We start from the raw sequence: 56,339 nt of genomic DNA on the forward strand, positions 1-56,339 counted from the left end.
TCGCGACCGCGCGCCTGTCGAGCGACTACAGGCGCAGGCCATCGGCAATCTCGGCCTGACGGTCGGCATCGTCGGCGCATCGCGGATCGGACGCCGCGTCATCAATCTGTTGCAACCGTTCGATCTCAACCTCATGCTTTTCGATCCGCTCCTGAGCGTAGCGGAGGCGGAAAAGCTCGGTGTGCGTCTTGTCGCGCTCGAGGAACTGATGGCGGTGAGTGATGTCATTTCCCTGCATGCACCCTCCCTGCCGCAGACACGGCATATGATCGGCGCGGCAGCGCTTGCCCGCATGAAGGACGGCGCAACCCTGATCAATACGGCGCGCGGCGCGCTGGTGGATGAAGACGCGCTTCTGGCCGAACTGAAAACCGGACGCATCGAAGCCGTCATCGACGTGACCGACCCGGAAGTGCCGCCACCCGAGTCACCCTTCTACAGCCTGCCGAACGTCTTTCTGACGCCGCATATCGCCGGCGCCACCGGCCTTGAACGTGCAAGGCTCGGCGACATGGCGATTGCCGAAATCGAACGCTTCTGCCGCCAAGCACCCCTGCAACAGCAGGTGCGTCCTGAACATCTGGAACTGATCGCATGAGACTGTTTGAGCCGGGCCTCTGCTCCGTCACCTTCCGCTCCCTGCCGGTGCAGGCCGTCATCGACCTTGCCGCCGCAAATGGCGTCAGGGCAATCGAATGGGGTGCGGATATCCATGTGCCGCCCGGCGACCTTGCCAATGCAAGGGATGCCGCCGAACGGACGGCGAAAGCGGGCCTCACCGTGTCTTCCTACGGCTCCTACATTTTCGCACCCGATTTTTCGCCCGAGGACATGACCGCCGTGCTGGAAACAGCAAAGGCGCTCGGCACCGGCCATATCCGCATCTGGCCCGGCAGCCGCAAACGCCCTTCCACGGACTACTCTCCCGCAGAACGCCGCGCAGCAACGGAGGCGCTGGCGTCCATCGCCCGCCGGGCGGAAGACTACGGCATGACGATCGGCCTCGAATACCACCCCAATTCGCTGACGGACACCCTGCCCTCGGCCCTGCAACTCATGCAGGATTTGCCAATGCCCAACCTCTTTTTCTACTGGCAACCCGCCCCCGGCCTGCCGCTGAAGGACGCACTGACGGAAATATCCGCACTCGGCCCACGCATCTGCCACCTGCATGTTTTCGCCTGGCTCGCCGACGCCAGCCGCCTGCCGCTTCGCGAACGTGCGGACTATTGGCGGGCGTGCGTGGATGTATTGCCGGAGAGCGAATGGACGAAACCGGCCTATGCTATGCTGGAATTCGTCGGGGGTGATGACATCGGCCAGTTTGGGGAAGATGCGGTGACGCTAAGCAAGATACTCGCTGGCCACAGAGCGGCCGATTAGTGCACGATCGAAAACCTCCCACGCGACGTCATCCTCGGCCCTGTGCCGAGGATCTAATCACGTTGAACAAAATCAACATGTTGCAGATCCTCGGGACAAGCCCGAGGATGACGAACGCAAGCTTAGCGGATTTCGTTAGCAGCCCTATGGTGAGACAACTCACCCACTCGTTCTCATATCCGCCGCCCATCCGCCCCGAACAGATGCGTCTTCGAAAGATCAAAGGCAAAGGGAATGGTCTCGCCGATGCGGATTTGGCGCTGGCCGTCCAGCAGCACGGTGGCGGGCTGGCCGTCGGGGGTGCTGGTGTAAACCACCGTCGAACCGCCGAGATGTTCCACGAGTTGGATAGAGGCGTCGCCGAGCGAGGATTGGGCCTGCGGATTCACATGTTCGGGACGCACGCCGAAGGTAAGCGGTTCGCCCTGTTGCGCCGCCACCGGCGTTTCCAGCACGATGCGCTGGCCGGCCACCTCGATGGTGCGGTTGGAACTGTCCCCTGCAGCCACTTTTGCGGAGAGGAAATTCATCTTCGGCGAACCGATGAAGCCGGCCACGAACTGATTGGCCGGATTATTGTAGAGATCGAGCGGTCGGCCGACCTGCATGATGCGGCCGTCGCGCAGCACCACGATCTTGTCTGCCATGGTCATGGCTTCCACCTGGTCATGCGTCACATAGATCATCGTGCTGCCTAGCGTCTGGTGCAGCTTGGCGATTTCGACGCGCATCTGCACGCGCAGTTCGGCATCGAGGTTGGAGAGCGGCTCATCGAAGAGAAAGATTTTCGGCTCGCGGACGATGGCGCGGCCGATGGCTACACGCTGGCGCTGACCGCCCGAAAGCGCCTTCGGCTTGCGCTGCAACAGCGGGCCGATCTGCAGGATATCGGCGGCCTTCTGCACCCGCGCTTCGACTTCCGGTTTCTTGTAGCCTGCCGTTTCGAGACCGAAGGCGAGGTTCTTGTAGACGCTCATATGCGGATAGAGCGCATAGGACTGGAAGACCATGGCGATGCCGCGCTTGGAGGCGGCGGTTTCGTTGACCCTTTCGCCGTCGATACGGAGATCTCCTTCGGAGATTTCCTCCAGACCGGCGATCATGCGCAGGAGAGTGGACTTGCCGCAGCCCGAAGGGCCGACGAAGACGGTGAACTCACCCGGCTCGATCTTGAGGTCGATGCCGTGAACGACCGGAAAGGCGCCGAACCGCTTGACGATTTTTTCCAGAGTAATGCTGCTTGCCATGCTGTTTCTCCCGACTGCCGCGCCGCATCCAGGGCGGCAGCGACAGTGTTGATTGTCTTAAAATGCGTTCCCGATCCGGGTTCCGTTCAGCGTTTCATGCCCGTTGTGGCGATGCCTTCGATCAGCAGCCTCTGGAAGAACAGGAAGAACAGGAAGACCGGCACCAGTGACAGGTTGGACATGGCGAAAAGCGAGGTCCAGTCCGAGCTGCCGGTGGAATCCACGAAGGATCTGAGACCCAGCTGCACGGTGTAGGTGTTGATGTCATTCAGATAGATCAGCGGTCCGAAAAAATCGTCCCATGTCCAGATGAAGGAAAAGATGGCGGCCGTCGCCAGCACCGGCAGCGACAGGGGCAGCATAATCTTCCAGTAGATACGGAAGGGTGAGCAGCCGTCCATGACAGCCGCCTCATCCAGCTCGCGCGGGATGCCGCGGAAAAACTGCACCATCAGGAAGATGAAGAAGGCGTCCGTCGCCAGATATTTCGGCACGATCAGCGGCAGCGAGGTATTCACCCAGCCCATTTCCAGGAACAGGATATATTGCGGGATCAGCACGACATGATAGGGCAGCATAAGCGTGCCAAGCATCAGCGCGAACCAGAAATTGCGCCCGCCGAAGCGGAGCCGGGCGAAAGCGAAGGCGGCGAGCGAGCAGCCGACGACATTGCCGATGGTGGCGAGTATCGAGATGAAGAAGGAGTTCCAGAAGAACTGCCCGAAGCTCACCTGCAGCCCCGTCCAGCCGCGAATATAACCGCCGAAATCGACCGCCGAGGGAATAAGCGAGGAGGAGCCGAAGAGCTCGTCCTGCGGCCGGAAGGAACCCGAGATCATCCACAGGATCGGATAGAGCATCGCGAAAGACGCGACGATCAATGCCGTGTGGAGCATCACCGATTTCAGGGGCGAGCGTTGCGGGCCTTGGCCCGGCCGGGGGGCGGTAACAGCATCAGTCATCGTAATGCACCCAGTATTTCGCGCTGAGGAACGAGAAGGCCGTGAACAGCGAGATGATGATCACCAAAATCCAGGCAAGCGCCGAGGCATAACCCATGCGGAAGAAACCGAAGGCTTCCTGGTAGAGATAAAGCGTATAAAACAGCGTCGAGTTGATCGGCCCGCCAGTGCCTTCGGAAATGATGAAGGCGGGGGTGAAGGCCTTGAAAGCGTCGATCGTCTGAATGACAGCGTTGAAGAAGATGACGGGCGTCAAAAGCGGCAGCGTAATGCGGAAGAATTGCCGCACCTTGCTCGCACCGTCGATTTCGGCGGCCTCGTACATATCCTGCGGTATCTGCCTCAAGCCCGCGAGGAAGATGATCATCGGAGAACCGAACTGCCAGACGGACAGGATGACCAGCGTGTAGATCGAGTAATCCGGATTGGAAATCCAGCTCGGCCCTTCATAACCGAAGGCCTGCCACAGGATCATGTTGACGAGACCATCAGAGGCGAAAAGCTGGCGCCAGAGCACGGCGATCGCGACGCTCGAACCCAGCAGCGACGGCAGATAGAAGATCGCCCGATAAAGCGTCAGGCCCTTGATGCCGCGATTGAAGGCGAGCGCCACCAGCAGCGCGAAGATCAGCTTCAGCGGTACCGACAGCAGCACATAGGTAAAAGTCACCTGCATGGCGGCGGCGAATTTGGGGTCGGCCGTGGCGATGCGCACGTAATTGGCCGCCCCCACCCAGTCCGGCGACTGCAACAGGTCGTAATTGGTGAAAGACAGATAAAGCGACGCGAGCGCAGGACCGAGGGTGAGGCCGAAGAAGCCAATCAGCCAGGGCAGGAGAAACAGGTAGGCGTGAATGTTGCGGTCGAAAATCCGCTTCACACCGCCCCGTTTCGGGAGAGCCGCGCCACGGCTCTCCTCTACAAGAGTTTCAGATCGAAAGGCCATAAACCATCACTTCCGTTTGATAACGGTTTCGGATTCCTTGACGAGGCGGTCGCCGCCCTCTTCCGGCGTGACCTTGCCGAAACCGATTTCCTCCGCCGTGCGTTTGAGGACGAAGGCGAATTCGCCCGCGCCCGGAGGCGGCGCCGGCGGCAGTTCGCCAACACCGGGGGTAATCTCGGCGATGTAGTCCACCATGATCTTGCTGACCTCGTCGAGCTTGCTGCTCAGCTGGTTGCGCATGGATTCCGATGCCGGAACGCCGCGCTCGACACCGAGAATGTCGATACCTTGCGGTTCGGCAACGAGGAAATTGATGAAGCCGACCGCCTGCTCGATGCCGGCGCTGCCGTTTGCGACACTGATGAGCATGGAAGGTTTGAGGTAATGGCCGGAAGGGCCATCCTTCGTGCTCTTCGGATAGGAGCTTATGGCAAGCTTGGACTTGTTGAGCTTCTGATAACCGACGAACTGGTTGGAATGGGCAAATGCGGTTGCCGCCTTGCCCGTCGTCAGCGGGTTCGTTTCGATGTTGAGCTGGTCAAGCGCCTGCACATCGGCGGGCACACAGGCGCCGCTCTTGCGCAGATCCGCCCAGAGGGTGAACCACTTGGTCGCATCGGTCGGATCAAAGCCGATCCCGCCATCCTGCGTGTAGAGCGATTTGCCGTTCTGGCGCAGCCAGTTTTCAAAGCTCGGCTCCACGCCGCTGGCGTCGGCCGTCGCGTAATAGCCCGGCTTCGGCTTGTTCTTGCTGAGCTTGGCGGCGTTTTCGGCAAATTCTTCCCAGGTCTGGCCGATCGCCGGCGGCGTTGCACCTGATTTTTCCCAGGCCGCCTTATCGAAGAAGACAGCACTGGAATTGACGCCGAGATTGATGCCGTAGAGCTTGCCGTCGACCCGGCCGGAATCGATGTTCATCTTGCCGAAATCTTCGATCTTCAGGCCCTTGCCGATATAGTCATCCAGCGGCGCCAACGCGCCGCGGCGGCCATATTCGAAGATGTAGCGATAATCCATCTGGATCAGGTCAGGCGCATTGCGGCCGGCAACCTGCGTTGCCAGGCGCGGCCAGTAGTCGCTCCAGCCCGCAAATTCACCGGCAATGTCGAGATCCGGCTTGACCTGCTTATAGGCTGCTATCGCTTTGTTGGTGCGATCGGCGCGTTCCTGCGAACCCCACCACAACATGCGAAGGCGGGCGGCCTGCGCCTGCGCCGACCCCCCTCCCAATGTCGCAAGCGACAGGGCCGCAAGCCCTGCTGAAAGCACACCTCTCCTGTGAAGCATCATGGGCATTGGCAACTCCTCCCTATTGACTGCCAATTGATGATGAACGTAAACGACACTTGCCGTTTTATAACTAATTGGTTACATGGGAACACTGATCGCAAACATTGTCAAGCGGGTGCTGAAATGGAAGAAACGACAAAAAACCAGCCGTCCGATCCGCCCCCCGATCCGGCCATGGAGAATACACCGTCGCCCAAGCGCAAACGCGCGACGACACAGGTGCGAAACCCGGAAAGAACGCGCGCCGCCATTCTCGAAGCCGCCCGCCGCGAGGTGGCCGCCAAGGGGTTGGCGGGGGCTCGAATCGATGTCGTCGCCCGGCGCGCCGGCACCAACAAGCGGATGATCTACCATTATTTCGGCGACAAGGATGCGCTTTATCTCGCCGTTCTGGAGGATGCCTATCGCCATATCCGCCACACCGAAAGACGGCTTGACCTGACCCGCAAGGCCCCGTCGGAGGGCTTGCGCGAGCTTGCGCTTTTCACCTGGCACTACTTCCTCGACCATCCCGAATTCCTGAGCATCCTCGCCACGGAAAACCTCAATAAAGCCCGCTATCTCAGGCAATCTCCGACGATTGCGGCGATGCATTCGAATTTTATTTCGGAACTGGAGGACGTGCTGCGGCGCGGTAGCTACGCGGGCGAATTTCGTGATGGCCTCGATCCGATCGACGTCTATCTGACGATCGCCTCGCTCGGCGCCTTTTATCTGTCGAACCGTTTCACGCTGTCGACGATCTTCCAGCGCGACCTCACCGATCCGGCCGAGCTGGAACGCTGGGGCCAGCACATCGTCGATACCCTGCTTGCTGCAGTGCGGCCGGTCTGAGCCGGCCGAACCGAATTCCTCTTTAACAACAGCGACGACGCGCCATTCGCATCCGCGAAGCGCGTCGTTTTCTTTTGCGGCGCGGTGGCGATACGCAAACGCGAGAGTTCGCACAAGACGAATTTTTCCTGTCGAAAACACCTTGACAGATCGCATCCTTCACGACCACAAATAACCAAATGGTTACAAATTTCCATGTTTGACGGAAGCGGCTTTCGGGAAAAGGCCGCCTTGGGAGGAAATTCATGAAACGTATCGGCGTCATCATGCACGGCATCACCGGCCGCATGGGTTACAACCAGCATCTCGTGCGCTCCGTTCTCGCCATTCGAGATCAGGGCGGTGTACTTTTGAAGAACGGTGAAAGGGTCATGCTCGACCCCATTCTGGTCGGCCGCAATGGCGTGAAGATCGAGGAAATCGCCAAAAAGCACAATGTGGCGCGCTGGACGACCGACATCGACGCTGCCCTCGCAAACCCCGATGACACACTGTTCTTCGATGCCGGCACGACGCAGATGCGCGGCAGCCTGCTGGAGAAAGCCATCAAGGCCGGCAAGAACGTCTATTGCGAAAAACCGATTTCTGACACGATGGAAGAGGCATTGGCCATCGCCCGGCTCGCCGAAAGCGCAGGCATCAAACATGGCGTGGTGCAGGACAAGCTGTTCCTGCCGGGCCTGCGCAAGCTCGCCATGCTGCGCGACAGCGGCTTCTTCGGCAAAATCCTCTCCGTGCGCGGCGAATTCGGCTACTGGGTTTTTGAAGGCGACTGGCAACCGGCGCAGCGGCCCTCCTGGAATTACCGCCTGAAAGATGGCGGCGGCATCATTCTCGATATGCTGTGCCACTGGCGTTATGTGCTCGACAATCTGTTCGGACCGGTGAAATCCGTAAGCTGCCTCGGCGCCACCCATATTCCGGAACGTTTCGATGAGCAGGGCCGCGCTTATGTGGCGGATGCTGACGACGCCGCTTATGCGACCTTCGAGTTGGAAGGCGGCGCCATTGCCCATATCAACTCCTCATGGGCGGTGCGGGTGCGCCGCGACGACCTCGTCACCTTCCAGGTGGACGGCACCCATGGTTCGGCGGTGGCGGGCCTGACCAAATGCTTTACCCAGCACCGCACCAATACGCCGAAGCCGGTGTGGAACCCGGACCAGCCGCAGACCATCGATTTCTACAAGACCTGGCAGGAAGTGCCGGACAATGTCGTCTACGACAACGGCTTCAAGGCGCAGTGGGAAATGTTCGTGCGCCACCTCGTCGACAATGATCCGTGGCCCTATGGCCTCATGGAAGGCGTGAAGGGCGTGCAGCTTGCCGAACTTGGGCTGAGATCGTGGAAGGAACGCCGCTGGCTCGACGTTCCCGCCCTTTCCTGAGGAGGCTGATGTGAGCGAGCTCAAGCTTCCGAAAGACGACCGCAGCATCGAGGTCTACAAACTCTCAGGCACGCCGGTCGCCGTTGAAAAACGAAGTGCTGCGGATTTCAACCGCGTCGCTTTCGCCGCCGCCCATGTGGTGGCCGATCCGCTTGCCGATAATGATCCGTGGCTCACGCCCGCCATCGACTGGGACGCAACGCTGCGTTTCCGTCACCGCCTGTGGGATCTCGGCCTCGGTGTCGCCGAGGCGATGGATACGGCGCAGCGCGGCATGGGGCTGGCATGGCCGCAGGCGCAGGAACTCATTTCCCGTTCGCTGAAGGAGGCGGCCAGCCGCAAGGATGCGCTGATTGCCTGCGGGGTGGGCACCGACCATCTTGATGGCAGCGGCTACGATCTCAACAAGATTGTCGACTCTTACCTCGAACAGCTTGATTTTGTTCAGGGAGAAGGCGGGCGTGTGATCCTGATGGCGAGCCGTGCGCTGGCCGCCGCCGCCCGCTCGCCGGATGATTATCTGAGGGCTTATGCCAGGGTTCTCTCCCGTGTGGAAGGAAAAGTGGTGATCCACTGGCTGGGCGAAATGTTCGACCCGGCGCTGGAGGGCTATTGGGGCTCGGGCGACCATATGACGGCGATGGAAACCTGCCTTGCCATGATCGAAGAGAATGCCGACAAGATCGATGGCATCAAGATTTCGCTTCTTTCCAAGGAAAAGGAAATCGTGATGCGCCGTCGCCTGCCGGCTGGCGTGCGCATGTATACCGGCGACGATTTCAACTATGCCGAATTGATCGCCGGCGACGAACAGGGCCATTCGGATGCGCTGCTCGGCATATTCGACGCCATTGCGCCCGCCGCTTCCAGGGCGCTTGCCAGTCTGAAGCGTGGCGCGGACAACGAATTCTTCGACATTCTGGAGCCGACGGTGGCGCTGTCGCGCCATATCTTCAAAGCCCCGACCCGCTTCTACAAGACCGGCGTGGTGTTCCTCGCCTATCTCAACGGGTTGCAGGACCATTTCACCATGGTTGGCGGCCAGGAAAGCACCCGCTCCACGCAGCATTTCGCCGAGCTTTTCCGGCTGGCGGACAAGGCCAATGTGCTTGCAGAGCCGGATCTGGCGACGCAGCGCATGAAGGCGTTTCTGGCGGTCCGAGGCATCGGCTGAGGCAGCAGAACTAGGGGAGATACCGACATGAGCCTTGAAGGCCTTTCCATCAATTTCGCCACCGTGCGACAGGGCGGCGATTTTGCCGCTATCGTCGATGCCTGCCTTGCGCACGGCATCACCGCCATCTCGCCCTGGCGCGAGCAGGTGCACGGTGTCGGGCTTGCCGAAGCTGCCCGCATCGTCGAACGGAACGGGCTGCGTCTCAGCGGCCATTGCCGTGGCGGCTTTTTCCCCGCCCACGATGCCGAAGGCCGCCGCCTCGCCATTGAGGACAATAAACGCGCCGTCGATGAAGCCGCCGCAATGAAAGCCGATTGTCTTGTGCTTGTCGTGGGCGGCCTGCCCGCCGGCTCGCGCGATCTGAAAGGTGCGCGGCAGATGGTGGAGGACGGCATGGCCGAACTGCTCCCCTATGCCCGCGCCGCCGGCGTACCGCTCGCCATCGAACCGCTGCATCCCTTTTATGCCGCTGACCGCGCCTGCTTCAACACACTGAAACAGTCGCTCGATCTCTGCGACAGGTTGGGGTCGGGAACAGGCGTTGCGATCGATGTCTACCACGTCTGGTGGGATCCGGAACTGGAGGAACAGGTGGCGCGTGCGGGAAGAAACGGGCAAATTCTTGCGCACCATATCTGCGACTGGCTGGTGCCGACCACCGATCCGCTCAATGATCGCGGCATGATGGGCGACGGCGTGATTGACCTCAAGGCATTTCGCGCCATGATCGAGGCGGCCGGCTTCCATGGCCCGCAGGAAGTGGAAATCTTTTCGCATCGCTGGCAGGCGCAGCCGGTGGACGAGGTCCTCGCCACTGTGGTCGAGCGTTTCAAGACTGTTTGTTGATTATCCGGGAGAGAGACAATGCCTGAAAAGGTGAGACGCAAACGCTATGCGCTGGTCGGCACCGGCAATCGCGGCACCACCATGTGGGGCCGCGAATTGCTGGCCGGCTGGAGCGACTATGTCGAACTGGTCGGCATTTGCGACCTGAACCTGATGCGCGCCGAACGCGCCCGCGCCATGATGGGATCAAGCGCGCCGCTCTACGACGATTTTGACCGGATGATGGCGGAGCAACGCCCGGAACTCGTCATCGTCTGCACGCCTGACGATACTCACGACGACATCATCATCCGCGCGCTGGAAGGCGGGGCCGATGTCATCAGCGAAAAACCCATGACCACCACCCCGGAAAAGATTGACCGTATTCGCGCCGCGGAGGCGAAAAGCGGCCGCCGTGTGGACGTCTCCTTCAACTATCGTTTCTCTCCCACCGCCGCACGCATCAAGGAGCTTATCGACGAGGGTGCAATCGGCACCGTCACCTCGGTCGATTTTCACTGGTATCTCGATAACCAGCACGGCGCGGATTATTTCCGCCGCTGGCACGCCTTTACCGAACATTCCGGCAGCCTGTTCGTGCACAAGGCCACCCACCATTTCGATCTTCTGAACTGGTATCTCGATTCCGATCCCGTGGAAGTGAAGGGCTTCGGACAGTTGCTGCACTATGGCAAGAACGGCCCGTTCCGGGGAACACGCTGTCGCACCTGTCCGCACAAAAGCGAGTGCGATTATTTCATGGATCTGGGCGCCGATCCTTTTCTCGATGCTCTCTATGAGGACCCTTCGGCAGTGGACGGCTACATGCGCGATGCCTGCGTCTTCCGCGAGGAAATCGACATTCCCGACACCATGAGCGCCTCGATCCGCTACGCCAGCGGCGTGCAGGTCTCCTATTCGCTCAACACCTATATGCCGATCGAGGGCCACCATATTGCTTTCAACGGCCATAAAGGCCGTATCGAAATGCGCCAATATGAAAAGCAGCCCTGGACGGAGCCGCCGGCGGACGAAATCCTGCTGGTGAAAAGCTTTGGCGGCGGTGTCGAACGTATCTGGGTGCCGCATGAGCCGGGTGGCCACTACGGTGGCGACAACCGCATGCGCGACATGATCTTCAAACCGGGCTCGAACGACCGGCTGCGGCAACGGGCGGGTTCACGCGCCGGCGCCATGTCCGTTCTGACAGGCGTGGCCGCGCTGAAAAGCGCGCGTGAGGGTGGCACGGCCGTGGTGAAATCGCTGCCAGTTTAGCCACTACGGCCTGCGGCCTCATCGACAGATGGGCCGCGGGCGGCAAATGCCAAAAAAGAACGGACGATATTCCGCAGATTACGCGCTTCTTCCATGCCGGTAAAATGATCGCCGGGGGAAGAAAGAGTGAGTCATGTCCAGTTTTGAATCCATCGTTCCGCTCATCATCATCGGCGTCAGCCTCGTCGTATTCTTCAAATGGGTTGGGCGAGATATGAACCGGGAAGAGAAGAAACCGCGTTCCCGCCGCTGATGGCGGAAAAACGCGCCCGTGCGGCGTGGAGGCGGAACCAGTACCTTTTCCCCCGCGTTTTCCCTGCAAAAAGGAGGACGCGACATGACGAAGAAAACGAAATCGAAAACTGTTGAAAAAGGCCCTTCCAGTCCGAACGACATTCCCCCCGCCGGCCCGCATGCCAAACCCTCCCTCACCGACTATGACAAGACGCCGGGCGCGGGCAGCCTGCCGGATGACCGTGCGAAAGACGTGTCTCCCGGCGCAGGTTGATGCGCACAAGACGGAGGGCCGCGCCAGGCCCGAAGGACCATGCGGCGATCGGGAAATAGTGTCCTGAACCAGACACTTACCCGCCGAGAAGTGGCTCGCCGATGCTTTTTTGTTCTCCGCCCATTGCAAAATCAAAAATTGAGCCTATATTTTGGATATCGACCATTGCTTGTGACGTCGTTCTGGAACAGACTGTTCCCCGTCGGATTTCCTCTCAAATAATCGATCTTATCCCGCAAGGTATCGCGGGAACCACAACGATTCTACGAAAGGAAATCGTTATGAACACTGGTACTGTAAAGTGGTTCAACGCCACCAAGGGCTTCGGCTTCATTCAGCCTGACAACGGCGGCACGGACGTTTTCGTTCACATTTCCGCTGTTGAGCGCGCTGGCATGCGTTCGCTGAACGACGGCCAGAAGATCAGCTACGAGATCGTGCAGGACCGTCGGTCCGGCAAGAGCTCGGCTGATAACCTTCAGGCAGCTTGATATTCGTCATTTGACCCCGCAGACCACGGATGTACTGGCTGCAGGTTTAAATGATTGTGAGAGGTCGGGTCAAAGCCCGGCCTTTTGTTTTTGGGCCATGGAGGTCCTTATGCGCAAAAATCCCTACCGATGCGGCGATGCCATATTCTTGAAGCCAGGCGTGCTGGGCAATAACCAGCCCGACGGTCCTGGCAGGGTCGTGTCGATCCTGCCCGAGGCGCAGGGAACTGTTCGTTACAGGGTGCGTTTCCAGCATGAAAATTTCGAGCGCAACATCGCGCTCGATGAAATAAGTGCGCCCACCTCGGCGCCATCGCCGTCGCGCAACAATGAAAGCCCATCGGTGCGCGAAACGGGATCAAGCTGGATCAATCCGGACAGGATTAAAATCAGAAAATAGCGGCTGCGGCTGCATAAAGGAGATATTCGTGCAGGTACTCGTTCGAGACAATAATATAGAGCAGGCCCTTCGCGTTCTGAAAAAGAGAATGCAGCGTGAGGGCATTTTCCGCGAGATGCGGGCCCGGCAGTCCTATGAAAAGCCCTCGGAAAAGCGCGTCCGCGAAGAAGCGGAGGCCGTGCGCCGCCACCGCAAGCTGGCGAAGAAAAAAATGCAGCGCGAAGGGCTGTTGCCCGCTCCCAAAAAGGTTGCCCGCCCTCGCTAGCCGTTCGATACTGCTCTTCCGTAAAGGAGAATGCCATGGCTGCGACAAAAGAAGCTTTTTTCAAACCCGGCAAACTATCCGCGCAGGACAAGGCGTCACTGACGGATAGCGCCGCAAAGCAGATCATAAACGCCGAGGCCGATCAGCGCGCCCGCAAAACGGAACGCCTTCGCCAGCTTCGCGAAGCCCAGGAAGCGACGATCATAACCGACACGCCCGTTTCCGTAAAAAAACGATCCGGCAAGAAATAGCCGGACGGGATTTCCAGCATCGCCGATCGAACGGGCCTTGAACGGATTATCTCACACCCGCTCAAGGCCCCATCAGTCCAACAGGAGGAGGACACCATGGCAAAGGGTCAATTGCGCAGTAACAAGGAAATCCGCAAACCGAAGAAGGACAAGACGGCGAAAGTAGCTGCAGCGCCGCCAGCCGGTTCGCAGGTCAAGTTCGCAAATGCCACGACAGCGGACGGCAAGAAGAAATAACGCCCCGTGCAGCTGGCAAGCCACGGCGAATAAAAACATCGCGGTAGGCGCCGGACTTGTTTTGGCCACATTGCCGGTTTAAATAACGTTCATGGCAACTGCTGGTGAGCGCGAATGAAATCGATGTTCGCAGTTGTTTTAGTCGCTTTAGACTTTTGACCACGGATGTACTGGCACTGGTGTTAAGAGCGATATGAGGAAGGTCGGTGCAATATTGCCCCGGCCTTTTTTGTTGCCTGCGGCAGCGAATGCTGCATCTTCCCTGCGGTGACGGAATTAACTTGCCTATTCCCCATAAACGGCGCACGCTTCTTCATCGGAAAAAGGGCGTTGCCACCGTCAGGCCTGTTGCACTGCACTCCCACCCCTGCCCCGCCGGCTGACCAGCGGGAGCGATCCGGAATTCACGCGACATGCATGACGGCAGGGGCCGGCAACGGTTTCCCTGACGCTGCCCGCGTTTCAAGGCGCTGAAGCGTCCTCGCACCATTTCCGGATGGCGGCGCGACGCTTTGGCTTTTTGTGAACCCCACAAGAAAGGAGGACGCCATGTCTTCCGCATATGAAAATTGCATCATCACATCGCAGGATCTCAAAATGCTCCAGTCCGTGCTGGAAGGTCTCGGTTATGATCACCACACCATGGATGAGGATGTCATTCTCTATAACAGTGCCGCCCGCAAGGTGATCCAGCTCTTTCAGAATGGCTTGACTGACCCCGCCGATATCTCGGAGGAAATGCTGTTTCTGTTCGGCGTTCACAAGCATGAACGCGTAAGACCATGGAGACCGCTGCCGCGTTATGCCATCCAGGGCCTGCCGCCTCTTTACCGGTGATGCGGTTGCCGCGCTTTTCGTGGCAACCACGCGAAGCGGCCTTCAAAATCACCGATGAAAATAACGGCTTGGCAAAAGCCGTATATCAGGCAACACTGAAATTGAGCATCCCGCGCGCGATCAGGCGCATCCGGGAAGCTTGGGCATGGAATGTGCATCAGGTGAGTTGCGGGACCATGACCGGCCTGCGCCGCGTCCCGACTGTCCCCATGCCGGTAAGTTTTGCGTCTGCGTGGAGGTGAGTATGACGTATGACTGGAGCGGCCGCAAAATGCGCCGCATGCGAGCTGCGAAACTGACGATCATCAGCCTCGTCGCAGCTTTCGTTCTGACAGCCCCGATTTTCGCCCATTATTGACGTTCGCGGCCGCAAGGCGGGGTCATACCGGCTGGCGGACCTCACTTCGCTTTCTCAACCGGTTCTTCAGCCATTTTTGAACGGGCTGGTCGTAATAAACCGTCAGCCACCATGACAGGCACGTCGTGGCGATGAGAAAAACAATGCCCGCCGGCAGAGCGAGATTTTCCCTGTGCACCGCCGGGATCAGAAACTCCGTCCAGGCGAGAAGCGGAATATGCAGCACATAGACCGCATAGGACGCCGTGCCGAGAAACACCGAAACCATTGCCACCGCGCGCCCCGGAACCGTCTTGCTGGCCACGAATAACAGCAGCGGCCAGACGAACAGGACAACCACAAGATCGAAGAACGGCCGAAGTTCGCGCGACATGGGCACAGCCAGAATGAAACAGACCAGCAGAAGGCAAAGCCCCGCCTGAAAGGGTTTCAACTGCGGTACGCGATTGCGAAAACGGTAAATCAGCACGCCGGCAAAAAACGAGAAGAACACCCGGCCCATGCCTGCATACATTTCGTGCCAGCGAAACCCCGCATGCAAACGGCCAAACTCGGCGGCCGCCACCATCAGCACAAGCGCGCTGACGGTGAGCACCACAGCGGTCTGTCTCGTCGTGGCCCGAACACCCCAGCGGGCATAAAACGCATTCACCACCAGTTCGTTGAAAAGCGACCATGCCGGACTGACGAGAAACAACGCGCCGTTCAGGGTTAGCGTGAAGGGCGCCGGCAAAAACAGCAGCCCCGTGAAAAGGGCAAAAGCGAGCTCGCCGGGATCGATGAGACGATGCAGATCGTCGATCGGCGTCGGCACGCCCAGCACGTAGAGGCAGATGAAATAAGCCGCCATCAACGCCAGCGCCAGCACATAAAGAGGGTAAAGACGCGCAAAGCGCGCCTTCAAAAAAAAGCCCGGCGTAATCGCCCCTTCGCTCAGCTTCCGGCTATAGGCGTGCGCCAGCACGAAGCCACTGAGCGCAAAGAACAAATCCACGGCGAGATAGCTCGAAGCCGTACTTTTCCCGAACAGATCCTCGGCATGGCGGTGGACGATGAAAAGGGCAGCCACTCCCCTTATGCCGTCGAGCAATATGAAGCGTTCCGGGGACGACTGGACCATGGCGTGAGGCTCGGTGTGGCTGGCGGATTTAAAAGTTCACAAGCAACGAGCTTTAGCGCGTAGCGGTTTGCCGCTGCCAGTCACAAACTGTTTAACGTGGCAAACATCCCGTATTATTATAGGGTACTAAAGGGTGATCGACACCCTTTCGCGGCTTCGAAAGGCATGCTACGTCCGGATGTCATCAATCTTTTGACCCTTTGACTCTGCGGCCTGTCCTTTCGAATTCAGCTTGATTTCGCTTTGATATCTTCGGCGCAAATTCAGATCGGGCGGGTTCGGCGGCAAGCAACTTTCTCGGAGTCTCACCATGTCCACCATTGCAGAACGTATCAGAAAAATCATCGTGGACCAGCTTGGCGCCGACCCCGCCAATGTGGTGGACAATGCCAATTTTGCTGACGATCTCGGTGCGGATTCTCTGGAGACGGTTCAGATCGTCATGGAAATCGAGGAGGAGTTCGGGGTGGAAATTCCAGATTCCGCCGCAAGCACGATCCTGACCGTCGGCGACGCCATCCGTTTCGTCGAAAAAAACAAGGCGTGACCGACGGGGGAAGTTACCCCGCAAATGACTCCGCTGAAACAGCCTGCGGCTTGGCCAGAAGCAGGTTTTCGGCATAGGCCATCATCAACGGCCCGACACCCTTGGCATCGTCAGACACCACCGGCTCGGTAAGATAATATTCCGGCGTTCCATCGCGATAATTGCCCTCGAAGCCGCCAAGGCCCGCGACGTGCACGATGCCCGTGAGGCGCATCACGCCCTCTTCATCGGCTTTCAGCCGCGTTTCCAGAAGCGCCTCAAGCGCGCGGCGACCCGCCGAAAGGGCAGCATTCGCCTCTTCGCCCTGCAGGAGCTTCAGCCGCGCCGCGCGCAGCAAGGCATAGGCGAACATGGCTGAGGCGGATGTTTCCTCATAATTGCCCGCAAGGCCCGGATTGTCGAGAACCTGCATCCAGAGGCCCGTCTCAGTCTGCCGTGCGATGATGCCGGCCAGAAGACGCCGTGTGTTCTCCCGAAGCTCCGCCGTCGCGCCATCCTCCGGTAGAATGGTCAGCGCGTCGACCAGCGCCATGGCGAGCCAGCCCACCGCGCGCGCCCATATGGCGGGAGACTTGCCGCTCTGGGGATCGGCCCAGCGCTGGCTGCGGCTGTCGTCGTAACCATGGGCATAGAGCCCGCCGCTATCCGCCGTGGCCGCGAGCGCCGTCGAAAACTGCCGCAGCGCATCGTCGATCAGCTCTGTTCGGCCCGTCGCCTGCGCATATTCGATCTGGAAAGGAAGTCCCATATAAAGCCCGTCCAGCCAGACCTGGTGCGGATAACGCTTCTTGTGCCAGTAATTCCCGGCGGCAATGCGCGGATGGTCGCGAAGTTGTCCCGCCAGATGTTTCGCCGCGGCGAGGTAACGCGGATCGCCCGTTTCCGTCGCCAGGGGAAAGAGAACGCGGCCGGCGAGGACGTGGTCGATATTATATTCCCGCGGATCGTAACCGGCGAGCGTTCCGTCAGCCGCTATCTGTGCATCGGCCAGACGGTGCAGATGGTCATTCCAGCGCGCCTCTCCGGTCGCCTCGAACAGCTGCTGCAAGCCGCGATAGACACATCCATCCTCATAACACCAGCTTCCGCCCTTGTAGTACCGATAGCGGTTAGAGAACTGATCAAAATATTCAGTGGCTTTCATGGATTCTCTCAATCGGAATCTGACACAATGGAAACGGAAGCGTCGCTCAGCAGGGCGGGATTATCGCAGACTATATGCGCCTGTTCGAAAACAATCGCCTCATGGCGCATGGGGCGCACCCGGTCGGCCATGACCGGCGGCGTTGCGATGGCCGACGGATCGCGCGAGACGATGGTGAGATTGCGGACGGCGACATTGCGGATGGGCGCTTCGGGAAGACCGAGAAACGCGCCGGCAGCATGGGAGAGAGTGCGGATTTCGACGTCCTCTACGGTAATGCCGTCGATAAAGGGAGTACCGCCATCGACCGGTGCGGGGTTTCGCGACTGCACCCATTCGTCATGTCCATCGGCGTCGCAATGGTAGTGGGCATTGGCGGAAAGCGCGGTCTTCACGCCATCCAGCAGCACCCGGCGCATGGCGATGTTGCTGACGGCGCCGCCCCGCCCGCGCCGTGTCTTGAGGCGCAGGCCGCGATCCGTGCCGATCATGTCGCAATCCTCAACCGCCACGTCATGCACGCCGCCGGACATTTCCGAACCGATCACCAGCCCGCCATGGCCGCGTTCCATCAGGCAATGACGTACACGCACGCCGCGTGTTTCCGCGAGATGATCGTCCTCGCCGTCAGGGCCGCGCTTTCCCGCCTTTACCGCGATACAATCATCGCCGACGGAAAAGCGCACACCTGATATCGTGACGTTGCGGCAGCTTTCCGGATTGAAACCATCGGTGTTCGGGCTGTCATGCGGCGCGGCGATGCTGAGACCGGCGGCGATCAAGTCTTCGCAGCCTTGCGGATGGATCGTCCAGGAGGCGGCGTTTCGGATGGTGAAACCGAGCAGGTTTGTCTTCCGGCAGGAGACGAGGTGAAGGCCGCGCGGCCGGCGCGCGCCATCGCGGGTTTCTTTCGGCCAGCTCCACCAGTCGCCCGCGTCGCCGGAGCCATCGAGAATGCCCCTGCCCTCGATGACGAGTTTATCTGCCCCGATGGCACAAACCGGCGCGGCAAAACAGGCGTCCGGCAATCCCTCCCAGCTGCCCAGCATGCGGCCGGCCTCATCGCGTGCGGGCAATATCGGCCAACCCTTGCGGGTGGAGGGCGCGCGCAGCACGGCTCCCTGCGCAAGGTGAAAGGTCATGTTGCCTTTGAGGCGCACGGGAAAGGCGGTCCAGACGCCGGCTGCAAGCCGCAACGCGCCGCCCTGAGGCACGGCGGCAATCGCCCTTTCCAGCACCTGCGCATTGGCGCGCGCACCCTCTTCATCATCGAGCGCGACATCCGGCGTCAGGGGAAATGCCGCAGCCTCCACAAGCCCGGCACAGGGAGAAGTTCTGAACTCCAGCCTTCCGAACCCTTCCGCTTTAAAGATATAGCGCGTATCCGGGGACAGATCATGCAGCAGCGTCACGACGGTCGCGGTTTCGCCGCTCCGTTCGTCGCCATCCGGCGACGTCAGACGCCATTCCGTTCTGGACGGAAGGAAATATCGAGCGCCGGGCGCAGCAAGGCAAAGCGCTGCCGTTCGCGCCGAAGACGCGATGATAAGGGGTTCGTTCATGCTCTCTTCTCGTCTTTCGTGCATGGCCGGCCAAACCCTTGGCGGACACGCTTCATATCATCCGGCGGCCGGATAGAGGGCCCGCCACCGGAGGCGGCGGGCCATTGTCATCAATCGAACTTGGCAAGAACATCGTTGGTCGTATCGATGATCTGCTCGGCCGCCTCTTCCGCCGTCAGCTGGCCATAGGCATATTCTTCAAGCGTATCGATAAAGCCCGAGCGGATTTCCGGATGTTCGTTGAAGGGGGAAACCACCGGTCCCGATGCCGCCATGACGATGGCATTGGCGGCGCGCACTTCCGGCTCGCCCTTGTCACCCAGACGCGCCGCCGCAGCCTTCGAAGCGGGCAGGCCGCGCGAGGTGCCAAGCGCGTCGACGCCCTCCGGCTCGTTAAGCAGGCAGTTCAGTATCTGCGCAGCCGCTTCCGGATTCTTGGAGTTTTTCGAGATCGAAAATACCATGGAGGGCTTGCGATAAACGCCTTCCGTCACGGCATCGGCAAGCTTCAGCATCGGCACTGGTTTCAGAACCTGCCCCTCCTTCAGGGGATCGGCATATTTCGAATAGGTCGAGTCCCATTCATAGGAGCCGGCGATGCGGCCTTCGGACCAGGACGGTTTTTCATAGAGATTGACGTTGCCATCGGCCGCCTCCTCTTTCTGGGAGCGGATGGAGCCGGTTTCGACCAGCTTGCCGACGAAGGAGATGCCCTCTGCCAGCTCCTGTGGCGTCCAGGCCACGCGGTTGGTCTTGAGGTCGACCAGATCCTTGCCCGTCTTCTGCACGATGGCCAGCGTTACGAGCAGCTGGGCGGTCTCTTTCACGGCATTGAAGGTGTAATAGTCCTTGCCGAGCTTTTCCTTGATGGTCTTGGTTGCCGCGAAGAACTCATCCCAGGTCTTCGGAATTTCCACGCCCGCCTTCTCGAAGGTGGTGGCGTTAAAGAAGAAGACGCGGCCCGTGGTGGAGACGGAAAGCCCCTGCAGCACGCCGTTCATCGATCCTGCCTCCAGATCGGTCTCGGCCCATTGCGAGAGATCGAGCGGTTTCAGCTGGCGCAGATCGGCAAAACCCTCGCCGTTCTTGGAAAACAGCGGCAGCCATGGCCAGTTGACCTGGACGATATCGGCTTCCGTCTTGCCGGCCATCTGCGTGGTCAGCTTTTCCAGATAGCCGTCGAAGCCGGTGAATTCGCCCTTCACGGTGTGGCCGTATTTCTCGCCGCAGGCGGCAATGGCCTTCTGGGTGGCGACATGACGGCTTTCGCCGCCCCACCACGACATGCGCAGTTCCGCAGCACCTGCCGCCGGGGCGGTTGCCATCGCCACATAAGCGGCACCGGCGAGCATCGCCATCATTCTTGTCGTCGTCTTCATTGTTCTTCTCCTCCTCGAAAAATCAGGCACGCGCGTCCCCTCCTCACAGCGAGACGTTGCGGCCATCGGCCTTGTCGAAAATATGCAGCTTCTCCGGGTCCGGTTTGAGCCGCAGGATGCCGTCGCGCCCGAGCGCTTCGAACTCCGCCGCACCGACCACGCTCACCAGCTTCTGGCCGCCGAGATCGGCATGCAGATAGACCTCGTGGCCCATGAATTCCGCATTGGTGAGTTTCGCCTGCAGCGCCGGACCATCGGTGGCATCCGCCAGTGAAAGATGCTGCGGGCGGATGCCGATGACGGCATCTACCGGCTTTGCTGAAAGACGCCTTTCAAGATGTTCGCCGATCGGCAGACGCTGCCCGCCAATGACGAATTCCGCACCGTCGATGGCCACATCCACGAGGTTCATTTCCGGCATACCGATAAAACCGGCCACGAACAGATTGGCGGGATGGTTGTAGAGCTCCTTCGGCGTCGCGACCTGCATGATGCGGCCGGCCTGCATCACGCAGATGCGGTCGCCCATGGTCATGGCTTCGGTCTGGTCATGGGTGACGTAAATGACCGTCGAGGACAGGCCTTCCGCTTTCAGCTGGCGGTGCAGATCGGTGATGCGTACCCGCATGGAGGCGCGCAGCTTGGCATCGAGATTGGACAGCGGCTCGTCGAACAGGAACACGCCAGGCTTCTTGATGAGCGCGCGACCCAGCGCCACACGCTGCGCCTGTCCGCCGGAAAGCTGCTTCGGGAGACGGTCAAGCAGCGGCTCGATTTCGAGAATGCGCGCGACATTCTCGATCGCCTTTTCGATCTCGGGTTTTGCGACACCGGCGATCTTCAGGCCAAAAGCCAGATTGCCGCGCACCTTCATATGCGGATAAAGTGCATAGTTCTGGAATACCATGGCGATGGAGCGCTTGCCGGGCGGCAGGTCATTGACGCGCTGGTCACCGATCAGGATTTCACCGCCGGTGATTTCCTCCAGCCCCGCCACCATACGCAGCGTCGTGGATTTGGCGCAGCCGGAAGGGCCGACGAACACCATGAACTCGCCATCCTCGACGTCGAGATTGATGCCATGCACGGCCTTGAAGCTGCCGCCGTAGATTTTTTCGAGATTTTTAAGTTGAACGCTTGCCATTTTCAGCCCTTGACCCCGCCAGACGAGATCCCTTCAATGAAATACCGTTGCGCCGCAAAGAACACGATCAGCGCAGGCGCGATCGTCAGCACCGACATCGCCAGGATGCGGTTCCATTCAAAGGCTTCGGTGGTGTCGATGGAGAGTTTGAGCGCGAGGCTCACCGGATATTTGTCGACCGAGGACAGGTAGATCAGCGGCCCGAGGAAATCGTTCATCGTCCACATGAACTGGAACAGGCAAACCGAGATCAGCGCCGGCGCCAGCATCGGCACGACGATATAAACGAGCGTCTGCAGGCTGTTGGCGCCATCCACCCGGGCGGCTTCTTCCATGTCCGATGGCAGCGAGCGCAGGAACTGCACCAGCATGAAGACGAAGAAGGCATCACCGGCGAAAGCCGAGGGAACCCAGAGCGGCAGGAAACTATCCAGCCAGCCGAGATCACGAAAGAGGATATATTGCGGAATGCGGGTGACGACATTCGGCAGGAGCAGGATGGCGATGACCGACCCGAACAGGATTTTCTTCAACGGAAAATCGAAGCGGGCAAAGGCATAGGCCGCCATGGTGCAGGAAATCGCCGTGCCGATGACCTTCGGCAGGATGATCAGGAAGGAATTCCAGAAGAACCGGCCGAACGTATAGGGCGTCGAGGTTTCCCAGCCGCGGATATAGCCGTCCAGCGTCGGGTTTTCCGGGATGAAACCGGCGCCGGAGAAGATTTCCGAATTCGTCTTGAAGCTTGCGCCCACCAGCCAGATCAACGGGTAAAGCATGACTAGGCCGACGGCGAACAGCAGCACGTAGCGGACGGAGGTGGAGAGCAGCCTGAGCCGTGCCCGGCGGGCCGCCTGCATGTCGTTTAGGATTGCGATATCGGTCATGGCATCAATTCCGCTTGTCGCCGGCGTAATAGACCCACTTCTTCGAGGACCAGAAGGCCACGAGGGTCAGCACGGTGATGATGGTGAAAAGCACCCAGGCGATGGCGGAGGCGTAGCCCATGTTGAACTTCTTGAAGGCCTCGTCGTAGATATAAAGTGGCAGGAGGTAAGTGGACTTCAGCGGCCCGCCCTGGGTGATGATGTAAGGTCCGTTGAACTCCTGGAACGCCTGCACCATCTGCATGATGAGGTTGAAGAAGATCACGGGTGTCAAAAGCGGCAGCGTGATGAAGAAGAAGGTTCTGACCTTGCCCGCGCCGTCGATGGCGGCCGCCTCGTAGAGCGACTTGTCGATGGATTGCAGGGCGGCGAGAAAGATCACCATCGCCGAACCGAACTGCCAGCAGCGCAGCAGCGTAATGGTGAAAAGCGCGTTGCCGGGATCACCGAACCAATCGACCGGCGACAGGCCGACGGCCGCCAGCGCCATATTGGCGAGCCCCTCGCTTGCAAAGATGTAGCGCCACAGAACCGCAATCGCGATGGAGCCGCCGAGGATGGACGGCACGTAAAAGGCCGTGCGGAAGAAGTTGATGAATTGCAGCTTATAATTGAGTATGGCCGCAATGAACAGCGCGAAGGCAAGCTTCAGCGGCACCGTCAGAAACACGTAGAACAGGGTAACGTTCAGCGATTTCATGAAGGTCCGGTCACGGGTGAAGAGCCGCTCGTAATTGGCAAGTCCAGCCCAGCTGGGATCGCTCATCAGGTCGTAACGGGTGAAGCTGAGATAGAGTGAGCCGAGAAACGGGATTGCCGTGAAGACCAGCAGCCCGATGATGTAAGGCGTCAGATATCCCAGCCCGAGGAAGCGCTGAGATTTCATGATGCTCCTCCCCGCGCCCCGATGGAACGCGAATGACAGAATACAATTTCGTACAAGTGAATCTCCCGGAACGGCCGGCGGCGGGCGCATGATGGCGCAATTTCTCGCCGCGACCGATCTCCTCCCTCATTGATACGGCGCGTAAAAGCGATTTATCCGATGACAAAACCAAATTTCCGCGCCAAGGTGAATTAACAAAGACGAGGAAAAAGATGGACGAAATCGAAGGTGGTATTCTGTCGTCCGTTCCACCTGCGGCGCTGAACCTCAACCTGACGCGCGCGACGATCAAGATGGAACATTCGCGCACCTGGCAAATCGACAAATCCAACCAGGTGGACGACCTCATCATCTGCCTGGAAGGGCGTGGGCATTATCTCGTCGATGGCGAATCACGGGTGCTGGAGCCCGGTGATGCGATGCTGATTTTGAAGGGGCAGCGCTTTGTCGGCTGGAACGAGCAGGCCGTGACCTATCGCGGCGTGGCGCAGCATTTCACGCTCGATATTTATGGCCGCCACAACCTGATCGCGCAGATGGACCTGAAGCCGAAACTACGGCTGAGCCGCTGGCCGCTTTTGGAGCCGCTCGTGCGTCACTACCGGCAGAGCGCCCCGCCCTCCTCGGTAACACTGGGCCAGCACCATCTTTTCATGGTGCTTCTGATCGCCTTCATCGACGACGCCTTCCTCGGCTGGGTTGACCGTCCGAGTTTCCAACCGGAAGGCACGGAAGGCCTAGACCTTGCGGTGATGAAGGCGATCACCATGATTTCGGCCAATCCGCTGGACCCTGACATTGCCGGTCGGGCGACAGACGCAGCGCCCTATAATCGCGATTATTTCCTGCGCGAATTCCAGAAACGGGTGGGTCGAACGCCGCGGAAATATCAGGAATTCAAGCGCATGGAACGCGCCATGCATTTTCTCGAGGCAGGACTTTCAGTCTCGGCGGCCGCTGCCGAGGTGGGGTATGGCGACCCCTATTATTTCTCACGCATGTTCAAGCGCACACTGGGACTAAGTCCGCGCGAGCATATGAACCGGATACGCCGCAGCCGGCATGGCAATCTGATGGCGTTTGACGAGCATGAACAGCAGAGGCTGCTTGCCGCCGAAATGGAAAAGGCCCCGGCATAGCGGGGCCTCCTTGTTTGGAACCTCCGGAGTTACCGGAACAGTGACGGCAACCACAGGGAAAGCGACGGAATATAGGTGACGGCGAGCAGCACGGCGATGCTGGCGCCGAAGAACGGCCAGATCGTCCGCATCGCCTCCCGTATCGATATGCCGCCCACCGCGCAGCCGACGAAGAGCACCGTTCCGACCGGCGGCGTGTTGAGGCCGATGCCGGCATTCAGGATCATCACGACGCCGAAATGCACGGGGTCGATGCCGAAGGCCTTCACGACAGGCAAAAGCACCGGCGTGGAGATGATGACCATGGGCGCCATGTCCATGAAGGTGCCGAGCAGCAGCAGGATGACGTTGATAACCAGCAGCACGATGATTGGATTGTCCGAAATCGCGCTGATTGCGGCGATCATCAGCGTCTGCACCTGCAGGAAGGCCATCAGCCAGCCGAAGGACGCCGCCGTGCCGATGACGAGCAGCACCATGGCCGTGGTGCGGACGGCACCCATCACCGCTTCCACGAAACCGTTCCAGTCCAGCTCGCGGTAAACCAGCATGGCTACGAGGAAGGCATAGAGCACGGCGATGCAGGAGCTTTCCGTGGCGGTGAAAATGCCCGAGCGCACACCGCCGAAGATGATGCCGATCAGCAGAATGCCGGGGAACGACGCCAGCAGATAATACATCAGCTTCGAAAAGCCAGGAAACGGTTCGGATGGATAACCCTTGCGGCGGGCGACGATATAGGCCGTCACCATCAGCGCCGCGGCCAAAAGCAGGCCCGGAATGATGCCGGCGGTGAAAAGATCGGCGACCGAGACATTGCCGCCCGCTGCAATCGAATAGAGGATCATGTTATGCGAGGGCGGGATCATCAGCGCGATGATGGCGGCATTGACGGTGATATTGACGGCATAATCCCTGTCATAACCGCGTTTGGCCATTTGCGGGATCATCAGCCCTCCGACAGCCGAGGCATCGGCGACGGCCGAGCCGGAAATGCCGCCGAACAACGTCGAGGCCACGATATTGACCTGACCGAGGCCGCCGCGCAGGTGCCCGACGAGACCGGCGGCAAAGCGGATGAGGCGATGGGCGATGCCGCCGCGCACCATGAGGTCTCCGGCGAAGATGAAGAACGGGATCGCCATCATCGCAAAGACATTCATGCCGGAATTCATCTGCTGGAACACAACGACGGGTGGCAGGCCGAGATAAAGAACCGTGGCGAAGGAAGCGATGCCGAGGCAGAAGGCGATCGGCGTGCCGATCAGCATCAGCAGGGTGAAGACGCCGAAGAGAATGGTGTAAGCCATTTTACGCAACCTCCTGCACGATCACGTCAGCCGCGATTTCCTCGCCGATGATAAGATCGATGAAACGTTCGGCGGAAAACAGCGCAATGAGGAAACCGCCGCCGATCAGCGGGAAGAAGTCCGTGCCGCCGGGCCAGCCGAGAACCGGGATCGTCGCCGACCACGTGCCCATGGAAAGCGAGGCGCCATACCAGGCCATACCGACGCCGAAGAAGAAGATGAGCGCAAGGCTGGTCAAGTCCATGACTTTCTGCACGCGTGGCGACATCATGTAGCGCAGAATATCAAGCCCAAGATGCACGCTTTCGCGCACGCCGACGGCTGCCCCCAGCATGATGAACCATGACATGAGATGCAGCGACAGCGGCTCCGACCAGCTGGGTGAATCATTCAGGATGTAACGGGCAAAGACCTGCCAGCCGACGATGAGCGTCATGGCGATCATACCGATACTGGCAATATAAAGCGACGCGTGGCTGAGCGCGCCGAGAAAGGGGCGGATTGCCCGCATGAAATTTCGCATTGTCTGTTCCTCCGCATCCACGGCGACAAAAGAAAACCGGCCCTGTGTCCAGGGCCGGTTTTCCGCGCGTTACTTGACCGCTTTCACCCGTTCCAGAAGGTCTTTCATCTTCGGATCGGTGACGAATTTGTCGTAGACCGGACCCATCGCCGCAGCGAATTCCTCTTTGTTGACCTTGATGATGTTGGCGCCACCGGCGCGGACTTTTTCTTCCGACGCCTTTTCGCGGGCGCTCCAGAGTTCGCGCATCTTGGCAACGGAATCCTTGGCGGCCTGGCGCAGCAGCTTCTGGTCTTCCGGCGAGAGCTTGTCATAGGAGATCTTGGAAATGACGAGAATTTCCGGATTGAGGGAATGCTCCGTCAGCGAGTAGTTTTTCGCCACTTCATAGTGGCGGGCGGATTCGTAAGACGGCCAGTTGTTTTCGGCACCGTCAACGACGCCGGTTTCAAGTGAGGAATAGACCTCACCCATCGGCATCGGCGTTGGGTTGGCGCCAAAGGCCTGCATCATCGAAATCCACAGATCGGACTGCTGCACGCGAATTTTCAGGCCCTTCAGGTCCGCCAGTTTTTCAACGGGCTTTTTGGTGGTGTAGAAGGAACGCGCACCGGAATCGTAAAAGGCAAGGCCGACAAGGCCGTGTGGTTCGAAGGCTGCCAGAACCTCATCGCCGATCGGGCCGTCCACCGTATTGTGCATGTGCTCGGTCGAGCGGAACAGGAACGGCAGGCCGAGAACGGTGGTTTCCTTGACCAGATTGTTAAAGGGGGCGGCGTTGACGCGGTTCATGTCGATGACGCCGAAACGGGTCTGCTCAATGGTGTCTTTCTCGCCGCCGAGAACGGAATTGTTCATGACCTGGATCTTGATGCGGCCATTGCTTCGCTCGGCCAGCAGCTCGCCCATGTATTTCACGGCTTCGACGGTTGGATAACCATCCGGGTGGATATCGGCGGAGCGCAGGGTTATTTCCTGCGCGCCGGCGGCCACACCTGATAGCGCGATCCCCATCGCGACGCACATCATGCTTGCAATCTTTTTCATGCTTTCCTCCTCCATTGTTGAAACGGCCCAGCCCCTCCAAGGCTATCGGACCGATTTTTTCACGCCCATCCGGGCCGGCATGCAAAGACCTCTCATTTAAAAAGGATGATGGGGCCTCCCTTCCCCTCCCATCCCGAATTGACCTATGCCGCCTTGAATGGCGGCAGCTTGAACAGCGCTTCCGGATTTTCCACCAATGCACGATGACGGGCCGCCTCATCCGGCAGCCAGCCGAGCGTCAGTTCGGCAAGGCGGGCATCGTCCGGATAGGCAGCCGTTTCGCGCACCGAATTATGCGGCCAGTTGGTGCCCCAGACGATGCGCTCCGGCGCATGGGCGGCGATCACCCGCGAAAAGGCGGCGACATCCTCATAGGGCCAGTTTTCCCGCGAACTCTCATAGACGCCGGCGAACTTGAACCAGAGATTGCCGCGATCAATCAGCTTCAGAAGAGCCGTCATTTCCGGGCCGTCCGTTTTGATGCCCTTGAAGAACTTGCCGTGGTGATCAAACACCCAGCGTGAGCGGATTTTCTGAAGGCGCGGCAGGTGGTCGAGAAGACCATTGCCGTCGAATTGCACCGCCACCATCCAGTCAGCCGTCTGCGCTCTCTCATCCACCGCCTCAAGCTCGGAAAGGTTCACGGCACCGCCAGGCAGATCCATGATGCGCGCGCCAACGGCACCGGCGGCGATCAGTCTCTCCATGTCCTTTTCGGTCGTGGCCGCATCGATAATGACCACGGCGCGGGCCGCCTCGCCCATCTCAGCGACACAGGCGAGCGTGTTGCCATTATCGCGCTGGTGGGCGTTGCCCTGGGTGATGATGACCCGGTCGATGCCGAGCCACTGCATGAGCTTGCGATACTCCTCCGGTCCCGGCAAGGCGCCGGGCGGCAGGCCCGGCCCGCCCGGTAAGGCGGGATAACCAGGCAGATACATATGCATCTGCGTGTCGACGGCCCCTTTCGGGAAAGCAGGCTGAGGCGCTGTGCCGCTCAGTTTTCTGACAAGTTCGCTCACGGGTCTGGCATCCTGAATTCAAGCAATGCGTCGCGGTTGATCTCAATTCCAAGACCGGGACCATTGGGAATGGCGACAATGCCGTTCACCGCCTCGATGGGCTCGCGCAGCACGGCCTGACGAAACGGATTATGCGTGCGGTCGAATTCCATGATCGGCTCGATCGGATTGACGCGCACCGGATCGGGCGTCATCGCCGCCATGAATTGCAGCGCGGCTGCGATCTGCACGCCGGTGCCCCAGACATGTGGCACGATGCGCACGCCTTGCAGCGTTGCAAGCGTGGCGATCTTCTGGGTTTCGGAAAAGCCGCCGCAACCGCAGAGATCTGGCTGGAGAATATCCACAGCACCGGCGGAAAGCGCCTGCCACATACCATAACGCCCATGCCAGGTCTCGCCGCCCGCAACCGGGATTGGCTGGCCCGCCCGCACCCGGGCATAGGCATCAAGCTGTTCCGGAACCACCGGCTCCTCAAACCAGTCGATACCATAATCGGCAGCGCGATTGCCGAGCGTGATGGCTTCGGTGACGGTGTAACCATGATTGGCGTCGATCATCAGCCGCATATCAGGCCCGATCGCCTCCCGCACCGCGGCGATGACCCGGAGGTCTTCCTCGATACCGAAACCAATCTTGATCTTGCAGGCGTGAAAACCCTCTGCCCGGCGTTCCGCCATCTCCAAGGCGTTGTCGGAAACGCGGTCAACGCCATCGCGCTTGAAACTGCCGGTCGCATAGGCGCGCACGCTTTCGCGCCAGCGCCCGCCGAGCAGCATGGAGATGGAAGCGCCGTAGTGCTTGCCCTTGATGTCCCACAGCGCGATGTCGATGCCGGACAATGCGGTGAGGCTGAGGCCGCGCTGGCCCTGATCGCGCAGGGCATTATAAAGCACGGCCCAGATTTTCTCGGTCTGGCGCGGGTCCTGGCCGATAAGCCAGCCCGCATAAGCCTGAACCACGGCGGCATTCGGCCGGGCCGGACCGAGGCATTCACCCCAGCCGATGGTCCCGTCGTCACATTCGATTTCCACCAGAATATGGGCGCGCCGATCAAAGCGCATGGATGCGCTTTCAAACGGCGTGTCCAGCCGGTGTTCGAGCAGATGCGTGCGCACCGCCGTGATTTTCATGGCTCCCCTCCCGCTTGTCTCGATCAGGCCCCCTAATCAGGCTTTGCGCTTATGCGTGCCGATCAGGGCATCGAGCATGCCGATTTCCTCATTCGTCAGGTCCTTCAGCGGCGCACGCACCGGACCGGCGTTGAAGCCCTGCAGGCGCACACCAGCCTTGACGGCGGAGACGGCGTAACCCTTGGCACGGTTGCGGATCGCCATGAACGGGTAGAAGAACTCCGTCAGGATACGTTCGCAGGTCGCGCGCTCGCCGGCACGCAGCGCGGCATAGAACTCATTGGCAAGGCCCGGCACGAAGTTGAAGACCGCCGAGGAATAGGTGGTGAAACCGGCGCCGAGATAGGCTTCAGCAAACAGTTCCGCCGTCGGCATGCCGCCGAGATACATCAGGCGGTCGCCCATCTTGGCGGTGATCTGGCGCACGAGGCCGATATCGCCGGTGCCATCCTTGAAGCCGACGAGGTTCGGGCATTCGTCGCAGAGACGCGCCAGCGTATCGGCCTGCAGCACGGAATTGTCACGGTTATAGACCATGACGCCGATGCCAACCGACTGACACACCTTCTTGATATGGGCGTAAAGCCCTTCCTGCGGCGCATCGATGAGGTAATGCGGCAGAAGCAGGATACCGTCAGCTCCGACCTTTTCGACAGAGCGGGCGATATCGACGGCGATCTCGGTGCCATAACCGCAGCCGGAAACAATGGCGGTTTCGCCGGCAACTTCCTTGGCGGCGGAAACGATGGTGGGGATCTCATCCGGCTTCAGCGAAAAGAACTCACCCGTGCCGCCGGCAGCAAACAGCACCGGCGCCTTGTATCCGGCGAGCCATTCGACATGCGCCCTGTAGCTATCGGCGGCGAAACGGCCTTCGGAATCGAAATGGGTAACGGGGAAGGACAACAGGCCGGAGCCAAGCGCCGTCTTGATTTGTTCAGGGTTCATGTTGGGTATTCCTCTGCAAATTCACTGACTGAAAGCCACCTAAACCACTTGCCGTATATTTGTCAACAATTCATCATACAAGTTATATGATGAATTTTCGAAACCGGCGCAGATCAGCGCGCCAGCCAGCCGCCATCCACATTTAAAATCGCGCCATGCACATAATCCGCCGCGGGCGAAGCCAGAAACACGGCAGCGCCGGCAATATCTTCGGAATGGCCCCATCGCCCTGCCGGAATACGCTCGAGAATGGCCTTGTTGCGGGCGGCATCCGCACGCAGCGCCTCGGTATTGTTGGTTTCGATGTAACCGGGCGCAATCGCATTCACATTGATGCCCTTCGCAGCCCACTCATTCGCCAGAAGCTTGGTGAGACCGGCGACGCCGTGTTTCGCCGCCGTGTAGGATGGGACGCGAATGCCGCCCTGGAACGACAGGAGCGAAGCGATGTTGACCACCTTGCCGGGCCTGCCTTTTGCCAGCAGCTCTTTCGCAAAGGCCTGCGTGGTAAAAAACAGCGCCTTGAGATTGACGTCCATGACCTCGTCCCAATCAAGTTCGGAAAACTCGACGGAATCGGCGCGGCGGATGATGCCGGCATTGTTGACGAGAATATCGAAACCGGCACCCACGAAACTGTCCTTCGCCGCCAGCGGATCGGCGAAATCGATCGACAGGGCGCTCGCCTTGCCGCCATCCTTCGCGATGATATCAAGCGTTTCATCCGGTGCGCGGCGCGCGGCGCAGACCACCTCCGCACCGGCTGCGGCGAGCCCCACCGCAATCGCCTGACCAAGACCGGTATTCGCGCCTGTCACGAGCGCCTTACCCCCCTGAAGCGAAAAGGGATTTCTCATTTCAGATCCCCCGGCTGGATGAAGTCCATGTCGGTATAGTCAACATTGTCGCCCGCCATGGCCCAGATGAAGGTGTAGGAACCGATGCCGGCACCGGAATGGATGGACCAGGGCGGCGAAATCGCGCCTTCTTCGTTCGAAATGAACAGATGGCGGGTCTCCTGCGGCTCGCCCATCAGATGCAGGACGCGCGACTTTTCATCCATGCCGAAATAGAGATAGGCCTCCATGCGGCGGTCATGAATATGCGAGGGAATGGTGTTCCAGACGGAGCCGTCCTCAAGCATCGTATAACCCAGCACCAGCTGGCAGCTTTCCATGACCAGCGGATGGATGAACTGGTTGATGGTGCGCTTGTTGGAGGTTTCGGTCGCGCCGAGCTTGACCTCCTTGCTGTCGGCAAGGCTGACGAGCTTTGCCGGCAGGCTGCGATGCGCCGGGCAAGACGTGATGTAGAATCGGCCGGCGCCATCAAACGTTACCGCGCCGCTGCCCGCACCGAGATAAAGCACGTCACCGCGATTGAGCGTGTAGGTCTCGCCGCCGGCGCTGACGGTGCCCGCCTCGCCGATATTGACGATGCCCATTTCACGCCGGTCGAGGAAGGACGGCGTCTTGGTTTCTTCCACCTTGTCCAGCGTCAGCGGCGCACCATTTGGCACCGCGCCGCCCATGACGAAACGGTCGTAGTGGGTATAGATCAGTCTGATTTCACCGGAACGGAACATGTCGTTGGCGAGGAAATGCCGGCGGAGCCCTTCGGTATCCAGCGTTTTTGCATATTCCGGGTTCACGGCCTGCCTTGTTTCGACGGTCAGCATCAAACTCATCCTTCATGATTGTTGCGTATGGCACATAATATATGTTATCCGCTTTTTGTACGATCTGTATGACAAGGTCAAGAGGCGCCGGCATATCTCGACCACGCTGCGGACGTGGAACAGGCTTGGGAGAATTGCAATGAAACGGCTTCTTGTTACCGGTGCGGCTGGCCAGCTTGGCCGCGTGATGCGTGAACGCCTTGCACCGATGGCCGAGATATTGCGTCTTGCCGATCTCGCCCCGCTCGACCCGGCGGGGCCGAACGAGGAATGTGTGCAATGCGACCTTGCGGATGAAAATGCCGTGGATGCCATGGTCGCCGGTTGCGACGGCATCGTTCATCTGGGCGGCATTTCGGTGGAGAAGCCCTTCGAACAAATCCTCCAGGGCAATATCATCGGGCTTTATAATCTCTACGAGGCCGCCCGCGCCCATGGCCGGCCGCGCATCGTCTTTGCCAGTTCGAACCATACAATTGGCTATTATTCCCAGACCGAGAGGCTCGGTCCCGACGTGCCCGTCCGGCCGGACGGGCTTTACGGCGTTTCCAAATGTTTCGGCGAAAGCCTTGCCCGCATGTATTTCGAGAAGTTCGGGCAGGAGACGGCGCTGGTGCGCATCGGCTCCTGCACGCCGGAACCGACCAATTACCGTATGTTGTCCACCTGGTTCTCATACGATGATTTCGTATCGCTGATCGAAGCGGTGTTTCGTGCGCCGGTGCTCGGCTGCCCGGTCGTCTGGGGCGCATCGGCCAATGATGCCGGCTGGTGGGACAATTCGCACCTCGGCTATCTCGGCTGGAAACCGAAGGACAATGCCGAGACCTTCCGGCAGCATATATCAACGACAACGCAAAAACCCGCCCCGGAAGATGCGCTGGTGCGGTTTCAGGGCGGCGTGTTCGTCGACAATCCCATTTTCAGGGAAAGCTGAGATGCCGCATGAAACCTCGCCTGCACGAGTGACGGGATTGCAAGCCGGGCAGCGAATGACGTATCGAGGACCGGTGCACGCAACCGACATTTTTTAGAACGGCGACCAAGATGACAAAAGCGACAACCTCCGAACCGGCCGCTCCACAGGGCAGAACGCTTGTGGTGAAAGTTTCGGAGGAACTCCGCAGCCAGATCGCCAAGGGCCGTTACAAGACGGGCGACCGCCTGCCCTCCGAAGCGCAGATGACGCAGGAATTTGGCGTCAGCCGCACGGTGGTGCGCGAGGCGATCGCTTCGCTGCGCTCAGACGGTCTGGTCGAACCCCGTCAGGGCGCCGGCGTCTTCGTGCTGGAACCCGCGCCTGCAGAGCGGCGGCCCTTCCATAATGTCGATCTCGCACGCGTCTCCTCGCTGATCGAGATGCTGGAACTGCGCACGGCCGTTGAAGGCGATGCCGCCGGCCTTGCCGCCATTCGCCGTTCGCCGGCGCAGGAAGAAAAGATCATCGAGGCCTTTGATGCCTTCCGCGCCAGCGCCGCCAAGGGCAGCCCGACAGCCGAAGCCGATTTCGCCTTTCATCTCGCCGTGGCAGAGGCGACCAACAATCCCCGCTTCAGCGAGTTCCTGCAGGTGCTGGGGCCGACCGTCATTCCACGCCGCGCCGTGGCCGAAAACGGCTCGGAAACCGTGCTTTCACCTGCCGATCTCAGCCGTCTCGTCGGTGAACACGAAGCGATCCTGATCGCTATACAGGACGGCAACGAGGATGCGGCGCGAAGCGCCATGCGCAACCACCTGAAAAGCAGCCAGACGCGTTATCGCGCCATGCTGCGCGCGCCGCGCTGACCGCCGGCTTAAATCGCATTACATGATTGAGGAGAACGACATGCAGCAGCTACCGACATTCCCCACCGTTTCACCCGACGATGGTGTCGAACGCACCGTGCTTTCCGAAGCGCCGGAGCTGATGGTGGTTTCGTTCCGTTTCAAGACCGGTGCCGAAGGCAAGCTGCACAGCCATCCGCATGTGCAATCCACCTATGTCGCCAGCGGCAGTTTCCGTTTTTACCGCGATGGTGAAGCCTATGACCTGCAGAAGGGCGACAGCCTTGTTGTGCCCGGCCATATCGAGCATGGTTGCCTGTGCCTGGAAGAGGGCGAGCTGATCGACTGCTTCACCCCGCGCCGCGACGACTTTCTCTGAGGCGGAGCCGGCGGCAGGTCGTCACTCCAGTGACAAATCCCGCAGGGTGCGTGGCAGGCTGTTCATGCACTCCACCCCTGAAGGTGTGACCAGAAACTGGTCCTCGATCATCAAAGCCCCCAGCCCTTCGCCATAAAAAGGTGCTTCGAGCGCGACCACCATGCCCGGAAGAATGATTTCCGGGTTGTCGTGGGAAAAGAATGGCCATTCCTCGATACCCACACCGCCGCCGACGGAATGGCCGAAATGGCCGCGATAATATTCGCTGAAACCGTCCTTGCGCATCGAGGCGAGCATGGCGGCGTGCACCGCACCGAAGCTGTTACCGGGGCGAAGCGCTTCCAGCCCGCAGGCGAAGGCCGCTTCAAGCGCTTTGAAGATATCGGACGCCAAAGGCGAGACCGGTCCCCACGAGAAACTCCGCGCGCCATCCGATGAATAACCGTCGACCAGCGTGCCGACATCGGCCTTGATCAGCGCACCCGGCGTCACAGCCGCCGCCATATCCGACAAGGCAGGCCCCACGGATATGTAATCCCAATGCCCGCTCAGCGAAAAACCGGATTTCGCGGCATATGCCTGCACGCCGGATTTCCAGGCGTCGGAGAGTTGGCCAAGCATCGCGCCCGGTCGAACGGCGGCTGCCATCTCGACCAAGCCTGCCTCGGCGGCGGCGGCGGCCTTCCTGAGAAGTTTTATCTCGCGTTCGGATTTCACTGCCCTCAGACGTTTCAGCGCCGTCGAACCATCAATCCATTTCACGTCGGGCAGCGCCTGCCTTAGCGCTGAAAAATCGGCGGCGGGCATGAATTCAAGGTCCGCACCGATGCGCGCCGCAGACAGCCCGCGCTCTCGCAGCAGATCGGAGAGCAGGCCGAAACAGGCGGCGCGGTCGAATGTCTCCGGCCTCGGCCCGCCGCAATTATTGCGGCGATAGGCATCGTCCACCTGCGCGATGGTTCCCACACCCGACAGATCGACCATATCGATCCAGATGCGATGGCAGCGCAGATCGACATCAGGCGCGAGTTTTTTGATGGTCGGGGCGGCGTGATCGCTGACGACGGCGGCAATCCCCGCCCCCGTATCGGCCGGCACCAGCGCAATCGCCGAACCCGCCCTGCCCCACATGGTTGCCACACCGGCATGCGCGCCGACCGCATATCGAAAGGCTTCGGGCTGGAAAAGCACCAGCGCATCCATGCCCGCTTCTCGCATCAACTGCTGGGCACGGCTTCGGTCGATATCGCTCATGGGAACCCCGGTGACTGTTTAGCTGCGGTGTTTCGCTGCAGGTTTATGAACCTACGCTTTAGCAGTCACCGTGAGAGGAAAGAAGGTGGAAGATGATGTCTCCACCCCGAAGATCGTCAGTTGGAGCGAGCGGATGCCCCTTGTTTCTTCTCCCCACCGGGGAGAAGCCCGCGGCAGCGGGAGGAGGGGGAAAGCGTCGAGATATGCGGAGAGCTTGCCCCCTCACCCCACCCTTCGGGCCACCTTCTCCCCGGCGGGGAGAAGAAATATGCCGCAATGCCTTGCCCTATCCGAACGAGCGGCGGATAAATCCACCGCTCGTTGTCTTTCACGCCTCCAGCCACTTCACCTGCTCGGCCGTCAGCCTGATATCCAGCGCCGAAAGACTATCCTCCAGCTCCGCAATCGTGCGCGGTCCGATCAGCGGGATGACCGGGAAAGGCTGGGCGATGACATAAGCGAGCGCGATATGGATCGGGTGTCGTCCAAGTTTCTGCGCAAGCTCGATCGCCCTGTCGCGGCGGACGAAATTGCGGTCGGAATACCAGACGCGGACGATTTCCTCATCGTCCTGCTTGTCGCGCCCTGCCCGGTTGGTGAAGAAACCGCGCCCCTGGCTGGACCAGGCAAAATTGGGGATCTGGCGGGATTTCAGCCATTCCTTCCACTCATCATCCGATGCCGCCACGCATCCCGCCCAGATGGGATCGAGCATTTCAGCAAGCGAGAAATTGTTGGAAAGCGCGCCCGGGGCCTGTTTGCCGCTCTTCTGAGCGTAGTCGGCCGCCTCGTCCATGCGCTCGCGCGTCCAGTTCGAACCGCCGAAAATGCCGCGAATGCGGCCGCGCCGAACTTCGGCATCCATGGCATCGACGAACTCACCGACCGGAATATCCAGATTATCGCGATGCATGAAATAGGCATCGACATAATCCGTCTTCAGACGTTCCAGCGACTGGTCGAGTTGCTTGGCGATCATATCAGGGTAGCAGAGCGGCGAATGCGCACCCTTGCCGATCAAAACGATCTCCTCGCGCGGCACATTGCGGCTGGTGTGCCAGTCACCGAAAATCGCCTCGGTCCTGCCTGCGCCATAGACATAGGCCGTATCGAACAGATTGCCGCCCGCCTCGTAAAAGGCATCGAGCGTCAGGGATGCAGAAGCAAAATTGGGGAAAAATTCGAAACCGAGCGCGACCACCGAAGCGGGCTTGGCAAGGCCCGGCACCTGCCGCTTCGGAACCGCGTTTCCGGCCACGACCTTGCCGCCGGTAATATTGGCAACGCGCGAGGTTGCCTTTTCGACGCTGTATTCAAGGCCGACCGAGGCGCGCCATTGATCCATGACACGCAGATTGCCGAGGCTGTCACCCCAGCCCATGCCCGGTGCGTCGAATTCCTTTTTGCCCTGACGGATCGCCTCACCCGCTGCATCGACCTCAAAGGAATAAAGCCAGCGATCCTCCGGCAGTTCGACGGTTTCCACCTTGTCGCCCCTGAAGATATCAATCCGGCCGGTGCCGCCCTTGTGGCCCGCGGCGAACCAGAAATCCTTGACCTCGATCCGCCCTTCCGAGCCGATGATGCGCAGCACATTGTCCTGTCCCGCCATGATCGAGCAGGACACTTCGGCGACGATGCCGTTGGAAAATTTCAGCACGGCCGAGGCCCATTCGTCGACACCCGACTGGCCGAGATGGGCAGCGCCCGCCACCTTTTCCGGCTCGGCAAAGGGTTTGCCATCCACCGCGCCGGCAATCAGCCGCACCATCGAGACCGGATAACCGCCGACATCGAGAATGCCGCCGCCCGCCATCTCATTGGCGAAGAGCCGGTGATCGGCCCGGAACGAACCCATGTTGAAACCGAAGCTGGAACGGATGATCCGGATATCGCCAACCGCGCGGCTCTTGACCAGTTCGAGCAATTTCTCCGTCTGCGGGTGCAGGCGATACATATAGGCCTCGCCGGCAAAGACGCCTGCCTTTCTCGCCTCGTGGAAAATGGCGTCGGCATCGTAGGCGGAAAGCGCAATCGGTTTCTCCACCAATACATTCTTGCCGGCGCGGATGGCCTTGATCGCCCATTCGGCATGGCCGGTATGGGGTGTGGCGATATAGACGGCATCGATATCGGGATCGGAAAGCAGCGCATCGTACCCATGGATGATGCGCGCACCGGCGAAGGCCTCGGCCAGGCCGGGCTTGTCCGGATTGCGGGTGGCGATGGCCTCTAACCTGCCGGTACGGGAATGGGCGATGCCGTCAGCGAATGTTTTCGCGATAGTACCCGGGCCGATGATGCCCCAGCGGATCGGTTGTTCGGTCGTCATGAAATCCTCGTCTTGTGTAGGTGCTTGGGAAAAGGTTCAGCGCAGGCGTTCGCCCTTGCTGTCGAAAAGGAAGGCCCGACGGGCGGAAAGACCGACCGTCAGCCGGTCGCGATTGCCGACGTCGCGCGATTCCGGCCTCTCGATGATGAGCTGCTCGCCGCCTTCGGTACGGGCATAAACGTAGCTGGTATTGCCGAGATGTTCGGCGACATCGACATGCACGGTGAGATCGGCATCGCCCTGCCCCGCATCGGAAAAATGTTCGGGCCGGATGCCGAGCGAAACACGGGCTCCGTCGTTCAAGCGGGCCTTTGTCGGCAGGGTCAGCCGCACCGCAGGATCGCTGTCCAGCGAGAGCGTCACGCTATCAGCGCCGCTGCCGATGATGGTGGCGTCGAGGAAATTCATCTTCGGCGAACCGACGAAACCGGCAACGAAGCGGTTGACGGGATCATCGTAAAGATCGAGCGGCGCGCCGACCTGTTCGATATTGCCCGCGCGCAGCACGACGATCTTGTCGGCCAGCGTCATCGCCTCGGTCTGGTCATGGGTCACATAGATCATCGTTGTCCCGAGCTGCTTGTGCAGCCGCGATATCTCGACGCGCATCTGCACCCGCAGCTCCGCATCGAGGTTGGAGAGCGGCTCGTCGAACAGGAAAACCTGCGGTTCACGCACGATGGCGCGGCCGATGGCGACACGCTGCCTCTGGCCGCCGGAAAGCTGCTTCGGCCGGCGCTCCATCAACTCGTTGATCTGCAGGATTTCGGCGGCGCGGTTGACCCGCTTTTGCGTATCGGCCTTGGGATTGCCATTCATTCGAAGGCCGAAGGACAGGTTTTCGGCAACCGTCATATGCGGATAAAGCGCATAGGACTGGAACACCATGGCGATGCCGCGATCCGCCGGATCGGCATCATTGACCGTCCTGCCGCCGATGCTGACATCGCCATCCGATATGTCTTCCAGCCCGGCAATCATGCGCAGCAGCGTGGATTTGCCGCATCCGGAGGGGCCAACGAAGACGACGAATTCGCCGTCGGCAATATCCAGATCGGCACCGTGGATGACTTCGAGCGCGCCGTAACGCTTGACCACGTTCTTGAGCGAAAGTTCCGCCATGCGGCCTCCCCTTACTTGACTGCCCCGGCGGAAATGCCGGCGATGAAGTGACGCTGCAAGGCCACGAAAACCACGAGGATGGGTGCGGTGAGCAGCACCGCGCCGGCCATGATGCCGCCCCATGACACTTTGGTGAGCCCGATGAGGGTGCCAAGCGCCACGGGTGCGGTCATCATTCCTGGGCGGGAATTGATGAGAAGCGGCCAGAGGTAGTTGTTCCACGAGGCCAGGAAGAGGATGATCGACAGCGCCGCCATGGTGGGACGCGCCAGCGGCAGGGCGATGCGCAGAAATATCTGCCACTCCTTGACGCCCTCCACCCGTGCCGCATCGAAGAGTTCCGTCGGCATCATCGAGAAGGATTGCCGCATGAACAGCACGCCGAGCGAATTGAACAGCGGCGGCACGATCAGCGCCACCCAGGTATTGGCGAGCTTGAATTCGCGCGCCACCATGATGAACTGCGGAATGACGACGACCGCAAATGGCAGGGTGATGGTGCCGAGAATGATGGCGATCACCACCCCGCGTCCCGCAAAGCGGTACCGCGCCAGCGCCCAGCCCGCCATCGAGGTCAGGAACACCGAAAGGACAGTGTAGATGACAGCGACGGTGATCGAGATGAACATGGCCCGCAGGAAATTCGTATCCGCCTGAAGGTTCTCGAAATTCTCGATGAAGTTGGTGGATGGCACCAGAACAATGTCCGGACTGAAAATGCCGTAATCCGGCATCGTCGAGAATACGAACATCATCCACAGCGGAAACAGCCAGATGATGGCAAGCGGCGTCAGCGCCGCATGCAGCGCGATCTTCTGCCAGAAAAGCGATCTCGATTTCGATCTCATTTCGGCTCCCTCCCGACCCATAGATTGAGCAGCGAAATGGCGATGGCGAGCGCCGCCATGGTGTAGGCAATGGCCGAGGCATAACCGAAATTGAGCGAGGTGAAGCCCTGCCGGTAAAGGAACAGCCCCAGCGTCTCCGTGCCGCCGCCCGGCCCGCCCCTGTTGGTGATGAGGAAGGGTTCGGCGAAAAGCTGCATGGTGCCGATGACCGAGAGCACAACGCAGAAGAGGATGATGGGTTTGAGAAGCGGCAGGGTGATGTAAAAGAACTGCTGCCGCTTGCTCACCTTGTCCAGTGTCGCCGCCTCATAGACATCGCCGGGGATGGATTGCAGGCCGGCCAAGATGATGATGGCGTTATACCCCGCCCAGCGCCAGGTAACCGCAATGATGACGAGCGCCATGGCCGCATTGGCATTGTCGAACCAGGAAATGGGCGAAAGGCCGACGGAGGTGATGAGCTTGTTGATGATGCCGAAATCGGCACTGAACATCAGCCGGAAAACGGCGGCATAGGCAACCTCGCCGACAACAACAGGCGCGAAAAAGGCAAAGCGGTAGAGTGGCCGCGCCTTTAGGAGCGGCGAATTCAGGAGCACCGCCATGACGGTGGCGAGCGCGATCATGACGGGCACCTGAATGACGAGGATGATCAGCGTATTGTAGAGCGCATTATAAAAAGCCGGGTCGGAGACGAGCCGCCCCCAGTTCATGGAGGGCGCGAACCGCCACGGATTGATGCGTGTATTCTGGAACGACAGCATGAACGAGCTGATGATCGGCCAGACCCAGAAGGTGGCGAAAATCATGAGATAGGGCGCAAGGAACGCATAAGCGATCCTGTTCCTTGACGGCATGACGACCTCCAGATGCCGGCGGTTTGGCCGGGTAAATGGAAAAGTTTGAAAGAGGCCTGCCCCCGTTTAAGGGCGAGACCATTGCAAGGCGGTGCGGCGTATTTCTTCTCCCCGAGGGGGAGAAGGTGGCCCGAAGGGTCGGATGAGGGGGCTAGCTCGCGATCTATCGCTACCCTCGCCCCCTCATCCCGCTGCCGCGGACTTCTCCCCCTCGGGGAGAAGAAGCTCGTAGCACCCGCTCGGTTCTTAGAATCAGCGAAGGCTTACTCCGCGACCGGCAGCCCCGTCGCCGTTTCGATCTGCTTGGCCGCATCATCGAGCGCAGCCTTCGCATCCGGATATCCGCCAGCGAAATATTTCGTCTGCGTCGCCTTGTAGATCGCGTCCGCATCCGATTGGAACGCCGTGCCGCGGCTGGGCACGATTTTCGGCAGGGTGGCGAGAATATCGGTCCACACCGCCTGCCCGCCCCAATAGGGCTGTTTTTCCTTGACGAAAGGATCGTCAATGGCTGACAGCAAGGATGGAACGAGGCCGAAGGATTTCAGCATCGTCACCTGACCTTCATTGGTGGTCAGCGCGTAATCGATATATTTCCAGGCGGCTTCCTTGTGCTCGGACGTCGAGCTGATCGCCAGCGAAGACCCGCCGAGATTGGCGGCATGCGGACCATCCGGCGTCAGGCTCGGCATCAGATAGACGCCCCACTTGCCCGAAAGATCGGGGGAGCCTGAGCGAACCGTGCCTTCATACCAGGCGCCATACATCTGGCTTGCGGCCTTACCGGCCGTATTGGCCTGGATTTTTTCATCCCAGATCGCTGCCGTGATGATGCCGGCGTCTTTCATCTCCTTGACCTTTTCAAGGGTCGCGACACAGGCGGGCTTGTTGACGGTGATGCTCTGGCCATCGGTCGAAAAGTAACCGCATCCCTGCTCATTGGCGATCATGCGGAACCATTCGCTGTCGCCGTTGAAATCGGCCTGCGCCATGACGGTGCCGGGATTGGCGGCCATGACCTTTTTGCCGGCGGCGATGAAATCATCCCAGCTTTTGATGGTGGCCGGATCGATACCAGCCTTTTCATAGAAGTCACGGCGATAAAACACCGCCACCGGGCCCGAGTCCCACGGAACCGCATAGGCGACGCCGTCAACCTCCAGTTCCGTGCGCTTGAAATCAGGAAAAAGCGCCTGTTTCTCAGGCGTGTAGCCAAGCTCGGTCAGATTGGCGAAACAATCGGGGAAGCGGCTCCAGAACAACTCCGCCTCAAAATTCTCAATGGTGACAATATCCGGAAGCCCATCGCCACCGGCTGCGCAGGCGGCAAGCGTCTTGTCAAAAACCTGATTGTTTCCAAGGTCTTCAACAACGATCTTGATATCCGGATTCTGTTTATTGAAGCCTTCCACCGTGGATTTCAGCGCGGACGCCGCGACATTCCAGCTCCAGATGGTGACGGTCTCGGTTTGCGCGAAAGCCGGTGCTGCGAGAAGCAGCATAGCCGTGGACGCGCCAAGAAATTTCAAGCACATTGAAAACCTCCCTTTTTCAATTGCCGTTCTTAAGCGAACATGGGCACATTAGCGGCGGCAGGAAATCTGTCTCGTAAAAAGGGAACATCGATTTGGCGGAAAGTAAGATTGCCGAAAGAGCCTTCTACCAGCCGGGTGCAAGCAGCATCGAAGGCATGCCGACAACGCTTCAACTTTTCCATAATCACCCGCCCATCATGCTCCGCCCCCACTGGCACGCGCAGGTGGAGGTGAACTATGTGATGTCGGGATCGGTGCATTACCGCATGGGCGATCACGAACTCTCGCTCGAGGCGGGCCAGATGTGCATTTTCTGGGGTGGCCAGCCGCACCAGATGGATCATTCCTCCGACGATTCCTTTTACGCAGGCGCGCATCTGCCGCTTGTGCATTTCTTCCGTATGCGCCTGCCGGCCGCCGTCTCCAGCCAGTTGATGGGTGGCGCCACAATGGTAAGCGCCGAGACTGACCTGGCGGATAAGGAGAATTTTGGCCGCTGGTTCCGCTACGTCGCCTCGGGTGACCCGGCCAGAGCGCAACATGCGGTGGAGGAACTGCTGCTGCGGGTGGAACGGATGTTTCTCGAACCCTATTCCGTCGTATCGTCCGCCGCCGATGGAAAACACAAAGAGGACGAGGAAGGCATGGCGCCATCCATCGGCGTGGTGCGCATGTGCGATTTCATCGCTGCCAATTTTCTCGATGACATTGATGCGACCGATATTGCCCGCGCCGCATCGTTGCATCCGAAATATGCGATGAACCTGTTCCGCAAATCCACAGGCATGACGCTGATCAAATATCTGACCTTGCTACGTCTTTCACGCGCTCAGGCCATGCTGATGACGGGCAAGGACAATATTCTGCAGATCGCCATGGAAAGCGGCTTCGGCTCCGTCAGCGCTTTCAACAAGGCGTTTCGCCAGATTGCCGGCATGTCGCCTTCCGATTTCCGCCGCGACATGCGGGCGACGGCGGCTTAGGGCATCTCCCTCATTCCTGTGACAGGCACAGGGATGAGGAGGGACGTGAAGCCTAGTCGCCAATTTCTTCCGGCTCCGGAAAAGCTCCAACGCGCTGCCGCGCCGCCTGCCGATAAGCCCGGGGCGAACTGCCCAGCATCCGCCGGAACATGGTGGTGAAGGCGGGGATGTTTTCATAACCGGCATCCAGCGCCACATTGGTCACCGCCTCGCCGGCCGCCAGCCTCGGCAGTGAGGCGAAGATACAGGCCTGCTGGCGCCAGGTGACGAAACTCAACCCCAGTTCCTTGCGGAACAGCCGCGTAAACGAGCGCCGGCTGATGCCCATGGCCGCCGCCCAGTCATCGATCTCCACCCGCGCCACCGGCTTTTTCAGGAAATCGCGGCACAGCGCCGCCAGACGCTCGTTATCGGGAAAAGGCAATCCGAGCGGTCGTTCCGGCAGGCGGTTGATCTCGTCCAGCAACAGCGCCCGCACCAGACCGCGCCGATGGAAAGCGGGTGGCTGATGCTCCTCGCCCAGCAATTCGGCAATCAGGCTTGAGGCGAGATCGGTGATTTCCACCACCCGCGGCACCTCGGCCTGAAACAGCTCGGGATGCACATAGATCGATTGCATTTCCACCATCGATATGGTTTCCGACTCGTGTTCCAGCCCGGCGGGAATGATCAGCCCGTGGCCGGGTGGTATCATCCAGCGACCATCTGCAGTGCTGACCAGAACCACGCCCTGGCGAGCATGCCAGATCTGCGCCCGCAGATGGCTGTGGATCGGTGCCCGATGTCCCTTGGCATAGGTGCGGGAAATCGCCAGCACCGGCTCGTTGGTGCCATCGATCAAATTCAGCATGTAGTTGTGGTCTTCGGCGGAAAAGGAGCCGAAGATCATGGAATTGTTTTTTGCCATTTGGCCCACTCACAAAGAAAATCGTCCAGAGCAAAGATGCAGGCCAGAAACAATATGAATAAAAGCGGGAAGAAATAAAGACACGTTTCCCGTCTTTCGATCGGGAATCTGGAGAGGATACATCATGGCCACCGTCACCAGCGCCGGGTTCAACCCGCAACGCACAGCGTTTTCAATTATCGCAGCCGCGAGCTTCTGCCATATGCTCAACGACATCATGCAATCGCTGCTGACGTCGCTTTATCCGCTGCTGAAAGCCAATTACGCGCTCGACTTCATGCAGATCGGGCTGCTGACCTTCGCCTTTCAGGTCACCGCATCGCTGCTGCAGCCGGTCGTCGGAATGGTGACCGATCGCTGGCCCATGCCTTTCTCCCTGCCCGTCGCCATGCTGTCCACCTGCGCCGGCCTCATCACACTCGCCTTCGCCCACAGTTTCGAGGTTCTGGTGATCGGGGCCTGCCTCATTGGTATCGGCTCGGCGATCTTCCATCCGGAAGCCTCGCGCGTTGCGCGCCTGGCATCGGGCGGCCGTCATGGTCTGGCGCAATCCTTCTTCCAGGTCGGCGGCAATACCGGCACGGCCATCGGCCCGCTGCTCGCCGCTTTCATCGTCATCCCGCTCGGCCAGTCGAGCCTCAGCTGGTTCTCGCTGATTGCGCTCGTCGGTTTTGGCGTGCTTTCGTGGGTCGGTGTCTGGTATACCCGCCACCGCCGCGCAACGGTCGGCAAGGCTCCGGTCAGCCGCGCCCTGCCGTTGGCACGCGGCACGGTTATGATGACGCTTCTCGTTCTGGTGGTCCTGACCGCAACCAAGAACGCCTATCTCGCCAGCCTGTCCAGCTACTTCACCTTCTACACGATCGACAGGTTCGGCCTCGGCGTACAGGATGCGCAGGTTCTGCTGTTCCTCTTCCTCGGGGCTTCGGCGCTCGGTGTGTTCTTCGGCGGCCCGATCGGTGACCGTTTCGGCTCGCGCGTCGTCATCTGGTTCTCGATCCTCGGCGTCATTCCCTTCGCGCTGATGCTGCCCTATGCCAACCTGTTCTGGACGGCGGTTCTGGTCGTCGTCATCGGCTTCGTCTTCTCGTCGGCCTTCTCGGCCATCGTGGTGTTCGCGCAGGAACTGGTGCCGGGCCGCGTCGGCCTCATCGCCGGCATGTTCTTCGGTTTCGCCTTCGGTTTCGGCGGCATCGGGGCTGCGGTTCTGGGCGTCTATGCGGATAAGGAAGGCATCGAATTCGTCTACCGCATCTGCTCCTACATGCCGCTGCTCGGCCTTCTGACGGTATTCCTGCCGAAACTGCCAAGCCACCGCTAAAAGCCTCGCGTTCAACGCTTTTCAACACGGCGGTCACCTGTGATACTCAGGTGACCGCCGTGATTTGTTAAGCGAAGACCACCTCATGCAGATACCGATAAAATCGATCCTCGTCTTCCACGCCGCGGCAAGGGCGGGCAGCATTTCGCGGGCGGCGGAGGAACTTAGCGTCACGCCCTCCGCCGTTTCCCAGCAGATTCAGGTGCTGGAAGGCCAGCTCGGCACGACACTGATGGCGCGAACCGGCCGCAAGGTAACGCTGACTGAAGCGGGCGAACGCTATTTTTCGATGATCACCGCGCAGATCGAACAGATTGCGGACGCCACCGACAGCATTCGCGGCTTCCGCTCGGTCACCACGCTGACGATCCGGGCGACGCCGACAATCTCCAACAAGTGGCTGCTGCCGCGTCTCGGCTCGTTTCTGGAGGAACACCCGGAACTGGAAGTACGCCTCGACGGCACCAACGAGCCGACCGATTTTTCGCAGGAACTCGTTGATATAGAGCTGCGCCACGGCGATGGCCGCTGGCCGGGCCTCTTCGTGGAAGGGCTGGTGGAGGAGGAATTCCTGCCGGTGTCCGCACCGGATTACGCTGCCGCCGGGAGCCTTCAGGCCGTCGAGCTACTTGAATTGCGGCTCATTCATTCTGTGAAGGCGCAGGCGCAGTGGACGCACTGGTTCCCGATGGCCGGTGTCAATTCCGACACGCGATGGCGGCGTGTGCTGTTCGATCGTAGCCATATGGCAATTGATGCGGCGGCCGGCGGCCTGGGCGTGGCACTGGAAAGCACGCTGATGATGGAACGGGAACTTGGCACCGGAGCGCTTGTCTGTCCCGTCATCGACGCGCCACGTATCAAGCTGGTCACCCAATGGATTGTTTGCCCGCATTCCCATCTGCGGCAGAGAAAAGTGATGCTGTTTCTGGAATGGATGCGAAAACAACGCGACGAGTGGCAAGCCCGTCGCGTTGTCTGATTTTTCGGTCTTCTTCGCGTGGACTTAGTAAAGCCCCATGAGCCGGATGGGCGCAAGCGTCAAATCCGGAAACAGAACCAGCGCGAAGATGGCAGCGACCAGAATGGCCATTGGCGCAAGGGAGCCTTTTATCACATCCTCGATCGACATTTTCGCGACTTGCGCAACGGCAAACAGGCATACGCCGACGGGAGGCGTGACGAGCCCCAACGTCAGTGTGATGACCATGACGATCAGGAAATGTATGGGATCGACCCCCAGCGATACCGCTGGCGGCAGAAGTACCGGAATGAGAATGAACATCGCCGCAATTGCATCCATGAACATGCCAACGACGATCAGGAAGAAAAATATCAATACCATCGCCATGGTCGGCCCGGTGCTGATATGGCCGAGGAAGACTGCGACCTGTGCGGGCAGGCCGTCGAAAGTGAAGACCCAGGCGGCCAGCTTTGCCGTCGCCGCGATGAAGAGGATCGACCCCGATGTGCGTGCGGTCTCCATGAAGATGCCGAGCAGTGCGGAAAACGGGATCGTGCGGTAGAGGATCACTGCCAGAAACAGCGTGTACACAACGGCGATGCCGGCCGCCTCCGTAGGGGTGAAATATCCGTCGACGATACCAATCAGCAAAATCACTGGCGTCAGCATCGGCAGGATGGCCGCAAGACCCGTCGTCAAAACACGTCGTACATTGAAGGGTGTGGGCGGATTGAAGCCATGACGCACGGCGTAAATATGGTTGAAAACCATGAAGACGAATGCAAGGAACAGGCCCGGCACCAGCCCTGCCACAAGCAGCGTTCCGATGGAAGCATTGGCCACTGAGCCGGCAATGACGATGAGGATCGACGGCGGGATGATGGACGAGAGCGTGGAGGTGCAAAGCGTCAGTCCAACGGCATATCCCTTGGGAAAACCGTGACGCTCCATGGCCTTGATCTCGATTGCGCCGATCGAGGCGATATCGGCGACGGATGAACCGGAGACACCGCCGAAAATCACCGACGAGGCGACATTAACATGGCCGAGACCACCGGGAAGCCAGCCGACAATCGCCTCGGCAAAGTCGAACAGCCGTTCGGCGACCTTGCCCCGTTCCATCAGAACGCCGACGAGAATGAAAAGCGGCACCGCAACCAGAAGGAAGGAGTTCATGCCGGAAAACATGGTTTGCGCCAGAAGGTCCATCGGCATCGACGTATAAAGTGCAATGGAGGCAAGGCTCGCAAGGCCGAGCGCGACGGCAAGCGGAACGCCGAAAGCGCTCATGAGAAGGAAAAGTCCAAGCAGCGTCAGGCTCATGGCCGTTTCTCCATATTTCCAACCACCAGATCGGCATCGGCAAGAGGCTGCAGGCCTTCCGGCAGTTCGATGCGGTCGCGATGCTGGCGCAGGGATTCCACGATGGCGGCAATGCCGAGAGCCGCGCTGAGCGGAATGATGACGCCGATCATCCACATCGGCGTGGCAAGCGTCGCGGCGGCTTCATTCATCACATATTGCTGGCGCACCAGCGTCCAGCCCGTCCAGATCATCAGGCCGAAAAAGACGACCGACGACACGACGTAGATGGGCAGCGCAAGACGCCGCACACAGGCCGGCATCAGGGCGATGAACACCGTTACCCGCGCCATGTCGGCGGTGCGGAAGCTGCCCGCCACACCCAGGAACACCATCCATATGAAAAGATACCGTGTCGCTTCCTCGGTCCAGGAGACCGGAGTGCCCCACATTCGGGTCGACACCTGCAGAAGCACGACGGCCAGAACCCCGATAGCGGCCAGACCGGCCAGCACGTCGGTCGCCAATCTGATGACCCTGCCGAAAAATGATGACGTTTCGTCCATAAACCTGTCCTCCCAACCGGACCGGCTGCGCGCCGGCCCGGAAGACCTGATGGCCTTACTTCTTGCCAACGGCGGCAATGGTCTTGTCAAAGAAAGCCTGATCCTTCACCAGCCCGGCAAAGACGGGATAGAGGCCCTTTGAGACTTCCACGAACGCCTTCTGCTGCTCCGGCGTCAGGCGATTGATCTCCATTCCGTGTTTCTGCAGTTCGGCGATCGTCGCTTCCGCGCTCGAGGCGTCGTTTGCAACCTTCCACACTTCCGCTTCCTTCGCCGCCTCCTCAACGGCTGCCTTGTGCGCATCGCTCAGGGCGTTGAACTTGGCGGGGCTGATGCCCAGAACCCAGCCGTCACCCATATGGTTGGTGATCGAGACGTATTTCTGCACCTCGTAGAATTTCGCCGACAATGGGACGTTGATGGGGTTTTCCTGCCCGTCGACGACCTTCAGCTGCAGGGCGTTATAAACCTCGGCAAAGGCGAGCGGCGTCGGTGCGGCGCCCATCTTCTTGAAGAATTCCACCCAGAGCGGATTGTTGGGAACGCGGAACTTCAAACCCTTGAGATCATCCGGCGAGGTTATCGGGCGCTTGGAATTGGTCATCTGGCGGAAAGGGCGCGGCCACAGATCAACGGCCTTGATGCCGATCTTTTCCAGTCCGGCAATCAGCTCCTTGCCCTGCTCACCTTCCAGATAGGTGCGAAGCTGTTCTTCATCGTCAAAAAGATAGGGAATGGAAATCGCCGAAAAACGCGGGTCGAAATTCGCATAAAGCGATGTCGCCAGAAGCAGCATGTCGAGCGATCCGCCCGCCAGCTGCTTGACGGCGCCCGATGGATCGCCGCCGTAAAGCGAGCCGTTCGGGAAGACCTTGACGGTGACTTCGCCATTCGTCTTGGCGGACACCAGCTCGGCGAACTTGTTGGCCGCGAGCGTAATTTCGGAATTGTCCGGATCCGGCGTCGAAAGCGTGAGCGTTTCCGCCTGCGCGATCGATGCAACCAGCATGGTGGCGGCGAGAGCCAGCCCGTAAAGTTTTGAAATTTTCATGTGTTCCTCCCGTTGTTGTCTCTAAACAGTTTCGAGCGTTCCTCCGAACGCATTCATGCGTTTAACTTCAAGGATCACACCGCTGTGATCAAGCTCGCCCGCGCCATGCTCGACCATGGAGCGGAACAGCCGGTCAACCTCCTCGCCGACCGGTAATTTCAGGCCACGGCTCTTGGCGAAAGCCAGCGCCGTGGACGTATCCTTCACCTGATATTTCGCCGGCCCGCCGGGGCGAAAATCGCCTTCCACCATGCGTTTGCCGTGCTGGCGGAAGACGGTGGACTCGGCAAAACCGCCAAGCAAAGCCTGGCGCACCCGCGCCGGGTCGGCTCCCCCCGCTTCAACCAGCGTCAAAGCTTCCGCAACGGCGCAGATTGTCGAGGCGACGATCAGCTGGTTGGCCAGCTTGGCCAATGAGCCGCAGCCCACCGGACCGACATGGGTGACGCGGCCGAGGCAATTGAGGAGCGGCCGCAATGCGTCCACATCCCGCTGCTCACCGCCGGCCATGATGGCGAGCGTTCCCTCAGTCGCGCCTTTTTCGCCGCCGGAAACCGGTGCATCGACATAAGCGACGCCATGAGCTTTTGCCGCCTCCGCCTGTTCCCGCGCGCTGTCGACCGGGATCGAACTCATCACCAGCAGAAATGCACCAGGCTTCATGGTGGAAACGACACCCGAGGCGCCGAGCAGAACCTCGTCGCAGACCGGCCCGGAACTCAGCATACAGAGCACGACATCGGCTTCGGTTACAGCTTCGGCAGCCGTGGCCGCCGGCTGCACGCCCTTTGCCGCCAGAACCGCAGCTTTTTCAGCACTGCGGTTCCAGGCCTTGACGGAAAAACCGGCCTCCGCCAGACGCCGCGCCATGGGGGAGCCCATGATACCCGTTCCGATAACGGCGATCTGGCGAATGTCAGCCATCGTTTCCATCTTTCAGAGCCACTGCCGGTTCAGAAACCGCACCGGCAGCTCTTCTTCGATAAGGGCGGGAAATGCTTCCCGAAACCGGTCGAGATGCGGTGTTTTCAGATGATCGTCGAAAGCCTGTCTGTCGTCATAGACCTCATAGAACACCACATTGTTTCCCGTCTCCGGCCGCACCACGTCGAATTGGCGGCAACCCGGTTCATCCTCAACCGAATGCTTGGCGTCATCGCGCGCCGCATCGAGAAAGGCGTCCATCGCTTCGGGCTTCACCCGAAATTCCGCGATCACCACGAAAGCGCCATTGGACATATCAGCTTCTCCGCCCATCACGCTGCGGCTTCTTTTTGCGGACGGAAGCGGTTTTCCATGTCCTGACGCAGCTTCACCACGTCAAGGTCATTGACCAGCTCCACATCGTCGAAGCTGACGATCTGGTCTTTCTTGATGGCGCGCTTCAGCTTGACATTATGGGCAAGACCGATCGGCAGCGCCTTGATGTCAAGGCTGCGGGTGGCGGGAATCGCATTGGCCCAGACCGCGTAACCGCCCTCGCCGTCAAGCATCTCGCCCGGCTGCATATCCTTCTTGGCGGTCGCGACGGCATCGCCGCGGAACTCCTTGGAGCAACCGGTGGCCTCGTTGCGCAGCACCGCGGACAGCACGCTGATCGAGGTTTCCAGACCGATGATATGGAACGGACGCCACATGGAAGCGTACCAGCCCGACGGATCGGTCAGGAGGCCATATTGCTTGAAGCAGGCGCGGGCATATTCATTATGCGCCTTGAAGGTGACGAAAACGCCGTAGCGGATGTTGTTGAACACCTCGCGCCCATCCGGCTCCTGGCTCGCGGCAATATCCACGAGGCCGGAACGCGCCATGCGGCCGCCATCGGCAGCGGGGCGGAAGACGCGGGCGAGATCGTGCAGGCCGGCGGGCGGGAAGGCCAGACCGTCATCCGGGCAATCCAGCCCCGTGCCGTTGGCGACGGCCGCCATTTCGATGGCCGCCTTGGTGCCATCGGTGAAGGAATTGTACATTTTCGGATTGAAGTCGCCCTTGGCCACTTCCTCGTCCGTCCAGCCGAAATAACCCCAGACCGTGTCTGGCGTCGAATAACGGTAACGCGGCTCGAAATTCATGCCCTTGCCGGCGGAGACGACCTCGAAGCCGGTGGCGCGCGCCCAGTCGACCAGCTCGCAGATCAGCGCCGGCTGGTCGCCATAAGCCATGGAATAGATCAGGCCCTTGGCGCGGGCCTTCTCGGCAAGGATCGGCCCGACCATCACGTCGGCTTCGACATTGACCATGACGACATGTTTGTTGTGGTCGATGGCGCCCAGTGCATGGCGCGCGCCGGCAAGCGGATGGCCGGTGGCCTCGATCACGCATTCGATCTCGCCGCAGGCGAAAAGCTCGTTCACATCGTCGGTCACATAGGTCTTGCCGCTCTTCAGAGCCTCGGCGCAACTGTTCGCATCGTAACGCTCCTTCGGCCAGCCGACACGGTCCAGCGATTCCTTCGCCTTGCCGACATTGAGGTCTGCGACGGCGACCATGTGAAAACCGGCGATGCGCTGCGCCTGGGCGAGCACCATGGAACCGAATTTGCCGGCGCCGATAAGGCCCACCCGGACAGGCTTACCACCGGCTGCACGCGCTGACAGGAGAGAATAGAGATTCATGTTTTGACATCCTTCGCTGGGGAAATTGCTGGCGAGAGTGTCCAGTCTGCCCGGCGAAGGCCATGCGCTGGCGAGGCTACGAAGGGTCAACCCTCGCGGCACCGACGACATGACGTTTCTGCTTTCCTCCCGGATCCCGGCACGCCTTTGCGCCGGCTCTCGCGGTCGCCTCCCAAAGCAACCTTGAGAACAGAGTAGGAGCGTTCAGATATTAGTTCTATTTAGAAAATAAGATTTTTTGTTTAGCTCACCTAACAAATAATCAGGCCGATTTGCGCAGCATCAGATCGGCACTGAGGAGAATACGCTCGCGCATCCGGGTCGCGTCATCTGCCTCTTCGTCCAGCTTCTGCAACAGAAGCTCGATCGAGAGCCTGCCGATCTCGTTATAGTTCTGCGCGACCGTGGTAATCGGCGGGCAGGCGTAACGCGACAGCGGATGATCATCATGGCCTGCGACCCTGAGGTCGTAATCCGCACCGTGGCCAACCTTGATGCCCTTCTGGAAAGCGGCTGCGATGACGCCGAAGGCGATACGGTCATTGGCGCACAGAATGGTGCGTGATGGCAAATGCCCTGCCCCATCAAGCAGCCGGGACGCTTCATCAAAAGCGAAACGCTCGAAATCCCAGGTGACGATCTCAGGGACATTGATCACATGCGGCTCGAAACCGAGGCGCTGCATGGCCTCCTCATAAGCCGTGCGACGCGTCGCGGCGTTGGTGTTGACCTGCGGCATGTCGAAGAAACAGGGCGGCTCGCCCGAACGGCAGAGATAATCCACCATCAGCCCGACACTCTGGCGGTTGTCGGTGCCGACAAAGGCCGAGGTCTCATCGAGCGGCGAATCCACATAAACGATCGGAATACTGGCCGCGAGTTGCTCCAGCGTGGCGCGGTGGGACTTGACGCCGAGCGGCGCGATGATCGCGCCCGCGACATTCATCGACTTGAAGGTGCGGATGGCGCGGTCTTCGATTTCCGCCTTGCCATCAGAAGACAGCACGAAGGCAAGGAACCCCGCCTCGTTGGCGATGAGTTCGATACGGCTCGTCAGCGCCATATAGAACGGGTCCGTCGAATTCGGGATGATGATGCCGATGATATTGGAGCGGCGGCGGTTGAGGTTCACGGCAAAGATATTGGGCCTGAAGCCCGATTTCTTCAGCGCGTCCTCGATAGCATCCCGGGTCTTCTTGCGGACCGAGGCCGGATCATTGAAGTATTTCGAAACGGTCGGGCGGGAAAGGCCGACGAATTCCGAAAACTCTTCCATCGTCCTGATAGATTTGGCCAAAGTGCTTGCCCCCATGAAATATTACATGTGGTACTTTATATCGACCGGCCTTCGCACGAAAAGCCGGTCGACTGCGGTTATCAACCACCAAACGATCATTCGGCTGCAAATTGCACTTTCATGGTGGCCGGATCGGATGGTTTCTTCGTAAAGAACGGCAGCATCTCCGAAAGCGGCAGCCGGTGCGAGACGAGCCGCGCCATGACATCGCCATCCGTTTCCAGAATGGCAAGCGCCTGCGGTATGTTGCGGTTCAGCGAATGCGAACCGACAAGCTTGAGCTGACGCCTGAAGATTTCGAAGGGCGCAACCGAAATGCGGGCATCCGGCGCGCAGACGCCAAAGAACAGCGCCGTGCCACCATCGGCAACCAGCGAGATCATCGCTTCCGCAACGGGGGCAATACCGGTCGCATCGGCGACAACATCGAAAGACTTCTGTTGCCGCAGCAGCGCTTCCGAGCCGGAAACCGCCACCTGAAGCCCGAGACCTTCGGCAAAAGCCAGCCTGCTTTCGTTGATATCGGCAATCGTAACCGTCTCGATGCCGCGCGATTTCAGCGACAGTGCAAGCAGCAGGCCGATGGGACCGGCTCCGAAAACCAGTGCATTTTCAGCCACCGTTCCGTTCCCGCCGATACCCGCGCTCTGCATACCGTTGACGACGCAGGCGAGCGGTTCGGCCAGCGCCGCGACGTGATAGGGCATGGAACCGATGCCATGCAGGTGATCGGCGTGTACGACGCTGAATTCCGCGAAACCGCCATTATGGGAAACGCCGTAGGCCTTCAGAGTGCTGCAAAGATTGGTCAGCCCCTTCCTGCAACTCGGGCAGGTGCCACACGGCAGATTGGGATCGACCACCACCCGGTCGCCGGCCTTTATGCCCGAAACATCGGCGGCCACGGCCGCGACTTCACCGGCATATTCATGCCCTGGAATGACCGGAAAGGCACCGTCGCCGTAACGCGCGTGAAGCACATCGATATCGGTGTGGCAGAGGCCGGAAGCCTTGACCCGCACGAGCGCGTGGCCCGGCGGCGGATCGGCAACCGGAACTTCCGCAAGAACGGCCTGTCCCTTCTCGACGAATTGAATGGCATGCATGGTCATCTCCGGCTTTTTCAGCTCATCCAGTTGCCGCCGTCGACATTGTATGTCTGGGCGAGAATATAGTCGCTGTCGGAAGAGGCGAGGAAAACGGCAAGCCCCTTGATGTCGTCTGGCGTGGCGAAACGGCCGATCGGCACGGATTTGGCCACCGCCGCCTTCTTCTCGCCCGGCTTCAGGCCTTCCCATTTGGCAAAATGCGCATCGACCACTTCCCAGTGTTCGCCATCCACGACACCGGGCGCAATTGCATTGACATTGATGCCATGTTTGACGAGCGCCAGCGCCGCCGACTGCGTGGCGGAAATGATCGCCGCCTTGGAAGCGCAATAAAGCGTGACAAGCGCTTCACCCCGCCGGCCGGCCTGGCTCGCCATATTGATGATCTTGCCACCGCGCGCCCGCTCGATCATCACATTCGAAACCGCCTTCATCATGAACAGCGGTCCCTTAAGATTGATGTCGAAGACCCGCTCATAACTCTGTTCGGTAATGCCATTGATCGGGGCCATGTCGAATATCGCGGCATTGTTGACGAGAATGTCGATGCCGCCGAATTCCTCATCTGCCGCCTTTACCACGGTATCGATCTCGGAAAGATCGGTCACATCCAGCTTCACGGCCTTGGCAGCAGGGCCGATGGCGGCGGCGGACGCCGTCGCGCGGGCAATATCGATATCGGCGATAATCACCTTCGCGCCTTCATCAGCAAAAGCCTGTGCGAAACCAAGGCCGATGCCGCGGGCGGCGCCGGTGATCAGCGCGACCTTGTTCTTCAATCTCATGTCGATCTCCGTGATGCATGGCAGGTACTTGGCCATGCTCGCTTGTTGTCAGATGCAATTTTTCCGGCAACCGCGAACACGGAACACCGGGTAACGATTAGATGTGACAGCACGCCCTACCCCCCCTCATTCCTGTGCTTGTCACAGGAATGAGGGCGGCGGGTGCGCCAGCCCCACCCATGCCGCCCGCCGTCAAAGTGACGAACGGGCGGCACGCCGGGAGGACGCGGCTACTTGATGTAGCCCGCGCGAGTCATGTCACGCTCGACCTGTTTCTGCGCGCCTTCGAGTGCGGCATCGACGGTCTGCTGGCCTGAAAGTGCCGCCGCAATCTGCTGGCCGACAATCGTGCCGATCGACTGGAATTCCGGTATGGCGACGAACTGCACGCCGGTATAGGGAACCGGATCCTTGGTTGGCTTCGACGGATCAGCCGACATGATGGCTTTCAGCACCGTATCCGCAAAGGGCGCCGCCTTCTTGTATTCCGGCAGTTCATAGGTGGATTTGCGCGTGCCCGGCGGCACGGCCACCCAGCCTTCGCTTTCACCAACCGTCTTCACATAGGACTTCGAAGTCGCCCATTTGACGAAGGACTTGGCGGTTTCAAGCTTCTTCGTGCTGTTTGGAATTGCAAGGTTCCAGGACCACGACCAGCTCGAACCGTTCGGCGTTGCCTCCACCGGAGCCCGCGTAAACGCGGTCTTGTCGGCAACCTGGCTCTGCTTGGGGTCATAGACCCGGCCCGCAGCCGAGGTAGCGTCGATCCACATGGCGCAGCGGCCGGATGAAAACAGCGTCTGGTTCTCGTTAAAGCCGTTGGCTGCCGCGCCGGGCGGGCCGTAGGAGGTCATCAGCGCCACATAATCCGCAATCGCCTTTTTCCACGGCTCACTCGTCAGCTGCGGCTTCCAGTCCATGTCGAACCAGCGGCCGCCATATGTGTTGATCATGGTGCCGAGGAAAGCCATGTTTTCGCCCCAGCCCGGCTTGCCGCGCAGGCAAATGCCATATTGCTGCTTCGACTTGTCGGTCAGCTTGGCGGCGAAATCCTTGATCTGGTCGTAGCTCGGATTGTCAGGCATTTTCAGGCCGGCAGCGTCGAACAGGTCCTTGCGGTAAAGCGTGAACGAGCTTTCGGTGTAGAACGGCACCGCGTAAAGCTTGCCGTCCACCGTCAGGCCTTTCTTGATCGGATCGAGCAG

58 protein-coding genes (2 of these 58 only partly in view) are annotated in these 56,339 nt (G+C 59.9%); 22 read left to right on the forward strand and 36 right to left on the reverse strand.

What is annotated here, in order from left to right; translation table 11 throughout:
* Positions 1 to 598, forward strand: partial view of a hydroxyacid dehydrogenase gene (locus CFB10_RS22715; RefSeq protein ID WP_026372432.1) — the 3' portion only. The gene continues 419 nt to the left of window position 1, outside the view; the window shows 598 of its 1,017 coding nt (coding positions 420–1,017); its start codon lies beyond the left edge, outside the window; it ends in the stop codon at positions 596 to 598.
* Complete coding sequence (locus tag CFB10_RS22720; RefSeq protein ID WP_026372433.1) at positions 595 to 1,383, forward strand: sugar phosphate isomerase/epimerase; 789 nt, start codon at positions 595 to 597, stop codon at positions 1,381 to 1,383. The genes CFB10_RS22715 and CFB10_RS22720 overlap by 4 nt, the downstream gene beginning before the upstream one ends.
* Before the next feature lie 173 nt (positions 1,384 to 1,556).
* Here CFB10_RS22720 and CFB10_RS22725 read toward each other — a convergent pair whose 3' ends face one another.
* From CFB10_RS22725 to CFB10_RS22740, 4 genes are all read right to left on the reverse strand, one after another.
* Entirely contained in the window at positions 1,557 to 2,630 is a 1,074-nt protein-coding gene (locus tag CFB10_RS22725; RefSeq protein ID WP_026372434.1) for an ABC transporter ATP-binding protein, read from the reverse strand.
* An 86-nt stretch (positions 2,631 to 2,716) separates the two neighbouring features.
* Complete coding sequence (locus CFB10_RS22730; protein WP_026372435.1) at positions 2,717 to 3,592, reverse strand: carbohydrate ABC transporter permease; 876 nt, start codon at positions 3,590 to 3,592, stop codon at positions 2,717 to 2,719.
* Positions 3,585 to 4,538 (reverse strand): carbohydrate ABC transporter permease, encoded by a 954-nt coding sequence (locus CFB10_RS22735; RefSeq protein ID WP_020810284.1) that lies wholly within the window; start codon positions 4,536 to 4,538, stop codon positions 3,585 to 3,587. The genes CFB10_RS22730 and CFB10_RS22735 overlap by 8 nt, the downstream gene beginning before the upstream one ends.
* Before the next feature lie 6 nt (positions 4,539 to 4,544).
* Positions 4,545 to 5,834 (reverse strand): ABC transporter substrate-binding protein, encoded by a 1,290-nt coding sequence (locus CFB10_RS22740; RefSeq protein ID WP_026372436.1) that lies wholly within the window; start codon positions 5,832 to 5,834, stop codon positions 4,545 to 4,547.
* A 117-nt stretch (positions 5,835 to 5,951) separates the two neighbouring features.
* Here CFB10_RS22740 and CFB10_RS22745 point away from each other — a divergent pair, with 117 nt between their 5' ends.
* The 12 genes from CFB10_RS22745 (at position 5,952) to CFB10_RS22795 (ending at position 14,316) form a co-directional block, all read left to right on the forward strand.
* Entirely contained in the window at positions 5,952 to 6,662 is a 711-nt protein-coding gene (locus CFB10_RS22745; protein WP_026372437.1) for a TetR/AcrR family transcriptional regulator, read from the forward strand.
* Between the two features lie 245 nt (positions 6,663 to 6,907).
* Positions 6,908 to 8,050: a Gfo/Idh/MocA family protein gene (locus CFB10_RS22750; protein WP_026372438.1), complete on the forward strand. Its 1,143-nt coding sequence runs from the start codon at positions 6,908 to 6,910 to the stop codon at positions 8,048 to 8,050.
* A 10-nt stretch (positions 8,051 to 8,060) separates the two neighbouring features.
* Positions 8,061 to 9,224, forward strand: a complete 1,164-nt coding sequence (locus tag CFB10_RS22755) for a dihydrodipicolinate synthase family protein (protein WP_026372439.1) — start codon at positions 8,061 to 8,063, stop codon at positions 9,222 to 9,224.
* Between the two features lie 27 nt (positions 9,225 to 9,251).
* Positions 9,252 to 10,073 carry a sugar phosphate isomerase/epimerase gene (locus CFB10_RS22760; protein ID WP_026372440.1) on the forward strand — a complete coding sequence of 274 codons (822 nt, stop codon included), beginning with the start codon at positions 9,252 to 9,254 and terminating at the stop codon, positions 10,071 to 10,073.
* A gap of 18 nt (positions 10,074 to 10,091) precedes the next feature.
* Entirely contained in the window at positions 10,092 to 11,327 is a 1,236-nt protein-coding gene (locus CFB10_RS22765) for a Gfo/Idh/MocA family protein (RefSeq protein WP_026372441.1), read from the forward strand.
* A gap of 337 nt (positions 11,328 to 11,664) precedes the next feature.
* Complete coding sequence (locus CFB10_RS24115) at positions 11,665 to 11,835, forward strand: hypothetical protein (RefSeq protein WP_170940907.1); 171 nt, start codon at positions 11,665 to 11,667, stop codon at positions 11,833 to 11,835.
* A gap of 281 nt (positions 11,836 to 12,116) precedes the next feature.
* Positions 12,117 to 12,326 carry a cold-shock protein gene (locus CFB10_RS22775; protein ID WP_003508146.1) on the forward strand — a complete coding sequence of 70 codons (210 nt, stop codon included), beginning with the start codon at positions 12,117 to 12,119 and terminating at the stop codon, positions 12,324 to 12,326.
* A gap of 10 nt (positions 12,327 to 12,336) precedes the next feature.
* Positions 12,337 to 12,726, forward strand: a complete 390-nt coding sequence (locus CFB10_RS22780) for a cold-shock protein (protein ID WP_371503260.1) — start codon at positions 12,337 to 12,339, stop codon at positions 12,724 to 12,726.
* A gap of 28 nt (positions 12,727 to 12,754) precedes the next feature.
* Positions 12,755 to 12,991, forward strand: coding sequence for a 30S ribosomal protein S21 (gene rpsU / locus CFB10_RS22785; protein ID WP_020810479.1), 237 nt, complete (start codon positions 12,755 to 12,757; stop codon positions 12,989 to 12,991).
* 35 nt (positions 12,992 to 13,026) lie between these two features.
* Complete coding sequence (locus CFB10_RS22790; RefSeq protein ID WP_026372443.1) at positions 13,027 to 13,242, forward strand: hypothetical protein; 216 nt, start codon at positions 13,027 to 13,029, stop codon at positions 13,240 to 13,242.
* 96 nt (positions 13,243 to 13,338) lie between these two features.
* A complete protein-coding gene (locus tag CFB10_RS24120; protein WP_162993053.1) occupies positions 13,339 to 13,479 on the forward strand; it encodes a hypothetical protein in 141 nt (46 codons plus the stop codon).
* A gap of 549 nt (positions 13,480 to 14,028) precedes the next feature.
* On the forward strand, positions 14,029 to 14,316 hold the full coding sequence (locus tag CFB10_RS22795; protein ID WP_026372444.1) for a hypothetical protein: 288 nt from the start codon (positions 14,029 to 14,031) through the stop codon (positions 14,314 to 14,316).
* Positions 14,317 to 14,696: 380 nt separating this feature from the next.
* Here the strand turns inward: CFB10_RS22795 and CFB10_RS22800 are convergent, their stop codons facing one another.
* The gene (locus CFB10_RS22800) at positions 14,697 to 15,794 is read right to left on the reverse strand and encodes an acyltransferase (protein WP_026372445.1); all 1,098 of its coding nucleotides are present in this window, start codon (positions 15,792 to 15,794) and stop codon (positions 14,697 to 14,699) included.
* A gap of 310 nt (positions 15,795 to 16,104) precedes the next feature.
* Here CFB10_RS22800 and CFB10_RS22805 point away from each other — a divergent pair, with 310 nt between their 5' ends.
* Complete coding sequence (locus CFB10_RS22805) at positions 16,105 to 16,341, forward strand: acyl carrier protein (RefSeq protein ID WP_026372446.1); 237 nt, start codon at positions 16,105 to 16,107, stop codon at positions 16,339 to 16,341.
* Between the two features lie 13 nt (positions 16,342 to 16,354).
* On the opposite strand, the gene CFB10_RS22810 is transcribed toward CFB10_RS22805, so the two are convergent.
* From CFB10_RS22810 to CFB10_RS22835, 6 genes are all read right to left on the reverse strand, one after another.
* Positions 16,355 to 17,485 (reverse strand): glycoside hydrolase family 105 protein, encoded by a 1,131-nt coding sequence (locus CFB10_RS22810; protein WP_026372447.1) that lies wholly within the window; start codon positions 17,483 to 17,485, stop codon positions 16,355 to 16,357.
* 8 nt (positions 17,486 to 17,493) lie between these two features.
* Positions 17,494 to 19,047, reverse strand: coding sequence for a glycoside hydrolase family 28 protein (locus CFB10_RS22815; RefSeq protein WP_026372448.1), 1,554 nt, complete (start codon positions 19,045 to 19,047; stop codon positions 17,494 to 17,496).
* A gap of 110 nt (positions 19,048 to 19,157) precedes the next feature.
* Positions 19,158 to 20,426 (reverse strand): ABC transporter substrate-binding protein, encoded by a 1,269-nt coding sequence (locus CFB10_RS22820; protein ID WP_026372449.1) that lies wholly within the window; start codon positions 20,424 to 20,426, stop codon positions 19,158 to 19,160.
* Positions 20,427 to 20,469: 43 nt separating this feature from the next.
* A complete protein-coding gene (locus CFB10_RS22825) occupies positions 20,470 to 21,570 on the reverse strand; it encodes an ABC transporter ATP-binding protein (RefSeq protein ID WP_026372450.1) in 1,101 nt (366 codons plus the stop codon).
* Between the two features lie 2 nt (positions 21,571 to 21,572).
* A complete protein-coding gene (locus tag CFB10_RS22830; RefSeq protein WP_026372451.1) occupies positions 21,573 to 22,457 on the reverse strand; it encodes a carbohydrate ABC transporter permease in 885 nt (294 codons plus the stop codon).
* Positions 22,458 to 22,461: 4 nt separating this feature from the next.
* Complete coding sequence (locus CFB10_RS22835; RefSeq protein WP_004444977.1) at positions 22,462 to 23,343, reverse strand: carbohydrate ABC transporter permease; 882 nt, start codon at positions 23,341 to 23,343, stop codon at positions 22,462 to 22,464.
* A 212-nt stretch (positions 23,344 to 23,555) separates the two neighbouring features.
* Here CFB10_RS22835 and CFB10_RS22840 point away from each other — a divergent pair, with 212 nt between their 5' ends.
* On the forward strand, positions 23,556 to 24,482 hold the full coding sequence (locus CFB10_RS22840) for an AraC family transcriptional regulator (RefSeq protein ID WP_026372452.1): 927 nt from the start codon (positions 23,556 to 23,558) through the stop codon (positions 24,480 to 24,482).
* 29 nt (positions 24,483 to 24,511) lie between these two features.
* Here the strand turns inward: CFB10_RS22840 and CFB10_RS22845 are convergent, their stop codons facing one another.
* The 8 genes from CFB10_RS22845 to kduI form a co-directional block, all read right to left on the reverse strand.
* Positions 24,512 to 25,792, reverse strand: coding sequence for a TRAP transporter large permease (locus CFB10_RS22845; RefSeq protein ID WP_020812560.1), 1,281 nt, complete (start codon positions 25,790 to 25,792; stop codon positions 24,512 to 24,514).
* A 1-nt stretch (position 25,793) separates the two neighbouring features.
* A complete protein-coding gene (locus tag CFB10_RS22850; RefSeq protein WP_026372453.1) occupies positions 25,794 to 26,315 on the reverse strand; it encodes a TRAP transporter small permease in 522 nt (173 codons plus the stop codon).
* 69 nt (positions 26,316 to 26,384) lie between these two features.
* Entirely contained in the window at positions 26,385 to 27,362 is a 978-nt protein-coding gene (locus tag CFB10_RS22855; RefSeq protein ID WP_026372454.1) for a TRAP transporter substrate-binding protein, read from the reverse strand.
* A 143-nt stretch (positions 27,363 to 27,505) separates the two neighbouring features.
* Positions 27,506 to 28,384, reverse strand: a complete 879-nt coding sequence (locus tag CFB10_RS22860) for an amidohydrolase family protein (RefSeq protein WP_026372455.1) — start codon at positions 28,382 to 28,384, stop codon at positions 27,506 to 27,508.
* Positions 28,381 to 29,517, reverse strand: a complete 1,137-nt coding sequence (locus CFB10_RS22865; protein WP_026372456.1) for a D-galactarolactone cycloisomerase — start codon at positions 29,515 to 29,517, stop codon at positions 28,381 to 28,383. The genes CFB10_RS22860 and CFB10_RS22865 overlap by 4 nt, the downstream gene beginning before the upstream one ends.
* Positions 29,518 to 29,553: 36 nt before the next feature.
* Entirely contained in the window at positions 29,554 to 30,465 is a 912-nt protein-coding gene (gene kdgD / locus CFB10_RS22870; protein WP_026372457.1) for a 5-dehydro-4-deoxyglucarate dehydratase, read from the reverse strand.
* A 113-nt stretch (positions 30,466 to 30,578) separates the two neighbouring features.
* The gene (gene kduD / locus CFB10_RS22875) at positions 30,579 to 31,322 is read right to left on the reverse strand and encodes a 2-dehydro-3-deoxy-D-gluconate 5-dehydrogenase KduD (protein WP_026372458.1); all 744 of its coding nucleotides are present in this window, start codon (positions 31,320 to 31,322) and stop codon (positions 30,579 to 30,581) included.
* Complete coding sequence (gene kduI / locus CFB10_RS22880; RefSeq protein ID WP_020812567.1) at positions 31,319 to 32,143, reverse strand: 5-dehydro-4-deoxy-D-glucuronate isomerase; 825 nt, start codon at positions 32,141 to 32,143, stop codon at positions 31,319 to 31,321. The genes kduD and kduI overlap by 4 nt, the downstream gene beginning before the upstream one ends.
* Positions 32,144 to 32,282: 139 nt before the next feature.
* Between kduI and CFB10_RS22885 the strand changes: the two genes are divergently transcribed.
* The 3 genes from CFB10_RS22885 (at position 32,283) to CFB10_RS22895 (ending at position 34,286) form a co-directional block, all read left to right on the forward strand.
* Positions 32,283 to 33,080: an NAD(P)-dependent oxidoreductase gene (locus tag CFB10_RS22885; RefSeq protein WP_026372459.1), complete on the forward strand. Its 798-nt coding sequence runs from the start codon at positions 32,283 to 32,285 to the stop codon at positions 33,078 to 33,080.
* Between the two features lie 110 nt (positions 33,081 to 33,190).
* The gene (locus CFB10_RS22890; RefSeq protein ID WP_026372460.1) at positions 33,191 to 33,928 is read left to right on the forward strand and encodes a FadR/GntR family transcriptional regulator; all 738 of its coding nucleotides are present in this window, start codon (positions 33,191 to 33,193) and stop codon (positions 33,926 to 33,928) included.
* A gap of 40 nt (positions 33,929 to 33,968) precedes the next feature.
* Positions 33,969 to 34,286, forward strand: coding sequence for a cupin domain-containing protein (locus CFB10_RS22895; protein WP_003499912.1), 318 nt, complete (start codon positions 33,969 to 33,971; stop codon positions 34,284 to 34,286).
* A 21-nt stretch (positions 34,287 to 34,307) separates the two neighbouring features.
* On the opposite strand, the gene CFB10_RS22900 is transcribed toward CFB10_RS22895, so the two are convergent.
* The 6 genes from CFB10_RS22900 to CFB10_RS22925 form a co-directional block, all read right to left on the reverse strand.
* Positions 34,308 to 35,540 carry a Xaa-Pro peptidase family protein gene (locus CFB10_RS22900; RefSeq protein ID WP_026372461.1) on the reverse strand — a complete coding sequence of 411 codons (1,233 nt, stop codon included), beginning with the start codon at positions 35,538 to 35,540 and terminating at the stop codon, positions 34,308 to 34,310.
* 328 nt (positions 35,541 to 35,868) lie between these two features.
* Positions 35,869 to 37,872: an aldo/keto reductase gene (locus CFB10_RS22905; protein WP_026372462.1), complete on the reverse strand. Its 2,004-nt coding sequence runs from the start codon at positions 37,870 to 37,872 to the stop codon at positions 35,869 to 35,871.
* A 36-nt stretch (positions 37,873 to 37,908) separates the two neighbouring features.
* Positions 37,909 to 38,994 (reverse strand): ABC transporter ATP-binding protein, encoded by a 1,086-nt coding sequence (locus tag CFB10_RS22910; protein WP_026372463.1) that lies wholly within the window; start codon positions 38,992 to 38,994, stop codon positions 37,909 to 37,911.
* Positions 38,995 to 39,005: 11 nt separating this feature from the next.
* On the reverse strand, positions 39,006 to 39,842 hold the full coding sequence (locus CFB10_RS22915) for a carbohydrate ABC transporter permease (RefSeq protein ID WP_026372464.1): 837 nt from the start codon (positions 39,840 to 39,842) through the stop codon (positions 39,006 to 39,008).
* Positions 39,839 to 40,699, reverse strand: coding sequence for a carbohydrate ABC transporter permease (locus CFB10_RS22920; protein ID WP_026372465.1), 861 nt, complete (start codon positions 40,697 to 40,699; stop codon positions 39,839 to 39,841). The genes CFB10_RS22915 and CFB10_RS22920 overlap by 4 nt, the downstream gene beginning before the upstream one ends.
* Before the next feature lie 263 nt (positions 40,700 to 40,962).
* A complete protein-coding gene (locus CFB10_RS22925) occupies positions 40,963 to 42,234 on the reverse strand; it encodes a sugar ABC transporter substrate-binding protein (RefSeq protein WP_026372466.1) in 1,272 nt (423 codons plus the stop codon).
* Positions 42,235 to 42,320: 86 nt separating this feature from the next.
* On the opposite strand from CFB10_RS22925, the gene CFB10_RS22930 reads away from it, so the two are divergent.
* A complete protein-coding gene (locus CFB10_RS22930; RefSeq protein ID WP_026372467.1) occupies positions 42,321 to 43,217 on the forward strand; it encodes a helix-turn-helix domain-containing protein in 897 nt (298 codons plus the stop codon).
* Positions 43,218 to 43,269: 52 nt separating this feature from the next.
* On the opposite strand, the gene CFB10_RS22935 is transcribed toward CFB10_RS22930, so the two are convergent.
* Positions 43,270 to 44,124, reverse strand: a complete 855-nt coding sequence (locus CFB10_RS22935; protein WP_026372468.1) for a helix-turn-helix domain-containing protein — start codon at positions 44,122 to 44,124, stop codon at positions 43,270 to 43,272.
* A 124-nt stretch (positions 44,125 to 44,248) separates the two neighbouring features.
* On the opposite strand from CFB10_RS22935, the gene CFB10_RS22940 reads away from it, so the two are divergent.
* Complete coding sequence (locus tag CFB10_RS22940) at positions 44,249 to 45,445, forward strand: MFS transporter (RefSeq protein WP_003510380.1); 1,197 nt, start codon at positions 44,249 to 44,251, stop codon at positions 45,443 to 45,445.
* Between the two features lie 85 nt (positions 45,446 to 45,530).
* Positions 45,531 to 46,427, forward strand: a complete 897-nt coding sequence (locus tag CFB10_RS22945) for a LysR substrate-binding domain-containing protein (protein ID WP_026372469.1) — start codon at positions 45,531 to 45,533, stop codon at positions 46,425 to 46,427.
* Between the two features lie 24 nt (positions 46,428 to 46,451).
* Here the strand turns inward: CFB10_RS22945 and CFB10_RS22950 are convergent, their stop codons facing one another.
* From CFB10_RS22950 to CFB10_RS22995, 10 genes are all read right to left on the reverse strand, one after another.
* Positions 46,452 to 47,732, reverse strand: coding sequence for a TRAP transporter large permease (locus CFB10_RS22950; protein WP_026372470.1), 1,281 nt, complete (start codon positions 47,730 to 47,732; stop codon positions 46,452 to 46,454).
* Entirely contained in the window at positions 47,729 to 48,277 is a 549-nt protein-coding gene (locus CFB10_RS22955; protein ID WP_026372471.1) for a TRAP transporter small permease, read from the reverse strand. Before CFB10_RS22955 ends, CFB10_RS22950 begins: the two co-directional genes overlap by 4 nt.
* A 55-nt stretch (positions 48,278 to 48,332) precedes the next feature.
* The gene (locus CFB10_RS22960; protein WP_026372472.1) at positions 48,333 to 49,328 is read right to left on the reverse strand and encodes a DctP family TRAP transporter solute-binding subunit; all 996 of its coding nucleotides are present in this window, start codon (positions 49,326 to 49,328) and stop codon (positions 48,333 to 48,335) included.
* A gap of 21 nt (positions 49,329 to 49,349) precedes the next feature.
* Positions 49,350 to 50,252, reverse strand: a complete 903-nt coding sequence (locus tag CFB10_RS22965) for an NAD(P)-dependent oxidoreductase (RefSeq protein ID WP_026372473.1) — start codon at positions 50,250 to 50,252, stop codon at positions 49,350 to 49,352.
* A 12-nt stretch (positions 50,253 to 50,264) separates the two neighbouring features.
* Positions 50,265 to 50,567, reverse strand: a complete 303-nt coding sequence (locus CFB10_RS22970) for a putative quinol monooxygenase (RefSeq protein WP_026372474.1) — start codon at positions 50,565 to 50,567, stop codon at positions 50,265 to 50,267.
* 17 nt (positions 50,568 to 50,584) lie between these two features.
* Entirely contained in the window at positions 50,585 to 51,943 is a 1,359-nt protein-coding gene (locus CFB10_RS22975; RefSeq protein ID WP_026372475.1) for an NAD(P)H-dependent oxidoreductase, read from the reverse strand.
* Between the two features lie 262 nt (positions 51,944 to 52,205).
* Positions 52,206 to 53,219: a LacI family DNA-binding transcriptional regulator gene (locus CFB10_RS22980; protein ID WP_026372476.1), complete on the reverse strand. Its 1,014-nt coding sequence runs from the start codon at positions 53,217 to 53,219 to the stop codon at positions 52,206 to 52,208.
* 116 nt (positions 53,220 to 53,335) lie between these two features.
* A complete protein-coding gene (locus CFB10_RS22985) occupies positions 53,336 to 54,346 on the reverse strand; it encodes a D-altritol 5-dehydrogenase (RefSeq protein ID WP_026372477.1) in 1,011 nt (336 codons plus the stop codon).
* 17 nt (positions 54,347 to 54,363) lie between these two features.
* On the reverse strand, positions 54,364 to 55,134 hold the full coding sequence (locus tag CFB10_RS22990; RefSeq protein WP_026372478.1) for a galactitol 2-dehydrogenase: 771 nt from the start codon (positions 55,132 to 55,134) through the stop codon (positions 54,364 to 54,366).
* 230 nt (positions 55,135 to 55,364) lie between these two features.
* On the reverse strand, positions 55,365 to 56,339 hold the 3' portion of the coding sequence (locus CFB10_RS22995) for a sugar ABC transporter substrate-binding protein (RefSeq protein WP_026372479.1). 339 nt of this gene lie beyond the right edge of the window; the window shows 975 of its 1,314 coding nt (coding positions 340–1,314); the start codon falls outside the window, past its right edge; the stop codon is at positions 55,365 to 55,367.

The organism is Agrobacterium sp. 719_389 (assembly GCF_900188475.1).
In the GTDB taxonomy this organism is placed as follows: Bacteria; Pseudomonadota; Alphaproteobacteria; order Rhizobiales; family Rhizobiaceae; genus Agrobacterium; species Agrobacterium radiobacter.

Bases quoted from the DNA above. Each gene is read 5' to 3' on its own strand.
- CFB10_RS22940 (WP_003510380.1), top strand. From the start codon at position 44,249: ATGGCCACCGTCACCAGCGCCGGGTTCAACCCGCAACGCACAGCGTTT.
- CFB10_RS22810 (WP_026372447.1), bottom strand. From the start codon at position 17,485: ATGAAAGCCACTGAATATTTTGATCAGTTCTCTAACCGCTATCGGTAC.
- CFB10_RS22975 (WP_026372475.1), bottom strand. From the start codon at position 51,943: ATGAATCTCTATTCTCTCCTGTCAGCGCGTGCAGCCGGTGGTAAGCCT.
- CFB10_RS22920 (WP_026372465.1), bottom strand. From the start codon at position 40,699: ATGCCGTCAAGGAACAGGATCGCTTATGCGTTCCTTGCGCCCTATCTC.
- CFB10_RS22985 (WP_026372477.1), bottom strand. From the start codon at position 54,346: ATGCATGCCATTCAATTCGTCGAGAAGGGACAGGCCGTTCTTGCGGAA.
- CFB10_RS22895 (WP_003499912.1), top strand. From the start codon at position 33,969: ATGCAGCAGCTACCGACATTCCCCACCGTTTCACCCGACGATGGTGTC.
- CFB10_RS22830 (WP_026372451.1), bottom strand. From the start codon at position 22,457: ATGACCGATATCGCAATCCTAAACGACATGCAGGCGGCCCGCCGGGCA.
- CFB10_RS22805 (WP_026372446.1), top strand. From the start codon at position 16,105: ATGTCCACCATTGCAGAACGTATCAGAAAAATCATCGTGGACCAGCTT.
- CFB10_RS22925 (WP_026372466.1), bottom strand. From the start codon at position 42,234: ATGTGCTTGAAATTTCTTGGCGCGTCCACGGCTATGCTGCTTCTCGCA.
- CFB10_RS22740 (WP_026372436.1), bottom strand. From the start codon at position 5,834: ATGCCCATGATGCTTCACAGGAGAGGTGTGCTTTCAGCAGGGCTTGCG.
- CFB10_RS22835 (WP_004444977.1), bottom strand. From the start codon at position 23,343: ATGAAATCTCAGCGCTTCCTCGGGCTGGGATATCTGACGCCTTACATC.
- CFB10_RS22890 (WP_026372460.1), top strand. From the start codon at position 33,191: ATGACAAAAGCGACAACCTCCGAACCGGCCGCTCCACAGGGCAGAACG.
- CFB10_RS24120 (WP_162993053.1), top strand. From the start codon at position 13,339: ATGGCAAAGGGTCAATTGCGCAGTAACAAGGAAATCCGCAAACCGAAG.
- CFB10_RS22885 (WP_026372459.1), top strand. From the start codon at position 32,283: ATGAAACGGCTTCTTGTTACCGGTGCGGCTGGCCAGCTTGGCCGCGTG.
- CFB10_RS22825 (WP_026372450.1), bottom strand. From the start codon at position 21,570: ATGGCAAGCGTTCAACTTAAAAATCTCGAAAAAATCTACGGCGGCAGC.
- CFB10_RS22865 (WP_026372456.1), bottom strand. From the start codon at position 29,517: ATGAAAATCACGGCGGTGCGCACGCATCTGCTCGAACACCGGCTGGAC.
- kduD (WP_026372458.1), bottom strand. From the start codon at position 31,322: ATGAGAAATCCCTTTTCGCTTCAGGGGGGTAAGGCGCTCGTGACAGGC.
- CFB10_RS22990 (WP_026372478.1), bottom strand. From the start codon at position 55,134: ATGAGATTGAAGAACAAGGTCGCGCTGATCACCGGCGCCGCCCGCGGC.
- CFB10_RS22970 (WP_026372474.1), bottom strand. From the start codon at position 50,567: ATGTCCAATGGCGCTTTCGTGGTGATCGCGGAATTTCGGGTGAAGCCC.
- CFB10_RS22905 (WP_026372462.1), bottom strand. From the start codon at position 37,872: ATGACGACCGAACAACCGATCCGCTGGGGCATCATCGGCCCGGGTACT.
- CFB10_RS22910 (WP_026372463.1), bottom strand. From the start codon at position 38,994: ATGGCGGAACTTTCGCTCAAGAACGTGGTCAAGCGTTACGGCGCGCTC.
- CFB10_RS22950 (WP_026372470.1), bottom strand. From the start codon at position 47,732: ATGAGCCTGACGCTGCTTGGACTTTTCCTTCTCATGAGCGCTTTCGGC.
- CFB10_RS22965 (WP_026372473.1), bottom strand. From the start codon at position 50,252: ATGGCTGACATTCGCCAGATCGCCGTTATCGGAACGGGTATCATGGGC.
- CFB10_RS22945 (WP_026372469.1), top strand. From the start codon at position 45,531: ATGCAGATACCGATAAAATCGATCCTCGTCTTCCACGCCGCGGCAAGG.
- CFB10_RS24115 (WP_170940907.1), top strand. From the start codon at position 11,665: ATGACGAAGAAAACGAAATCGAAAACTGTTGAAAAAGGCCCTTCCAGT.
- CFB10_RS22795 (WP_026372444.1), top strand. From the start codon at position 14,029: ATGTCTTCCGCATATGAAAATTGCATCATCACATCGCAGGATCTCAAA.
- CFB10_RS22800 (WP_026372445.1), bottom strand. From the start codon at position 15,794: ATGGTCCAGTCGTCCCCGGAACGCTTCATATTGCTCGACGGCATAAGG.
- CFB10_RS22760 (WP_026372440.1), top strand. From the start codon at position 9,252: ATGAGCCTTGAAGGCCTTTCCATCAATTTCGCCACCGTGCGACAGGGC.
- CFB10_RS22955 (WP_026372471.1), bottom strand. From the start codon at position 48,277: ATGGACGAAACGTCATCATTTTTCGGCAGGGTCATCAGATTGGCGACC.
- kdgD (WP_026372457.1), bottom strand. From the start codon at position 30,465: ATGAACCCTGAACAAATCAAGACGGCGCTTGGCTCCGGCCTGTTGTCC.
- CFB10_RS22850 (WP_026372453.1), bottom strand. From the start codon at position 26,315: ATGCGAAATTTCATGCGGGCAATCCGCCCCTTTCTCGGCGCGCTCAGC.
- CFB10_RS22820 (WP_026372449.1), bottom strand. From the start codon at position 20,426: ATGAAGACGACGACAAGAATGATGGCGATGCTCGCCGGTGCCGCTTAT.
- CFB10_RS22720 (WP_026372433.1), top strand. From the start codon at position 595: ATGAGACTGTTTGAGCCGGGCCTCTGCTCCGTCACCTTCCGCTCCCTG.
- CFB10_RS22735 (WP_020810284.1), bottom strand. From the start codon at position 4,538: ATGGCCTTTCGATCTGAAACTCTTGTAGAGGAGAGCCGTGGCGCGGCT.
- kduI (WP_020812567.1), bottom strand. From the start codon at position 32,143: ATGCTGACCGTCGAAACAAGGCAGGCCGTGAACCCGGAATATGCAAAA.
- CFB10_RS22730 (WP_026372435.1), bottom strand. From the start codon at position 3,592: ATGACTGATGCTGTTACCGCCCCCCGGCCGGGCCAAGGCCCGCAACGC.
- CFB10_RS22980 (WP_026372476.1), bottom strand. From the start codon at position 53,219: ATGGAAGAGTTTTCGGAATTCGTCGGCCTTTCCCGCCCGACCGTTTCG.
- CFB10_RS22845 (WP_020812560.1), bottom strand. From the start codon at position 25,792: ATGGCTTACACCATTCTCTTCGGCGTCTTCACCCTGCTGATGCTGATC.
- CFB10_RS22960 (WP_026372472.1), bottom strand. From the start codon at position 49,328: ATGAAAATTTCAAAACTTTACGGGCTGGCTCTCGCCGCCACCATGCTG.
- CFB10_RS22840 (WP_026372452.1), top strand. From the start codon at position 23,556: ATGGACGAAATCGAAGGTGGTATTCTGTCGTCCGTTCCACCTGCGGCG.
- CFB10_RS22855 (WP_026372454.1), bottom strand. From the start codon at position 27,362: ATGAAAAAGATTGCAAGCATGATGTGCGTCGCGATGGGGATCGCGCTA.
- CFB10_RS22775 (WP_003508146.1), top strand. From the start codon at position 12,117: ATGAACACTGGTACTGTAAAGTGGTTCAACGCCACCAAGGGCTTCGGC.
- CFB10_RS22745 (WP_026372437.1), top strand. From the start codon at position 5,952: ATGGAAGAAACGACAAAAAACCAGCCGTCCGATCCGCCCCCCGATCCG.
- CFB10_RS22790 (WP_026372443.1), top strand. From the start codon at position 13,027: ATGGCTGCGACAAAAGAAGCTTTTTTCAAACCCGGCAAACTATCCGCG.
- CFB10_RS22765 (WP_026372441.1), top strand. From the start codon at position 10,092: ATGCCTGAAAAGGTGAGACGCAAACGCTATGCGCTGGTCGGCACCGGC.
- CFB10_RS22750 (WP_026372438.1), top strand. From the start codon at position 6,908: ATGAAACGTATCGGCGTCATCATGCACGGCATCACCGGCCGCATGGGT.
- CFB10_RS22935 (WP_026372468.1), bottom strand. From the start codon at position 44,124: ATGGCAAAAAACAATTCCATGATCTTCGGCTCCTTTTCCGCCGAAGAC.
- CFB10_RS22815 (WP_026372448.1), bottom strand. From the start codon at position 19,047: ATGAACGAACCCCTTATCATCGCGTCTTCGGCGCGAACGGCAGCGCTT.
- CFB10_RS22725 (WP_026372434.1), bottom strand. From the start codon at position 2,630: ATGGCAAGCAGCATTACTCTGGAAAAAATCGTCAAGCGGTTCGGCGCC.
- CFB10_RS22900 (WP_026372461.1), bottom strand. From the start codon at position 35,540: ATGAGCGATATCGACCGAAGCCGTGCCCAGCAGTTGATGCGAGAAGCG.
- CFB10_RS22915 (WP_026372464.1), bottom strand. From the start codon at position 39,842: ATGAGATCGAAATCGAGATCGCTTTTCTGGCAGAAGATCGCGCTGCAT.